This window comes from Pseudomonas sp. HS-18, from assembly GCF_020401845.1.
In the GTDB taxonomy this organism is placed as follows: Bacteria; Pseudomonadota; Gammaproteobacteria; order Pseudomonadales; family Pseudomonadaceae; genus Pseudomonas; species Pseudomonas nitroreducens.
The window spans coordinates 1813439-1866080 of record NZ_CP084413.1 but is presented as its reverse complement, the minus strand read 5'-3'; the positions used below and the strand labels follow the sequence as shown (position 1 = coordinate 1866080).

The window sequence follows — 52642 nt, the reverse complement described above, 5'->3', positions numbered from 1 at the left end:
AGTACTGGACCTGGGTGATCGCACCCTGGTCGGCTTCAAGCCCGATCTCTACGCCGCCGCCCTGGCCTGAGTCGCAGGACGATGAGCATCGCCTGGGCCCTGTTCCTCCCCGCCTGCTTCGCCCTGAACCTGGCGCCGGGACCGAACAACCTGCTATCGCTGAACAATGCCGCGCGCTTCGGCCTGCTGCGCGCCACCCTCGCCGGTGGCGGACGGCTGGTCGCCTTCGCCGGCATGCTGGCCCTGGCCGCCTCCGGCCTGGCGCTGGTACTGCAGGCCTCGGCCTGGCTGTTCCTGACGATCAAGTTGGTGGGCGCCGGTTACCTGCTGTGGCTGGCCGTGCAGCTGTGGCGCGCGCCGACAGCGAACCTGTCCGTCGATGGCGCCCCGGCTACCGCCACCAGCCTGTGGCGCCTGGCCCGCCAGGAGTTCTGGGTGGCCGCCGGCAACCCATAAAGCATCAAACCTAAACTTTCACGCCAGAAGCAAAGACTCGCTCCAGACCAGCTAGACCGGGCCTTCCAGCGATCACCCGCGATCCACTTCCCGACGCACCATCCCCTGATACTCCGGCGGCGACAGCGCAACGATCTGCTCGTGCGCCCACTCTTTCCACTTCGACTTCCGCCGATCCCGCTCGGCCAGGATCTTGGCGGCGTCAGCCTTCGCGCGGTCCAGGTTCTGCTGCCAGAACTCGAACAACCGGGACTTCTCATCCTCCATCGCCTGCCGCTCATCGGCGGGGCGTAGTGCCAGATTCCAAGCACTCATCGGGTGACCTCCTCAAATCGAAGGCGCGCATTCTACGCTCGATCTGCAGGAGCCCCTACCGCCGGTCACGCAAAACAAGTACTGTATTTATAAACAGTATATTTAAATGCATGACTGACTCACCACTTGCCCAATGGCGGCAGCTCATCGATGACAGGCGCCAATGGTTGCTCTCTCCGGACTACCACTGCCGGGAGCTGGAGGAGTTGGCGAGTCAAGCCCTGCGGCTGCGGATGATCGATAGAGGGGAATTCGTGGAGATGTGCGAAATAGCCGAGGCCGGGCGCCTGACTGCACTTGATGACCTGGCACATCAGGCCTTCCAGCGGGCGGGCTTCTACGACGTCGTGGACGAGGGATCGGGCAAGCTACTTGGTCAGATCCTGTCGGGGACTTTCATGACTGCGCCACCAGCGCCGCGCGCGATCCTAGGATGGATCACTTACGACAAAGATGGACAACTCGCCATGTTTCATGGATCGCCTGCCGCATGGCAGGGAGATGTGAGAGGGCTGACCTGGGTCCGCAACAACGGCGAGCAAGCGCACCTGGTCGAGCAGGGCAGGATCGTTGAGGGGAAGGTGGTGCGAACCATTACTGATGCCGATGCATTCAGGCTAGCACTGGACGTGCACCAGGTGGCGCAGGAGGAAAGCGACACGACGCAAGCGAAGGCTTGGGCGTTGCGCATCGAGCTGGGGAGGTTCCGGCGCTGTCCCACATGCAGGGACAGCTTCGCGAATAGAGAGGACTGCGAACGATGCGCAGGTCTAGGGATTGTTACTTCAGAGGAAGGGAGCAGACGATGACGAACATCGTAGATATTCAGGAAGCCCGCCTGCAACGGGTGCGAGCGATCATGACCGCGATGATGCACTCGGACGACTTCCCTCTAACCTTCTCCGCCGCGCATTGCGCAGCGGCCAGGGAGCGCCTGGGATGGTCAGTGGAAGCACTGGCATTCAGGTCGGGGGCGTCGATTAGCGCGATCCAGGCCCTGGAAAGCGGGACGCAGGAACTGCGCCGAGTGACAATGCAAGCCCTCGCATTCGCTTTCGAGAAGGAAGGTCTAATATTCTTCCCTGGTATCGAACCGATGCTAGGGGACAACTGCAGAGGAGGGACGGTCGATCCACGCACAAGACAAGACTATCATCTTCTAGAGTAGCCGGGCGGCAGGCTGAAGATGCTCCTTCAGGGCACCCTCCCCCACCGGATCTAGAACCAACTGAAGATGGGCTGCCGCTGATAACTCTCCCTATAGGCTTGCTCGAGATTCGCAATCAACTCCGATGCAGCCACATTAATATCACTGAGAACTCGATGATCCATGTCAAGCTTTGCCCGAGCAGCTACACGGTACTGCCCATTATCTGAAACAGCCTTCCTCAACTTACGCCCATCCACAACCTCATCTCCATTTTTAAGTTTGAGTAGCGAAAGAGCAGACTCCATTCTCAACAACTCAGGATCAATAGATAGCTCAAGCTTCTTAGAGTCATCACAAACCTCCTGAGTCAAACATTCAATTGCATTCTTCCGAATATTTTCTACCGAAGCAATTGTACGATCCAAGAACTGACGAACTTCCTTCCTAGTCTCTCTTCGATCATTTCCACGAGAAACAACAGACCAACCCAAAACAACAGTCAGCAAAGGTAGCAGCCATCGCGCGACCTCTACAAATTTCTCAAAATCCATTTGCAACCTCGCCTATTCCTTTCTGGCCGCCTTAACATAGTCCCAAGCTTCAGACACGTAGCTCTGAACTTGAAACTTAATAATCAGCTTGGCATGAAGCTCTTTTGCAGAGTAGTACCCTTTCCGCACGAGCCCTCCGAATGCTTCCTCCAGAAAGGAAGATCCCAAGGACAGGACTCCATCTAGATCAACCGTGACACGATCATTCGTGCGAAGCGCAGGCAGCAGTATGTCGTCGCGAAACTCCTCGCCGGACTTCTTGCCGTCAATACGACTTCTGACACATGGCATTCTTGAGAAATCTCTAGCAACGTAAATAGTCATAGTCTTCATAGTCTCTCAGAAACCTCTAATCCGAAGGCCTCTATTGGAATCATCCATTGCACAATAGTTCCATGTATACTATTGCGCTCATCAAGCGACGTTACCTTACCACTGGAATTATCCAGAGCATAAACTCCGCGATTACTATATATGGATATCCCTCCGACCCCCTGTTCTCTAACCACCTTCAATATATCCTTAAGCCCCTTACCTCTATTACCCTTATTGGTACTAGTCTTCCCAACAGTAAAGGCAAGCTCTATCATTTTGTGATCTTTGCGCCGAATCCCCTGACGGGACTGAAAGTATGAAGCCAACTCTTCCTTCCAGTTAGCCTGCAAGGTTCCTGGTATGCCAACTCCCAAGTCACAAATCACCACCGCGACATCATCGCCAACTTGCCGAGCGAACAACCACCACTTTTGCTGAACAAGCCCCGGCAATGGGGTCTTGTAAGACTTGGCGTAGGCATGCTCTGACGAGTTAGCTACCGCCTCAGCCATACCGCTCAGGAGCGCCGTTCTAAGCTCCATATTGCTACCTTCGGTCAATATCCTCGGAAGCTTCTCGACGATGGAATCCAAGTCTCCCTCATATCCGCTGGCATATAGCCAGGGGGCGACATTGCTAGCATTGATCTCTTTAATTCTCGGCTCAAGTCCAAGCCGTTCCAACATCTGAATGTGCTGAAACATCTGCTCTACAACACGATCACTTGGATATACGGCACCAAGCTTTTTAGACCAAGTTGGAACCTGCAATAGACGCTCCAACTCAGCAACCAATAGCAACGTGCCACAGGGATGCAACGCGGTCACTTTGGAAAAATCTATGATCACGTTAGACGTTTCATCACTGTGAACTCTGTCCTTCAGCTTGCGAATGAAAGTCAGCAAAGCCCCTCGTAGCTCCGTGCTTCCCAAACTGACTATCTGCGGGAGGCGAAGCTTGGAAGTTGAGAAATGCCGAGCAGTGGCATTCAATAGGCGGCGATGGCGCTCGATACCTCGGAGGCGCTTTTCACGACACACCACCACCCTCTTCTGTCGACTTGACCACTCGATGGCGCCCTTCACTTCTTTCTTCATACCGCCTCCTTTCGAGGCGCCGATATTAATGGCTTTCAGGCATCGCTGAAAGCGTAGCCGGTTCCACCACTAGGGTCCGGAGCGCTGGGCTTCTTGGGTCTGGATGCAGTCCAGTACCTGGTTAGCACAGCTGAGCAGCGCGGCCTCAGTCACGTCTAGCGACTCACGCCACTGATCATTGGCCAGCACCGCCGGCCGGGCTGGCAGGGGGCACGCCACCAGCGGGCAGTACTGTCGGGTTGCGGTAGGCTCCGGGGTCGGTTGTTGCGGGTCGCTCATACAGCCGGCCAAGGCCAGCAGGAACAGACCCACGCAGGTACTCAGCAACAGCTTGATCATTTCGGCGTAGCTCCTCGAAGGCCGCACTCTGCGCCCTGGCATTGGTGGATACGGCCTGCTCCAGCAGCCGCATGCGCTTACGGATTTCGTCGACGGCCCCGATCTGGCGCTGCTGTTCGGCGAGCACGCCGGCTTGCAACTCAATCAGCCGCTGCGCCTCACTGACCGCAGCTTTCGCGGCGTCTGCTCGCTGCGCCTGCAGATCGACGCGAGGGGAAAGCCCCCACCAGGCCAGTCCAAAACCGAGCGCAGCCAGCAGAGTCGCGCTGAGCGCCCAGCCACCCAATCGCCAGGGGATGCCGCTCATGCCAGCACCTCCTGCGCACGTCGCCAGAACTTCACACGCTCCTCCAAGCCATTCAGGCCACCATTGATGCGCCGGGTGATATCCTCGAATCGACCAGCGTCCGCGAGTTCATTGAGGCCATGTCCTGCCCACCACCACGCCGCTGACAGCGCGGCGAACTCTGGCCGGGCGAGCAGATCCGGTACATCCTCCAGCGGCTGCCCGATCCCGGAGCCGGTCGAGCGGTAGTTCGCTCTCCCAGTCACCTGCAGCAAGCCCCGACCGCGATAGGTCCAGCCGTCGCCGCTGGCCTCATTGCCATTCCCGTTCCGGTCGGCGTAGGTGTTGTTGGCGATTGCCTGGGGGTGACGGGCTAGATTCATCGCCAAGGCGTTCGGCTTTCCGTCATCGCGTGCATAGCGCTTTGGCCAGACGCGGGCCAGGCCGGTCGCATCGTAGTTCAGGTTCTCGACGAGACGGGTGAGCTGGGCACTCTCGTGGCCAACCTGGGCGAGGAAAGCCGCCATGCGCGCCACCGAATGGATCTGATAACGCCGCATGGCGCTGTTGAGCCCTGGAATAAAAACGCCCGCGACGGGGCGGGCGTTCGGGAGGATCTGCAGCAATTGCTGCTCAGTTATCGACATGCTTTTCTCCAGGCGAAAAAAAGCCCGTCATAGGACGGGCTGCTGTTGAAACAGTGGGCTATTCGTAATCGAGATCCGCCGCGTCGCAGACGACGACACTAGCCATCTCGCCATCTAGTCGCACACGAATCCGAGGCTCATTGCCCATGAACGACTCGATGCCAATTACAGTTCCGTACGGCTGCGTCCACCTGTAGGTGTCGTGCACCATCCGAAGGGGAACCTCCACACGAAGGCCCACACGAACATCCTTGAGATCCATACCCCCTCCGCGACGGGAAAAGGAGAATGCTAAGCGGCAATCCCATGCCGCGCCAACGGTCAGCGAGCCACGTCCACAATCTTCAACTCCTTCGTCGGCCGCTTCCGTTTGCCGCCGGCCGTGGCCTTTCCTTTCTTCCCGCCGTTGCACTCAACGGTCGTGCTCCAGCCAGCGGACGTGAACACCTGCTCAACCGAGTCGACCAGGTAGCTACCATCCAGACCGTCCTTAAAGCCGGCTGCGTTGATGGACGCCTCCGCAAACAAGCCGGTACGGCCCGGCATTTCGAGACGCACCCCCGCCGTCGAACGATTGAACGCAGCCAGCCTCGCTTTGGCGGCCTGTTCGGCAGCACTCTTGTTCGGATGAATGTGGCGATCCGTATGCACCGGCGGCAGACCTGACGGCGCGTCGTCGTTGCTCAGGTCGACCACTGCCAGCTTGCCGTCCTGTCCTTGGTACTTCGACCGAACCGCTGATTGCACACCGCGATCATCAAGGCGGAACTGGAAACGCGATACGTCGGCCCGGCTGATCGTCACCACGGGTAACGCGCGGCCACTTGCGCTCTGGCCATTCTGCCTCGGCATCACCAGCAACTTGCCGCCGGCCACCTTGGCGGTGCAGTCGAACTGTCGCGCCAGGCGCGTGATGAAGTGAAAGTCGGATTCCTTCATTTGATCGGCCCGAGGCACCTGCGTGGTTACCGGGCACTCCGCCTCCCATCCGTTCCGAGCGGCGACATCACCGACAATCCGGGCCAGGCTCACGCCCTCCCAACTGCCACTGCGCACCGTCTTCCCACTCCCTCGCATGTCGCTAGCCCGGCCACGAATAACGATGGTATCCGGCGGCCCGGCATACTCCACGGCATCGACGGTATAGACGCCCTGCTCCGCGAGATCCTGACCATAGCCCAGGTACACCTGAATCTTGGCTCCCCGACGGGGCAGCGCCACCGCGCTATCGCGGTCATCAATGCGCAGCTCGAACTCGTCGGACTCCATTCCAACCTTGTCCAGGGTGCGCAGCATCAACAGACGGTCATTAATCAGCGCCGTGATATCCGCCCCATCGGCCACGATACGAAATGCAGGATTCATGCACTTGCTCCAGAAATGAAAAAACCCGCACAGGGCGGGTTTGATACGCGTAGCGCCGAGCGAGCGCCAATTCCAATAAAGAAATCTCCGCGGACGCGGCGCGAGTATTGCTACCTACGGATGTCGAGCAGCTCCAAGCGATCAGGCTGCACCTGAATAACATTTAGGCAGACGGGGCAAGCTATAACATCGTCTTTCTCGGGATCGATACGCAGCCCTTTGGTGCAGACAGGACAATCGCCCTCGGTTACTACCTCGCGGAAACCAAATACCTTCCACAGGATCAACCCGACGATACCCACCGACATCAACCAGCCAATGAGCGGAATGAACGCCACCGCCACTGCCGCTAACCCTCCCCAAAACAACCAGTCCAAGCGATACATAGCCTCGCCCCACCAGCTCCGTTTAACCTTCCTCAATGCTGTTGCCATAGCACCTCCGTTCTGTGCGTTGCTGACAGGAACGATCGTATCGGCCACGCCTAGCAAGGGCAATGCACTATTAGGCCCACAGTTGCACCTCCTCGGTGGTTGCTGCGGGGAGATCGGGCATCACGATGTGCAGCCCTGCCGGTAGCGGCTGCATCTGATCGGCCAGCCCCGGGTTGGCGTTCAACACTGCCTCGACGGTACCGTTGAGGCGGCCGTAGATCTGGTAGCACAGCGTATCCAGCAGGTCACCGTCAGACGTTCGGCATATCTTCGCCATAGCGGACGAACTCCAATGTGAAGGATTGTTTGCGCGGGATACCGCCACGGAGCAGTGCGCCTTGCTCTTCCTCGACCCTGGTCAGGCACCAGGTGCCCAGCACGATGCCATAGCCTGTAATGAGGTTTAGCGGCTCGCGGCGAATCCCGATTTTGCGCAGCGCATCGAGTTGCTCCAGGCCGCCACGCCAATGCGGGAAGATCGCACCACGCAAGGTAATGCGCTCATCGCCCAGACCGGGGGACTGCTGCGCAGGCCGCCGAGTGAGGCGCTCCTGCGATGCCCAGCGGAACTCGGTCTGCCGCGTCAATTGGTCGAAGGGTGCCGTATCCAGGTTGAAGCAGAACTGCGGCCGGTTTGGAGCCAGAGGCTGCAGTACCAACAGATGGGGGAATGGCGTCACCGCTGCCGGGGCCGGGGTCATCGAGTCGCCGAGCAATGATGTCGGCAGGATATTCGCGAACGAAGGGCTGATCTTGCCTGCCACCTTATTCACCGCCGCCATCGCTCGGCTCGACTGCGCCGACAGCTCAGTCATTCGCTCATCGATACCGGAAGCCGCCCGGCTCGCCCGGTTGTATACCGATACCACCTGATTCACCTTGCTCTGGGCGGAATTGATACCCCGCATTGCCCGGCGCAATTTATCACCCACTCCAGCAGGCACACCGGGCAACCCCTCCAACTCGGAAGCCGCACCGGTGATCTCACTGATGGCCCCATTCACCGGGGCCATCACACCATCGAGGTTGCGCCGGCCTGCCTCGCCCGCCTGGGCCAGATACTTCAGCCCACCCTGTAGTTGCTCCATGTAGGCCACTTACGACCCTCCTACACATTGGGGATATCGAACAGGCCCGAGCGTTGCTGGCTAGCCTGGAAGTCATTGAACAATCGCTGCAGATGCGGGAACAGATCATCTGCGAGGCGGCGCGGATCCTTCACATCGCCTTGCACAACAATGGAAAGCTGCGGCGCGAACGTCATCTGCTGGCTTACAGGAGGCATAACGCTCTCCTGCGGCGGTACTTCCGGCTTCGCCGTAGGCGATGCTGGCGGCGCCTCCGGACTCTCTTCACCGGACAGCGCAGAGCCAAGACCGGCGCCGTCCAAGGCTGTCCCTTGGACCCCTCGCCCTTCGGCCTTTATCTGCACCGGAGAAGCCTGGCTAGCCCCGGGCAGAGCGGGCAGCTCCTTCTGTTCAGTCTCACCGAACAGCGCAGAGCCAAGTCCGCTAGCGCCCAGAGCACCCAGCGCACTGCCAATGAAAGCACCCGCAGCCGTCCCGAGAACAGGAACGACGGATCCGATAGCAGCTCCTGCAGCGGCGCCGGCCAGGGCTCCGGCTAAAGCGCCACCGGCACTCCCGACGTCGTCCGGCTTCTTCTCCCGTGGAGCCTCCTGCGTAGTTGCAGATGCCTCAGACTGCCCCTCTGGCTTGTCCTCACCAAACATCGCCAGGCCAAGGCTACCTCCGGCGCTTCCGCCTCCAAAGGCGCCAAGCGTGCCCCCAATGAAAGCCCCCGCAGCGGTGCCAATAATTGGCACGACAGACCCGATGGCCGCTCCAGCCGCCGCTCCAGCCAGGGTTCCGGCCAAGGTGCCGGCCGCAGAACCATACCCTTCCGCCTTCTCATCCCGCGTTTCGGCGTACTGGTAGGTGTCATAGGCCTGCAGCCCCGACGCCAGCAACGCCATCGGCAGGGTACCCTTGACGGCACCACCAACACCGGCGAAGCGGCCGCCCCGAGGCAGACCACGGCGACCACCAGAACGGCTTCCACCTTCACCGCCGCCGAGATCCATACCGCCTGCGCCGCTCCAGTTGGTCACGAAGACCTTCTGCACACCGCCAGAGGCGCCGCCCAGCACATCCTCCAGCAGACCGTCACCACCGCCGCGACGCCCCCTGCCACGACCAGGCAGACCGCTGCGCGCCACGTCCAATAGGCCTTGACCGATCTTGAACGCAGCCACCGCGGACTTGACGGCGACGACGCCGCCTGCGACCGCAAACAGACCGGCAGACACCCCTGGGAAGGCATCACTTACCCTCGCCACACCTTGCCCCAGGGTCTTTAGCCCCCCGGCAATGCGGTCGGTAAAGGGCGCAATGGCATCCCCCATGCTACGCAGGGCATCGTCCCAGGCCTGACCGACCTCGGACCAGCGCTGCCGCGAGGCTTCCTGCCGTTCCTTCAGATTCTTGTCGAGGATGCCGTTGGCCGTGCTCGAATCCGTTTTCAGCTTCTGGTAGAGATCGCGGTTCTGCATGTAGGCAGTCAGCGCCGCCTTGACCTGCATATCACTGAAGAGATCGCCAGTCTTCAGCGACTCCTCCAAGGCCCCGGTCATGGCCTTGACCTTCGCGGGGTCCGATTCCTTTCCGATTGCTTTCAGCCCCGCCGCCATCTCCTTGGCCTTGGCAGGGTCAGTCGCCTCGATGTACTTCCGCGCCAGTTCGAAGCTGGCTTCCATGGTCGACAGGCCATTTCCAATGGCCTTGTCCATCGAGCCCTGGTAGTCGATACCAGCCTTGGCATAGGCCTTGACGGTATCCCCCGACCCGATCTTGCCGAACCAGTTTTTGAGGTTGTTCGCAGCCTCATCCGACGACCCCGCCGTCTTCATCTGCACCTGCAGGATGGCGCCCAGCTGGGTAACGGCGTCGAGGCCGTAGATGCCCTGCTTGGCCATCTCCGCCAACAGCGAGGGGAACCACTTCGCCATGTCACTGGCTTCGAATGAACCGGCCTGCCCCTGGTAAGCGATGGCTTCCAGGGCACGCTGCATCTCCGCCGGATCGTTAATCCCGGCGTTCTGCTGCAGGGCATTGATCATCCGCCCGGTGTCGTCGGCACCGGCGCCCTGCCCCACCACGAACTTGCTAGCCACCGGCGCGTAGTTCACCGCTGCGCCGAGATCCATACCGGCACCGACCAGTTGGTTGACTACCTCCGCCACATCGTTGCGTGCCAGCCCCGAATCGCGCGAAGTGGTGATGATGCGCTTCGACATATCGCGCTCATCAGCTGCCCCGGCTACGCCAGCCTTGATGGCGATATCGCGGATGATCGCGTTGTAGTTCGCCGAGACAGCGGTAGGCACCGCCATTGCAGCCCCAACTTTCACAGCATCGCCTGCGGCTGACTTGCCCAGGCTGATGCCATCGTTCACGCGGCTCATGCCACGCGAGCGCAGCTCAAGGCTGCGCGAGGTCGCCCCCATACGGCGATAGGCCGCATCAAGGTTACGGACCTCGACGCCCTGCTTACGCAGGGCATCCAGGTTTCCGTTGAGCTTGCGAAGCACCCCGTCAGCAGCGGCATCACCGACGCGGTGTAACTGCTGGTATTCCTTCTGCAGACGCTGCGTCTCGCCGATCAAGCCTTGCAGCGCACGAGCCTGTTGGCCTTTCTTCTGCAGAGCATCGATCCGCGACGAGACGGTGCCGAAGGCCTTGCCGACTGAAGCGCTAACCGCTCCGCCGAGCACCAGCCCCACAGCCAGGTTCTTGCTCATGAGGTATTCCTAGTTCAGGTCGCCGTCGGCGGCGGAAAGAAACGACGCCGCATAAGCGGCGTCGATACAGCGTCAGTCCTTCCCGAGCCACCAAAGCAGATCGTCGACTGTCATGCGGTCGATCTCAGACGGCTGGAAGCCTGTCTGGATCGCCAGATGTCGCGCCAATTCACGCAGCCGCCCCGGCGAAGCCCCCGTCATCCTCGACCAGGCGAAAGTACGCGGTCTGCAGGCGCTGGTAATCCACCAGCTTGAGCTCCTCCAGATCCTTCTGGCCGACCTCCAGCAGTGACGCAAACAGTTGCAGCTCGCGGTCAGCCTCATCACCACCGGCGGTCTTGTGAGCGGTGCGCACATCGCGCACGGTGGGCGCGCGCATCCGCAAGCGGTCGAGCACCACGCCATTGCAGGTGGCCGGGCGACTAAGCTGGATCAGCGCACAGTCGGCATCGATGGTCAGCCAGGACGGCAGTTTCTGGTTATTCATCATCTATCTCCTCACAGGCCCAGGTCGGTACGCATCGAAGCGAGCTGGTCCACACCATTGATCACGCGAACACCGTTAACCGGGTCGATCTCATAGACCACTCGGCCGCCGACTTCGAGCTTGTAGTAGCTGACGCCAACGGAGTACTTGAACGAGGCCTTCTCACCTGGCTGCCAATCGCCCGGATCGACTTCCTTGAGCATGCCGCGCAGGGTGGCGATCACTGCCGTGGTGGCCCCCTTCTGCCCCTTGAACGAACCTCGGAAGGATCCATTGAAGGCCGTTTGATCAGCCAGGCCGAAATAGACCATGGCCTCGCGGCGGACACCGTTGGTGCTGAAGGAGGCCTCCAACTTCTCCAGGCCCATGTCCATATCGATTGCGGCATCCATGCCGCCAGCGCGGTAGTCGTCGGTCTTGATGGACAGCTTGGGCAGGGTCAGGCTGGGCACGTCGCCGGCAAAGCTGATGCCATCGACGAACAGGTTGGTGTTGAACAGGATCTGCGGAACCATGGGGACTGCTCCTTATGCGTCCAGAACTTCGGTCAACCACTGATCGGTCACCTCGACCTGGAAGATCGGGTTTTCAGCGGGGATGACGTCGGTGAAGCGAATGTTCCAGTACACCTTGCCTTGGGCCAGCTGACTGGTGGTGTTGAGGGTCGGGTCGGCGTAGACCTCGAAGTCGATCACCGCGCCCTGGTTCTTCAGGTCACGCATGAAGGCCTGCAGGCCCTCGGTAACATCCTTGACGTAGGTCTTGGTAATGCCACGGTCCACCGCCCATTTGTGGCCAACCAAGATGGCGTCCATCACCATGTCCAGCGTCCGGACGCGGGTCACGAAGGTCCACTTCGCATCGCTCGACAAGGTGCGGTTACCCCAGAGTCGGTAGCCACCGTCGCGGATGATGGTGGTGACGAACGCGTTGTTCAGCAGATTGGCGCGGCAGGTCGCGTCGCCATCCAGGAACTCCACCGGGCGCGAGGTGCCGGTGATACCGACAAACTCTTTGTTCGACGGCGAACTCCAGAAGCCGTACTGGCTGTCGGTCCAGGCGAACAGACCGGCAACCCAGGCCGACGCGGGAGCATCCACTGTGGCGCTCGTTTCGGTATCCCACTGCTGCACACCCGGATCGACTAGGTAGACACGCTTGCTGCCGAAGTTGTCGGCATACTCGATGGCCGCCTCATCGGTGGTGTTCGGCCCATCGACAATGGCAATAGCCCGGAGCTTGGCCGCGAGAGCATCCATCGCCGTCGCCACCGCCTCTGTCGCCGAATGCTTGGGAGCCACCAGCAGTCGCGGCTGGGCGTTGAATTTAGGCTTACCGTCGAGCAGCGCCTGCAGGCCGGTACGCTTACCATCCAAGGCCACGCCGCCGATGATGGCGGAGATCTGCTCCGCCGGGGTTGCAGCTTTGGCCACGCCGACGGCGACGATGACCGCGCTGGTACGTGTGTAGATTGCCTTGCACGCCTGGTAGATGGCCGAACTGACGCCGAACGCCGCGGCGGCCTCCCGCTCGTTGGTGATCAGCGTGGCAACGTCAGGCTGCGCCGTCAGGGCTTCGCCTGGGGTGAAAGTATCCACCAGACCGATGATGGAGGATGAGGGCAGCGAGATCGTCCGCGCTCCGGTGTCGACACTGGTGACAGTGACGCCGTGGAAGAAACTCATGGGCATTTTCTCCTGGAATGAAAAAGCCCGCACGAGGCGGGCCGGGAACAACACATCAAAGGGTTTTAGGGTGATCGGTAGTGGGAACGGCCGCCGAGGCGAACACCGGCCCACATGAGCCTGGCACGCCATCGGGCAACACCCTCAGCGCGCAAGGCGCGGTAGAACACGGCATCACAGTCGCGACGTGGGAGCCGTCCCTCGGTATAGAGCTGGTCGTGGATGGTGGCAGCAAGGTTGCCGTAGCCCGCCACGAGGGCGAACAGGATGAAGAGCACGACGTTGTGCAGCACCTGCAGGCTGGCGTAGTTGGTCACGAAGCCGGCTTTAGCCGTGAAGACGCCAAGGTCATCGTCGAGCACCAAGTCTGCGAGCAATTGGTGCTTCCACTTTCCCAACTGCTCAGTCTTAAGCGTGGTGAGGAACCGGCTCATACAGGCCAGCCTTGATCGAGCTGATCGGCGCTGTAGGTACCCGCCGCCAAGGCATCGAGCAGCGCGGCCTCTCGATCGAAACATGCCTGTACGTGGGCGCGCATGGCGCTGGCAAGGGCGATGATCTGCTGCGCGGCCAGGTCAACGAAACCGGCGGCAGTTTTCCACTGGCACGTGTAGTTCGGATCGATCACGGCGGCGAGGGCGGCACCAGTCACCAGGGCCTGGCTGTCGCGGTCGGTGGGTAGGTCCAGGCCGTTGACGGTGATGCCGGCAGTTTCGGCCTGGTAGCGCCGCGCGGCGATCAGCACTCGCGGGTCTACGACCTGCGCAGGGGCTTGAACCAGAACAGGGCGACCCGATGCGTCCGCCTTAATCTGCTGGCCTGCGCACTGTCCTTCCATGAGGTCGCGATATTCCTCGGCGGTGAGCTCTACGGCATCGCCAGGGATTCCGGCGTTACCGTGAATTTCTAGGCTGTAGAAACCGCCTGTAGAGGCTGCAAAGTACATAATCACTCCTTTATTTTCCGCGCGAGCGCCAGTGAATCGTCGGCACCTCGCCGAGATTCTTGGTCGTGACGGCAACCGTCATGCCTGTTAGCGCATTGCCCGTCCCCCCCAGGTTCAGAGAAACCGCCTTGCCAGCCATGCCGGTCTGATTCGCAAACGTTGCGCAGGCCATCGTTGCCTCTGCTTCGAACGGGGCGGTCTTATAAGCAAGCGGATACGTAATGTTGTAATAGTTGGTGTAGAACGTCGTTCCGCCGATAGTTTCCTGGTTGAAGGAGCCCACCCCCGTAAGGGTCACAGTCCCCCAGTTCTCAATCTCACCGCTCGGCAACAGGCGCCATCCTGGGTTGGCTAGCAACGCACCAAAGCTCCCGAGGTCGAACTGGTTCGCCACACTGCCGCCCTCGGGGAACCACCCGCCGACACCGACGAGCGAAGACAGGATCAAACTTCCGCCCGGCGGGACAATTACCGATGGCGTCGTAAGACCGTTAGCCCGGGCGATAACTTGACCTGCAAACGCCCGCACTACGGCGTTAACAGAGCCGGTGTTGTAGAAGTAGAGGGAGCCCGGCTTAGCAAGCGTTGCGATGTCGGGCAGCACGGCGGTCGGAGTTCCTGCACCGCCGTTGAATACGAAAGTTCCGCCAAGATCGGCCAGCGTCATGTTGCGCGTGCCGGTGATGTTCGTACCCATCGTAGAGCGATTGCCAAGCGCCCGCTGGAGGGCCTCCATCGTCGCCAAACGCTGCGAGCTGTCGAACAGCGGTGGGGTCGGCGCCGAAGGGCTACCGCTGAACGTCGGGGACGCCAAACGAGCCAATCCGTTGGTAATGTCCTGGAACACCAGAGCAGTGGTACCCACGACGATTGGCGCGTCGGTGATCAGCTGCCAGACGGTGTCGGCCTGAGCGGTGCCACTCTCGACCGAAACCGTGAGCGACGGCGTTACCTCGGCGTTCTCATCGGCATCCGCGCTGCGCGCCCAGGCTCCGGCCGCTGCGACATAGATGCCGTTCTGACTGCCGGTGCCTTGGTTCTTCACCAGGACGCGGTCACCGGCCACCAGCACCACGCCGTCAACGGCGGGCAGGCCATTCAGCGCGAGGTTCGCGGTAGTGGCCGCACGCACGGATGCCTTGGCGTCCTGACGATTGATCGCGGTGGTGATGGCGTTGTCGCAATATTCACGCGTGGCCAGCACGACGCTGGGGTCGATCTTCAACTCGACGTTGCCGGTGTTGTTGACGATCAGCACCATGCGCACGGTCTGGGTGCGGCCGCTGCCTTCGGCGAGCTGCGGCTTGTAGGACGGTGCACAGTTGGCGATGGCGATCAGCGCGCCAGTGTTGTCCAGCAGGCCCATTTCCCGAATCCACCAGCCGCCCACCGATTCCGGGATGACCTGCTCGGCGATGATCTGGGCCGCGTTGCTCGGGTCTATTTTCAGTTGATTCAGCGGCGCGCGGCGCACCTCGTTGACCAGGGTGGTACGGTTGGCGTCGGGCACCGGCACGTTGCCGCCACCATCGCCCACGGCCATCTGGGTGATCTGCAGGGTGGTACCGAGGGCGGCGGCATTGGCCAGCTTCGCCGCGCCAACGGCGGTAAGGATCGCGTAGTAGGTCACTGCCATGGGTAGACGCTCACAGTGTCAATAGTGTGTTCGCGGCCCGGCATGCTCACGCTGCCGATGACCTCGATTGTGTCGGGGAGATAGGGGTAAACGGTGATGATGTCGCCGTCGTACTGCGCCGCACTCACTGGGATGCGGCCTTGCACTTCGAGGCTGATATCGAGGCCGATCAGGTGCCGGCTGAGAGGCTTCGCGTCATCGATCAGGCGCTCGACCTCCGCGTACATGACATCGGTGATGCCGCTGTCGAGGACGCCAATGCGCAAACGGAATGTTCCCGGTACACCAAGCGGCGCGGTCTCCCACCACTCGATTACTTCCAGCAGGTAGCCCAATGGCTCGACCACCCGGCGCAAGGCGGCGATGGTTCCCTTCCTCTGGTGGATCCGGAACGATGCCGCAATCGCCTTGCGTTTCACGTCCTCGGACCAACTCATGTCCCATCGGTCCACCGACCACGCCCAGGCCAGATACGGCAGCAGCCCCACCGGGCAACGCTCGGGATCCATCAATTCACGCAGCGGCACCGGAGGATCCCGAAACATCACATCGGCCAGCGCCCGCTCCATCTGCGTTGAATTCAGTGGAAGCAGACGGCTACTCATCGGAGCCTCCAACAACGATGCTGTACCCCGTGCAGTAGGCGGCCTGCGTCTCGGTCAGCACGACATCTACCGCCGGATGGGCCAACTCGACCCGCTGCACCCCCTCGACGTGAAGTGCCGCGAAGACCGCAGAGAGTCGGATGTCCCGCCCGAGGCGCCGCTGTTCAGCGATGTATTTCCGCAGGGCGTCCTCTGCCGCTGCACGCACCAGCTCCGCTTCCGGCCCGGGATACAGGTAGAGAGTTGCGTCCACCGCGTAGGGAACGATCTGCGCAGATTGAACGGTGACCCGATCACCAACGGGCCGCACGTTTTCGTCGTTCAGCTGCTCTACCACTGCCTGCAGTACTTCCGAAGAAGCAGTGCCATCCCCCTCAACGGACAGGACGCTGATCACAACGTTACAGGGCGCCGGGCTGATAGCGCTCACATCGGCGACACGGCCATCCGCCCCCAGCGCGTGCGCGATATAGGAATTGCGAGGGCCTGCCACCGATAGCTTCTCGAAGGCCAACTGCACCCGATTACGCAGCGAGGTGTCCTCTTCCTTGATTTGTTCGAGTGGCGGCACCGCCGATGGGTCGGCCTGTTGCACCACCAGGCGCTGCTCGTCGTAGGCTGCGGCTATCTGCTCCAGGTCGCTGCCCGTGGCAAATGCCAACATGACCGCCCGTGCCGCGTCGTTGATTCGAGCCCGCAGCAACAGCTCACGGTAGGCCGCAACCTCCAGCAGCTTGGTGACTGGATCCGACTCCAACGCAGCCGTCCAGCCTTCCCCCATCGCTTCCTGAAAGTCCACCAGCAGTTGCTGATAGAGGTCTTCGAAATCCAGCTCCTCGATCACCGCCGGCGCGGGCAGTAGCGACAGGTCAATGATGCTCATGCAGATACCTCAAGGGTGAAGTCGTCGCCCCGGTAGATTCCCTGTAGGCGGAAGGTGATGCGGCCTCCAACAACGGCCGTGACCCTCACAGAGCGCAATACGATGCGCGGCTCCCAGCGTCCTAGCGAACGAGCGACTTCGGCCTGCACGGAACTTTTCCAGCCTTCGTTGACGGGAAGGTCAACCATGCGCCGCAAGCGGCTGCCGTATTCCGGCCGCATCCGTCTGCTGCCCAGCGGAGTAGTCAGGATGTCCTCGATGGACTGTTTCAGATGGGCCAGCCCGGACAGGGGTTGGCCAGTCCGGCGGTCCACTCCGATCATGGGGCTACTCCAGCGGCTCGAAGTCCGGATGCTTGTTCAGGTACTCCAGCAGCGCGGGAGAGGTCACCTTCACCTGGCCTTGTTCGACCTGGGCGATGCCCCCACCAGGCAGGACCAGCGTGCGCGAACGGAATACTTTGTCGCGGAAGACAGACGGCCCGCTGTCGGCCTGCTCGACCGGCGGGGAGGATTTCGGCTTGCTCATGGCGCCTCCAGAAATGAACAGGCCCGCACGCGGCGGGCCTGTTGGTCAAATGTTGAATCAGTGCGTGTGATGGTTGCTGTTGCCGGCAGTGTCCATGATTGAGCCGGTGCTGGTGACGTTACCGTGCACCGCCACATTGCCCTCGATGGTCACCGCACCCTGCAGGGTGATCTGGCCAGCCAAGACCGTGATGCTCGCATCACTAACCCGGACCTGCGCTCCACCCACCTTCACCGTGACGGCGCCGGTGGGTAACGTGATTTCGTAGCTGTGCGCTGCCCAGTCGTAGATCAGGCTGGCCCCATCATCGAACCTCCAGACCTCGACGTGATCGCGATTGTCCGGCGGCGCTCCCGCAGTGCCGAAGAGCCCGGGAACGAACGTTCCCATCTCGGCAACACCGGAGGGGCTGATCAGTACCCCATGCTCACCGAGGCTCGGCGCACGCCAGTGGCGGGCCTTACCAGCAGCCTGGGCATGCCAGCGCACCCAGGCGCTGGTCCACTCACCGTCGGTGACACGTACCCGCGCTGCCGCGAGATCCACCGCCACCACGACGCAGGGCATGATCAACGCTGCGAGCATGCGGTCATGCTCGGCAAGTGGATAGCTCATTCCAGTTCCTCCGGCGCCACATACTGGCCTTCGTTGCCCGGACCAGTTTCTGGGTCTACCCCAAACACCAGAGTCCCAGGCGGCTCATCAGGCCACGGCCACTCGGCAGTGCCGAGATAGATATCCTGCGTCCACTCGACCAACCAGACCACATAGCCATCCAGCTCAGGCTTGGTCCAATCACGAACGCACTGCGTGAACTCCGCCGGCTCCACCGGCAGCCCCCAGGTCTGGGCACGCAGGTGTACAGCTAACTGCGTAGCCAACTGCATTCCCTGCGCGTGGCAGTCGGCACGCTCCGGCTGGACGATGACACGCGCTTCCATGCGCAGTTGCAGGCAGGTTTCGCCGGTCCCCGGATCAGTCCCAGGTTCAAACTCCGCGACCTCCAGAAACAATGCCGGAAGCGCGATCCGATCCCGGATATCAGGGAAAAACGCCACCGTTTCTACGCTGGGCAATTGCCCCCGCAAGCTGGCCTCGACGGCGCGATAGAACTGGTCGAGGCTGAATTCTGGCTCATCCATGTACTACCCCCGTGCGGCCTTGATCAGCTCGAAATTCAACTCCTGCAACAGCACCTCTACCAGGCGCTGGTCAGCGCGACGCACCCACTCATCGAAGAGCGGACGAACCTCCTCCAGCAAGACCTTGGCCTTGGCCAGCGGGAAACGACCGTACATCTCGGCATCCATGCTGCCGTGCCGCTGGCCCTTGGCGGAGGTCAGTTCCGACGCGGGATAGTCCTCTTCCTTGAAGTGCTTACTGCCGGTACGGATCCAGATGTCAGCCTGCCCCCCGTAGACGCGTCGGTAGAACGCCCCTTCGTACCGCCTTCCCGCCACACTCACGCCCGAACTGGTCTGTCGGGGCCGGCCGATCCGGCTGGCCTCGATGGGGTTAATGCCGAACCAGAGCTTGCCCTGGGTGGCACCACCTTTAGCCGGGTAGCTGCGCAGGCGCTGCCGCACGGCGCTGACTGCAATGCGCTCCTGCTTGCTGACAGCCCGCGCAATGTGGGTGCGCAACCAACCCAGCACCTTGTTGATGGCTCGGCGCTGAGCCCTGGCAGCGGCATTCGGAACCAGGTCTGCGAAACGCTCGAAACGTTTCACGTCGTCCTGACTGGCCTGGATGGTGATCATCCCGCCGCTGGCCGAGGACTTGTAGAAGCTGCCGATGCTCATGCCCGCGGCCTCAACAGCAGCGCAACCAGGCCAGTTCCATCCGGCTCCTTGCGGACCATGTCGTAGTCACCGCCGTCGGGCGCTGGCAGTTGCACAGTGATCACCTGCCCTTCCTGTACCAGGTCCGCGTCCGCCGGACGCACCACGAAGCGCGGCTCGCGCAACTGGGTGTTGAGCCGGCCGATCTGCGGATCGCGCCAGGGCGCGGAGAACATCCCGCGCACCGGCTCTTCCCGATCCGGGAACAAGCCCGAGTCACCGAGCACGCCGAAGATGGCATCGTCCATCCCCGCCACCAGCGCCCGGAAGTCCATCACATCACCAGCTTGATGATGGCGCGCGGGCGGCTGCAGATGTGCAGCGGGTTCGACTGCGCCTCACCGGCGATCCCCTTGTCGAAGGGCATGCGCTCCTGCTTGGCGTAGTACGGCAGACCCAGGGTGTTGACGGTTTCCATGTAGTTCGCCGGGGCGAACACACTCAGGAACAGCTCGGGCACCCCTTCCGGCACCAGGCGGGCCTCGCCGCTCGGGATGAAGGGCAGCGAGCCGACCTTGCCCCGGTAGCGCTCCCAGGTGATTCCGCCGAAGTCGAAAGACTCCCGCGCGTCACCACGCAGCTGCGCGGCCTGCTGGCTATTCAGGAAGGTGTCCTTGACCGACTTGTGAACAATCAGCTTGTTCCAGAAGTCCTTGCCGCAGAAGGCGCGGGCGCCGATGCTCGGCACGTTGCCCAAGGCATCCTCCTGCATGTCCAAGGCCTCACCGGCCTTCAGACGAACCTCGGTGTCAGCGAGGTCGAGCTCCATGTCCAGCTCCTGCTCGTCGATGTCGAAGCGCTGGTAGAGATCGAGCAGAACGGTGACGCCGTCGGCGTCCAGGATGGTGCCGAGAATGGCCCCCATGCGCTGGAACTCGTGAGTCGCATCCAGTTGACGGCGCGCCTTGGCCAGGCGCTTTTCAACAACCCCCTGCACGGCCTCGAGCTCGGTCAGCTCACCGAAGGCGCGGATACCCTGGATTTCATCAGCCATGATGCTGAAGGTCTGCGGCAGATGCACCGCGTTGAACGGGATCAGCAGACGCTTGCTACCCGTCACCACCAGACCGGGCGCGCCGCGATCCTTTGCCGGTACCAGCGCCAGGGTGTCGCCGTCCTTCTCGATCTGCTGGGTGACGGTGGTACTGCCCTCTTCCTCGAACAGGCCGAGGGCGGCGAGGCGACCAGGCACCATCGGGGATTCGTTGATGGCGGCGGTCAGCCCGGCGACGCCGAAGGCGTCGTCTTCGAAGATGTTGATTTCAGCCATGTGGCATTCTCCAGAAATGCGAAGCCCCGCATCAGCGGGGCTTTCAGGGTTCAGTCAGCGGCGCCGATCAGTACGGCGTGCCGGCACGGATGATGATGTTGCGAGCCTTGAAGTCAGCACGGGCCGCATCGTTCAGCCCCGCCAGGGCCACGTCGATAACCTCGGCCAAGCGCGCCACTACAGTGGCGGCCTGCGGCGCGGCGGAGGCCGGCTTGGGCGCGTAGAGGATCGCGACCGCAACCTCGGTACCGTCGTTGGCAGCATCGTTGTACGGTGCGTACAGACCACTGGCAGTGACGATGCCCAGCACCTGGCCGGCCGGCAGCGCCACAGCGGTGGCCGCCAGAGTCACCTGATCACGCGAGATGGAGCCGGCGCCCTCCGAAAGGAGGAACTCGCCGGCATGGATGCCTTCTTTCTTGATGGTCATTGCGCTTCTCCTTTCGAAGCCTTGGATTTACCAGTGCTGGCCGCGCGGCGGGCCGCGTAGGTCTTGGCCGGGCTCGCTGCTCTGGGCTTTGCCGGCGGAGGCGCCTCGGGCTCCAACGGCGGGGTGTTGTTGATTTCGCCGAAGCCATTGCCCACCAGCTTGTCGAACAGGCGGGCGCGAACAGCTTCGACACCGAGCCCCGCCTTCACATAGTCCACGGCGAGTTCGGGCAGACGAGCGCTGACACACAGGTCGCGCACAGCCTTGGCGCGGATGATCGCGGCATCGACGCTCGCGTCATCTTTCAGGTCCGCCGACATGGATATGGCCTCCACCAGGTTGCTGATTCCTGCATCTGCACAGCCGCGAACAATGCGGTTTACCAGCGCGCCGGCAGAGGGTTGATTGGTCGGTGCGGGCGGAGCATCCGCCGGTTCCGGCGGCGTGCTCGGCGGCGACTGCTCTTCGAGCTGAGCCAGCAGCGCCAGGGGCGCGCGGTGATAGCGCCGCAGCGCTCCGCCATCGCCCAGCTGAGCCTTGACCGTCACGCCTTCGAGAATTTCGTCGCAGAGGCCGAGTGCCTTGGCCTCGCTGGCCGTCAGCCAGGTTTCGTCCTTGATCAGTTGCCGCAGCTCGGCGTCGTCGATGTCCGGTGCCTTGCGCTTGTACGAGGCGACGATGGCCTCCAGCGTCTGGTCCAGCACGTCGGCCACCTTGCGGAAGTCGTCGGCATCGCCGCCGGCCCAGGTCCAGGGGTTGTGGATCATCAGCATGGCGTTGGAAGCCATGACGAGGCGGTGGGCACCACAGGCCGCCACACTGCCGGCGCTGGCGGCCAAGGCATCCACGCGCGCCGTACAACGCTCACCCAGGCGGTTGAGGGCGTTGTGGATGGCCAGCCCTTCGAACAGATCGCCACCGATGGTGTTGAAGGCCACCAACACCTCGGAGGTGCCGTCATCGACGGCCTTCAGGTCCTGGATGAACTGGTTGGCGGTGATCCCCCAGCCACCGATTTCGCCGTAGACGTAGACTTCGATGGTCGGCGTGGCGGAATCCTCCGCAGCAGCCTTGATGTTGTACCAGTGCTTGTCTTTCACCTCGGGCGCCGTCGGCACCTTGTTGAAGATCTGCAGGCCGAGCGAGAGCGCCCAGGCGCGCAGCTTGGTGATTCCAATCATGGGTTATTGCCCTCTTCCTTATCGGTCGATGCACCTGCATCGCCGATGCTGTAGTGCAGCCCCATCTCCTTTGCTCGGGTCTGGTCGGCTGCGTTCTGTTCGTCGATGGTCTCGGCGTCGTAGCCCTTGCGCAGCACCACTTCGCTGCGCGAGGTAAGCCCCGCGTTGATCTCCATGACCTTGCCCTGGACGTCCTGCACCGGATGGATGTATTCCCAGCCCTGCGGAACCCAACGGGTGCGCAGGTATTCCCGGCGGCGCCGGGCGTAGTCCGGCAGCTCGATAGCCCCCGACAGGAAGGCCATATCCAGCCAAGCCGCCCGTACGGGGCGACAAAGCTGGTGGATGTATACGCTGAACTGCAGCTGCTCCAAGCGACGGCGGAACTCGTTGAGCACGACGCGGATCACCCGGTCATTGACGTCGCGTAGATCACCGGCAAACAGCTCGTATGGAACGCCAGCCCCCATCGCAGCGGCCTGTAACTGCTGCCGCATGAAATCGGGGTAGGTGTTGCCGGCGTCAGGAGGGTCGGTGAACTCCACCGATTCACCTGGCAGCAGTTCCTGCATGGTGCCGGGCTCCAACCCGACCATGGGCGTGAAGCCATCCCCGTCCATTCGCACAGGGGCGCCGGTAACCGGATCCATTACCGGTGGTCCGGACTGTTGCTGTTCCTGCCGTGTGATGAACCCCGCGAACAGGTTGGAGACTTCCTGGCGGAACAGCACCGCGTCGTCATAGTTGTCCAGCGACTTGAGCCGCAGAAGGACACGCGACAGCCGTGGAACACCGCGCAACTGCCCGGCCTCCAGCGGTTCGAAGATGTGCAGCACCTCGCTCGCAGGTACGCGCACCAACTGGTTATAGCCGCTGCCGGTCAGCGTGCTGTCGCCGGGGTGGCGGCGATACATCCAGTACGCCACCCGTTTCCCCAAGCCGTTGAACTCGATGCCCGCGCGGATCAAGTTGCCGTTGCGCGCCAACTCGTTCTTCTCCACAGGAACGAACTCAGGCGCGAGCAGCTGCAGTTGCAGCGGCACCGCCAGACCATCCTCCAGGCGCCGGGGCCGGAGCCGGATGAAGCACTCGCCCGACTCCTCGACCATACGAGCCGCCAGGGCTTGCTGGCCGTAGAGGTCGGTACGCTCATCGGCGTCCGACTCGCTCGCCCAGTCTTCCCACAGGAGCAGCAGCGCACGACGCAGCGTTCTGTCCTGGGTGTCCGGCATCGGAACTATGCCGGTACCGATCAAGTTGCTGACCCGGGTATCGATGGCGCCGCCCGCGTACGGGTCGTTGCGCACCGCAGCGCGGGAGCGCTTGCGCAGCATTGGCAAAGCCGGCAAAGCCAGGGTATTGATCGATCCCGGCGGCGCGTCCCAGTTGGCTGCCCGCCGCCCCGTACCGGCGCCCTCGTAGCTGTTCTTGATCCGATCCGGCAGAAGGAACCCTGCGCGGCTCAGATGTGGAAAGCGACTGGCCATCAGACCCCCTTGCCGGCGTGGTAGAGACGCACCACGCGCGAGCGGCGGCTAGTCTGCGCGGCTTCCTGGGCGGCCTGCGCCGCGTATTGGTCTTCCAGTATCCGCAGGCTGGCCAACTGGGCACGGTCCACCTGGCGGCCCTCGAAGCGGATCGACTGCCCCGTTTCGAGGACAGCCTTGATCGCCGCCCGGACATCGTCCAGACGCTGCTGTGCAGTGCTCATGTTGACCTCACTTATCGACGGTTCAGGTACCCGCTGCGCGAGGTACGGCGCCCACTGGGCTGGGGTTGAGGTGTTGCTGGCCGCGCAGGTGCGGGCGACGGCTGGGTTCTGGCCGATGCGGCAGGCCGAGCCTGCTGCATCACCTGGTCAACCGTTTCCGGTGTATCTGCTACAGGGCGGGCCGGTTCGGAGAACAGGCTGCCCTGCGCCACGGCAGCGCGTAGGGCACTCCATTGCGGTTCGTGGTAGCGGTGCAGACCGAGGAACTGCGCGGCGGCGAGGTTGTAAACCATCAGGTCGAGCGCCTCGTTGCGCTCCGACTTGGCCTTCACCCACTCGACCCGGCGAAAACCCTTCACGTAGCGAACGACCCGATGCTCCGCCACGCACTGGTCGAAGAAGTCATCCGGCAAATCCTGCGAGAAGTGCAAGGCGCCGGGGCCGTCCTCCAGCTGGTAGCGGTTGTAGATCCAGTCCTTGGCCGTGTCGGTGCCGATCATCCACAGCTCGGCGCCGTCCTTCTCGGTGCTGCCCTTCCAGGTGACATCCACCTTGGAGGGACGCTGTGCCAGGACTGGCCGGCCGCGCCGGCTGGAGCCCTTCACCGCCAGCACATTGCGCCAGCGGCGCAGGCGGGTGAACTGGTAGACCTCGTCGGTATGGTGGCCGCCGGAGTCGATACAGGTCGCGCAGATCGACATATCGACGCCGCTCACGTGGCGATACCGCGTCTTGAGCCGCTCATCGAGCAGCGCCCAGGTGCGCTCTTCAGCGGGGTCACCAGCGATGATCTGAAAATCGACAGTCCAGCGCTCCATGCCGGGGCCCCAGCCCATCACCAGCAACTCCAGGCGATTGTGCTGGGTGTCCACCGCAGCCGTCAGGATCAACGCACCAGCCGGAACCAATCCAAGCGGCAACCCCTCGGCGAGCGCACGCTTCTGCAGCTCCTTCGCCTTGGTCATCTCCTCGGAGCTGTCCCACAGCTTGGCCAAGCGGGTGTTGTAGAACACCTGCATGGAACCGACATCGCCCTTTTCCTGCAGCTTCCTGGCCTCGTCGTACTCCTTGGCCATGTCTGTCCAGCTCAGCCAACCTGCCGGAGCGTAGAGCGCACTGAGCGTGAAGCTGGCGGTTTCGCCATCGCCCTCCGCATGCGTCCGCCACTCGCCATTGGCCAGCATCCATCCCTTGTGGTGCTCTTCGATCAGCGCACCGCAGTCAGGGTTGCAGCACAGGTACTGCACCAACTTGTAGTCGGGGCCGTACTTCAAGCCCTCCCACTCCAGCACCTGCATCGTCCTGCAGTGCGGGCATGGCACGTAGTAGTGACGCTGATCCCCCTGCTCAAACAGGTCCGAGATCCGCGACACTCCCTTCAGCGTGGGCGAGCTGGAGTAGTAGAACTTCGCACGCCTGCCGAAGGTGGACCCGCGCGCTTCGGCCTGCTTGATCGGATCGCCGTCATCGTCGACGTCCATCTCCCAGCGGTCGACCTCATCGCCATAGATCCAGCGAGCGGTCAGCTCCGCCAGGTTCGAAGCCGAACCAGCCGTGGCGCAGTACAGGGCGCCACCCTCGAACTCTTTCGTGTCCAGGGTATTGCGAGCATCGCGTGAGCGGGACTTCGCGACCCGTTCGGCGAGCACCGGGACGGCCTTGATCGTCTTGTCGATCCGGCCCGAGACCCGCTTGCTCAACTTCTCGGTGGGTAACAGCACGAGGATGTTGGCCGGCGCCATGTGGATGCAGCCACCGATCCAGTTCAACGCCACCTGAGTCTTCATCAGCTGCGAAGCGATCATGGTGACCACGCGCTTGGCCGGATGCATCGGCGACAGGCAGCGTTGAGGCTCACGGGCGTATGGCGTCCGGTCGGTGTGGTACTTCCCCGGCTCAGCCGCCCCGGTGTCCTTCGGAATCACCTGGTACTTGTCGGCCCACTCGTCGATCCACAGCTCAGGGTCCGGCTTCAGTCCCCTGCGGTATGCCGCCAGGTACACAGCGGCACCATCGGCATACGGTTGCTCCATGGTCAGATTGGCTCCTTATCGCCCTCATCGATCTCCGCGTCGAGCTGCAGCAGGCGGTCAGCATCTTCCAGAGCCCGGCGCAGCGCCTGGGTCAGACGGCGCTCGATTTCCCACGCGTCGGTCAGCGTGACGAGCTCGCCCGACAGCTTCGGCGGGATGCCGAACAGCAGGTCACGCAGCGCTCGCGCAGCGGTGAACGCGCCAGAATCGACCCCGGCGCGTTCGCACGTCTCACCGCGAACCTTCCGGTGCTCGTCTTCAGCCAGCAGGGCCAGCGCGAACTCGCGGCGCGCGCGCGCCTTCTGGTAATCCGGCGTTGCACCAGGTGCCAACGACGACGAAGGCAATGCCGGGCTGGGCTCGGCTGCGTGCGACAGATGGGCGTACACGCCCTTCTCCAGCCGGTCCTGGTGGTGTCGCTCGGCGACTCCGGCCTTGCTGGGGTCAGCGGTGGCCGACAGCAGCTGGTCGCTGGCCTCCGCATCGACCTTGCCGTCAGGGGTGACGACGATCCGGCCCAGCTTCACCAGCTTGGATACGTAGGGGCGCGACCAGCCGCGGCTGTCCGCGTACTCAGCCTTGGTCATCAACGCCATGGGAAACACCTGTTAACCGCAGTGAACCACTGGGGTTAACCCGGTTAACCCCTGTTAACTAACTTCCGGGACCAGCCGCTAGCGCGAAATCGCGAGTCCGCGTACCCGTACCCCAGCCATCCCCCTAGGGGCCCCCGGTATCTGAGGGGAGGGGGCGGGGTACCTGGTCCGCATCACTGCCCGGCGGTTTCGCCGGAGTCGGGTTCGACCCGCCCCGCTCCGCCCGGTGGCACCTCGCAGACGCCCAGCCGCTTCGCCGCCCAGCGCTCGTACAACCCGACCGCCACTTCCGCACCGGCAGCGGCAGTCAGGCTGCCCAACGCACCGGCCACCAGGATCGGTGCTCCGGCCGCCTGGGCCAGCAGCATCACTGCCACACCGCAGATCACCGAAGCACCCGAGCGCAGGGCCAAGCGCCGCAGCAGGACCCAGCCAGTCAATCCAGCCTTGTCCGCGCGCCACATCTCACCGCTGACGCCACCCGCAGCTGCGAGCAGGATCAGGAACCACACCGGCATCTCAGCCAGGGCCTGCTGTTCGTTCGGCATCTCGCCACCTCGAAGAAGACGCCCCACTGCGGGGCAGAGCCGGCGGCGATCAGCCTGCCGGGAATAGGCGCCGGTAATCACCGGCATGGCACCGCTGACCTGGGCGGGGAACCCACGGCACCAGAAACGCAAAACCCGGCACAGGGCCGGGTTTCGGGGGCTGTTGAAAGTTGCTTATCGCTCACGCACTTCAAACAGCATGCGGACTTTTTACACATGAATTCTCATGGCAGCAAGTGAAACTTAACGCCACACGGCAATATGTGGTTAACGTGCAGGAAATATATCGGCGAAAAACGGGAATATCTCAACTCGGCATTCAATGCTCTTTGTCTTGGCCCACCTGTCCCACCTTTTTCCATATATATGCGCGTGAAAATAAAAAATAAAAAGAAGAGGCGTGCGCGCGAGCGCGAACACATGTACGCATACATAGGTGGAAATCATTGATTTAAGTGGGACAGTGGGACGAGAAAGGAGCAGAGGAGACCAGGCGCCCGGTGCGGCGCCTGGCATGCGGAGGCGCGGCCCGTCAGGCCGCTCTCCGGGAGATCAACAGTTCGGCGATGGCCGCATGCGCCAAGTTCAGGCGCCGGTAATACTGGGGCCTGCTACAGCGGCAGGACTCCCACTTCATCGAATCCGGACTGTCATAGTCGGTGTAGTGCACTCTCACCAAGTGTTCCAAGTCAGGTGGAAGATGCTTGTTCACGATCAACTCAATATCAGCAGTGCGATCCCAGGGACAACTTCCCCTGCGGGAAGAGCGTATTAACTCCCCTTTGGTCGCCATCAGGGCTGCGATCATACTCTGGCCGCCGCCAACTTCAACTGTCGAATTATTCGGCGGATGTAACTCCGCTGCCCAAAGCTTCAGAATCTCATCGACGGCCTTGATCAAAATGCGCTCTCCCTTTCCCCGACGACAGCCTGCGGCGAACGGCGCCATGAATTCGGTCTCTCGTAACCCCAGGGCCGGATGTTCGACTTACCTGACGAATTGAGGCGCTTACGCCGCCAGCCCAGTCGATGCATGATGTGGCCCACGCGCATCTGTTCGGGCTTCCCCCAGTGCCCGTAATCCAGATTCAGCGCCTGCCCCAGGATCTGGTCACTAGTCACCGTCTCGCCCACGTAGTCCTCCAAGAACGGCAGGATCTTGTATTCCCAGGCGTCGACGGTGTAACGCGCGTCCTGCTCCACTTCGAACAGCTCCCGCTCCTCGCGCGTCACCCACCAGATATCCCCGGCGTGATAGCAGAACACCGCTTCCGCCCAGAGCTGGTCGCGGATCTCGCGCAGCGCCTCCAGCTCGACCTTGGTACACATCACCGGCCAGTAACGGCGGTTGCCGGTGGTGTCCTTCAGGTACTCTTCCTGGTTGGTGGTACCGGCGAACACGCACTGACGTGGCACGTCGGCCGAGCGCCGCCCATAGCTCTCGCGGAAAGTGTCCGTCGAGGCCGAGAAGAACTGTTTCGCCTTGGTACTGTCCGCCTTGTTGAAAGCATCCAGCTCGCCCAGCTCGACGATCCACTTGCCGCGGATCATCTGGTAGGCCTCTTTGTCACCCAGGGTGAAGGGCGTGTCCATGAACCACTCACCGCCCAGGACCGAGAGCGCCGTGGACTTGCCCTCCCCCTGCAAGCCCTCGAAGATGATGACGTTGTCGACCTTCGCCCCGGGTTTCATCACCCGCGCGACCGCCCCAAGCATCCAGCGCTTGGCAACCTTCATGCTGTAGGGCGTCAGCGGCACGCCCATGATCAGGTGCAACCACGAATCCAGGCGCGGGGTGTGATCCCAGGCCAGGCCGTCCAGGTACCGGCGAACGGGGTGGAAGCTGTTCTTGCTCGCCGTGACGCTCACCCCTTCAAGCACCGTGCCCGTCTTCGCCAGCAGGTTGTACTGCTGCGCGAGCCATTCGGTGGTCAGCATGTCATCGAGGTCGGTCCACTCGCCGGGCTCGCCGCCATAGGGAGGCGTCCGCAGCTTCACGGTCTTGCTGCTGAATTGGTCGAACCCCAGCACCCCGTCCCAGCGCTCATCGTTGCCGAGAATCAGACTCACGTTGATCATGTGCCCGGACAGGCCGCCGTTCTGCGTGCGGCGCAGCAACAACCGCCAGCCTTCATCGGCCGCCGGCTTCACCACCGCCATCACCTGGCGGCGAACCGCGTCCAGCCCCTCGGACACATGGAGGTCGTTCCAGTCGGTCCACTTATCCTCTCGGCCCCCATCGAACACCGGCACCACGAACTGCCCGCCGAGGATCACCGAGGCATTCTCAGCCTTCTCCACACCGGGGTTCCACGGCGTCACCTTGTCGGGCTTGGTCGTCTTCCAGTCATCGTCGGCGCAGAAGATCAGCGGCCGCCCCGGATACTCGTCGCGCATAGCCTTGCCGACGGGCAGCAGGTTGCCGGCGTCGAAGGCCACGCATACGGTCAGCGAAGTCGCCATGTGCAGGCTGACGCCCGTCGCATACCCTTCAGCAATCAGGATCGGCTCACCCGGCTCGGGATGCGGGCCGACCATGCAGTAGGCTCCATCCTTCTGCATGCCGAAGGGCCAGTACTGTTTGTCCCGGCCGGTGTCGGCCTGGCGTTCGGGGTGAATGACCTGCAGGCCGACGACGCCAGCCTTCGCGGTCTTCATCGGCACCAACACCTCGCCCTTGCGGCCATACCGGACGTTGATACCGACGATCTGCTTGCGGTCTAGGTACGGGCTGCGACCCTTGTCGGGCAGGCGCTCCCACATGGCGGAGGCACGGCGCGCGGCTTTTCGCGCGGCCTTCTCGGCGTTTTCAGCCGCGCGACGCTTGGCGTCTTCCTGCCGGGCACGCATCAGCTCGCGCTCTTCGCTGGTCAGCCGAGTTCCCTTGATCTTGAGCTTCTGCGACTCGCCCGAACGCCAGTCGCCGAACGCGCCGAAGTACAGGGTAACGCCCTTCTCCGTGGTGTACGGGTGCAGCACGTACCAGCCCGTCTGCTCCCCCACTCCATCGACAGCAGTCTTGCAGCGGGTCAGCTTGCCGTACACCCAGGTGGGATTGCGCTTGCTGAAGGGCTCCAGCCCATAGTCGTGCAGTTGTGCGAGAACTTCGTCCAGTCCCTGGTCAACCATTGGCACGCCCCCGCTGCTCGGACAGCGACTGACACCAGGTGCACAGCGTGCAGCCGGGAGCCGCCAATTGGCGGGCGGGAGGAATCTCCTCGCCACAATCCAGGCACTCGGCCAGCGAATGCCTAGCCTTGGCAGGCTGACGCGCGGCCAGCAAAGCCTCCAGGTTATCGAGCATCAGGTCATTGGCACGATCCGCAATGTCAGCCATGCGCCACCTCCGCTTCCTGTTCCAGCAGGCGCTCCAGGGCCAGCAGCGCCCCCTGGACGCGGCGCAGCAGTAGCTTCTGCTCGGCCAGCTCGCGCTGATCGATGCGGCCATCATTGGCCAGGTGCTCGGCAATGGTCTGCGTCAGCCGCGACTGACGCTGCAGGGTCTCGCTGATCGCCTTCAGGATGGCGGCGGCGGAGTCGAACTCTTGCCCGCATTCGCGGCGGATCTCTTCAGCCACACCGCGTAGGTCAACCCAGGCCGCATCGCCAAAGGCCTCGATCAGCGAATCAATGATCCGCGGGTCGCGGGTCGCAGTAGCGATCTCCTCAATCTCCTCCGGACCGACCAGATGGTTAGGGTGGGTGGGGCTCAGCTTGTGCTGCAGGGTGGTCGGGTTTCGACCGTAGATGGCCGCAATGGCCTTGGCGCCGCCGGGATAATCCCGGGCGGCATGGTAGAGGGACAGGTTGAGTGGAAGAATCTCGCGCTGGGCGCGCTCGACACACGATGCCGGTGCTCGGCTCATGGCATTAACCCCAAAAGTCTGCCAGTGACCGAGCCAATAACCCTTGGTAGAGTTGCGGCGTGGTCACCAACAGGTGGTCATGAAGCGGGCGGCGGCTCTGTGGTGGAAAGGCCGCCCGCACCCCCAAGGCAGGGCACGCAATCCGTTGCAAACCCTGCCGATATAGCCAGCAACTCTGTGGTGGAGAGCTGGCAACCCAAGGCGTCCGCGCCTTGGTTCGGGGAAGCGAGGCAGGCCGAGGTGGTGTACGTGGTGTGCTCCCTTCGGTCTGCCTTGCAACCCCCTCCTTGCTCAGGTGGTGTCTGAGCAAGGACCAGGCCCGAAGGCCTGCACGCTTTCACCTACCCAATGGAGCTGGAGCCAACATGAGCAGTGAAAACGAACCGCGTAATCTGGATTGGCGGGATCAATTCGACCACCGCATCGAAAGTCTCAATAGCACTAGAGGCACGCCCGAGTCGGAAGTGGCCGCTGCGGTCAATACGTACGAGCGCCTCAAGACCGCCAAGTCCATCGTCGACGCTCTTCACCCTGCTGGTGGTACCGAGCTGTTGCAGAGCGTGTTCGAAGAGCTCTGCGCCGAATCCAAACTGCTGCGCGAAGGCAATACCCCCTTCTGACGGCAGAATCCCTCGCACCCATATTCCATGCGGGTGTCCAACTCAGAGCATTGCTTGACGACCGTCTCGCGAGCGTAGGGCTGTCGAAGAGCAACCTCGACATCGCAGTTGGGCTTGGTGCACATAGGCAGGTCCTTCAAGCGGCGGCTTGAGTGTGGGTATCAGGTCGAGGGAACAACTGCGGAAGGTCAGGCCGAAGCTCCCAGGCCTGCACTTGGCCATCAACAGCTGCGACGACATCAGGAACGCGCTCAACGGGAACCCGACCTGCACGCAGCCATTTCCAGACGTGAGGCTGTTTCACCCCGCAACGGCGAGCCAGTTCGGATTGATTGCTCTTGCAGAGAGACAGGACCTTCTCCAGCGCCTGCCGGCATTGGTCCGCATTAGATATGTTGGAAGTCATAGTGGTTGCTCTGTGGTGGAGAACATCGAGCACAGGCTACAACCTTCGTAATAGATCGGTCAACACCCAAAAGTTAAAACCAACCTATAACCTAGGTCTTAGAATGGACTCATGAAATACTTACCCCCAGACCTACTCCCCACCCTCGCCGACCGCCTTCGCTATGCGATGGAACAGCTCGGTATGAGCCAGCCAGCGGTGGCGAAAGCCGCAGGCTGCTCACAAACAACCATCTTTAAGATCCTTGAAGGACAAACGCGCGAGAGTCGCAAAACTGGAGCCATCGCCAGGGGAATGGGGATCTCCGTCGCATGGCTGGAGAACGGCGAGATGCCTGCATCTGTCACTGTGCTGCATAGACCGATCAGCTCGCCTGCCAACTCCACCACTGTGGCACTGGAACCAATCTCTCCCTGGGACAGCAACACCCCCCTTGATGACGATGAAGTCGAGGTGCCGCTGTATAAGCAGATGGAGATTGCTGCAGGCCACGGCCGCACAGCCGTTCAAGCCGAGCCGGGCAGAGTGCTCAGATTCTCGTACGCCACCCTACGGGCTTGCGGGGTCTCACCATCAAATGCGATGTGCGCAACAGTCACGGGTAAAAGCCAAGAGCCCTTGATTCTTCACGGCACCACAATCGGCATTGACCGTGGGATGACTCGAATCCTTGCCGGGCATCTCTATGCTGTTGAACAAGATGGGGAGCTGCGAGTGAAGTTTCTTGAGCGCCTGGGAGACGGCGGAATCAGACTGATCAGCTACAACGACGAAGAGTATCCAAGCGAGGACTACACGTTCGACCAGTACCTTGAGAGACAAATGCGGGTCCTTGGCAGGGTCTTTTGGTGGTCGACAGTACGCCCGCTCAATGCCCCGCCAATCCCCAGGTGCTCTAACACAATTGCTACACCCTAGGTTATTGATAAAACCTAAAACCTAAGTTAGAGTTGCCTCGACTCTCCACCACAGAGCGAGGCAACCATGTCTATTTCCGCAACTCTGCACGCCCTCCCATCGTGCTCCCCTGACCGGGTCTTTGAACTGCGCCGGGCCGCCCAGGCAATGGGCGTCCGCTACATCCCCAACAAGCCACGCCTGAGCGGCGCCAAGTCCGCCCCCTCCAATCCATTCGGAGGTGATGCGGCATGAGCAACCTGTTCACTCTCTCTGACAGCTCCCTCCGCAGCCTTGCAGCCCAGCTGCAGCTCAACGGCAAGTTCAACCACACCTGCCGCTCCGCTTACGGCCGCCGCTTCCTTCAACTGACCATGCAGGTCGAACAGGGCGCCGGCGAAGCGGCCGTGCTGATCGAGATCGGCGGCGAACGTCACCGCATCACCATCAGCCACCGCGAGCCGCGTGGCGATGCAGCCCTGGCCGACTTCATTGAAGCGATCGCCAACGGCCGCATCGACTCGGCCGAACCGGCGCCGGCTCGCACCCTCCCCGCCCTACCCGAACTGGAGCCTCTGCTGGATACCGCCCAGCAGCAGGCGCTGCGCGACCTGGTGCGCAAGGGCGGTTTCCTCGACGTACACGTCGGCCTGGAGCACCCGGTGAAGGTTGCCGTCCATCGAACCTACAACACCCAGGGCATCACCGTCCTGCTCGCCCTGGGCGAGTCGCAACCGCGCACTACCGCCTGGACGCTCCGCCAACAGCCGGAGAAATGCTTCCGCGCGCTGATGGAGTCCGTCGAACACCTGGCAGCAGCCGGACGCCCCAAGGCTGTCCGGGCGGCAGCGTAGGAGGCAGCTCATGCGCGACAAAAACCTTCAGGAAGCCGCGAAGGAGCTGGGCGTGACCCGCCCCGTCCTGATCAAGCGTATGCGCGAAGCCGGCTTGCTCGATGACAAGAACCTGCCTGCCAATCCGCTCCGCGACCGACTGCATATCTACAAGCATGAGAGCAATTGGCAGCACCCGGACTTCGGCACGCAGTACAGCTACTCCACCCGCATCCGCCCAGCCGGCATCGCATGGTTGCGGGAGAAGCTAGGCATCCCACGCGAAATGCCGCCGGCCGTGCCGGATCGCCGCGATGTCGGCTGACCTGGGACCACGCCCCCGCCACTACGCCCGCCAGATCGTCGCCTTGCGCTCGAAGGAAGAGCGCAAGGCAGCACTGGAGAACGTACCGGCCGAGTGGCGTGACCTGGTCCGAACCCACGTAGAGATCGCCTGGAACCACCCGAAAGGAGGCAAGGCATGAAACGCAAACCGACCACCAAACAGACCGTCCGGGCCGAACTGGTCCGGATGGTTAGCAGCCTGCTCGTCACCGCGCGGACCACCAATTACGAACACACCAGCGATTCGGAGGCAGACCGGGCAAGGGGCGCCATCGCGCTGGCCATGTTTGCCGACATCATCGACGACACCGCCTACAGAGCACTCTGCGAACTGGCCAGCAGCGCACGCTACGAACGCCAGATGGAGCTGATCTATGGAGCGCCTCCGTACACCGGCAGCGAGCGTGCCAAGGCCTGGCGCGATGCCAATAGGGCGGCAGCATGACCCAACGCCCCGACCAGCAGCCAGAGCTACGCCTGCTGCCAGCGCCCCGGCGGGAAACCGTGGATCTCGTCTACCGCACCTTCGGTGACATCCTGATCCCGCTGGAGGCGCTGCGCGAACGCTACTTCCGCAACCTCAACAAGGACAACTTCGCTAAGGCGCTCAAGGCGGGAAGCATCGCTCTCCCGGTTACCACCCTGAGCGATAGCGCGAAGGCACCGCAATACGTCGAGGCCCACCATCTAGCGGCCTACATCGAGCAGCGCGCCTACCTCGCGGACGAGGACCTGGCACGTCGCACATCCGAAGAAGACTGAAAAACCACCAAGCCGTCACCACCGGCAATTTCACCACTAGGAGCACACCATGCTGACCAACCAACAGATCACCGCCCTGGTACTGGGCATCCTGCTGCCGATGATCCTGCTGTGCATCACCGCACACACCTGCGGCCTCCGCAAAGGCCTCAAGCAGGCCAAGCTGGTCGAGTTCGACAGGGGCTACCAGGCAGGGCTCGCAAAGCAGTCGCAGCACCTCCTCGCTCTTCAGGGCGATATCGGGACGCTCAACACCCGACTCACCAACATGTCCGCCGCGCTGACCTACTCAAAGGAAGGACATGAGCTGACCCGCCAGCAACTGGCCGATGCACTCGACTACTGCGGTGCTATCCAGGGCGCGGCCGAGAAAATGCAGCCGCGCGTACTAACCGACGCCGACCTGCCCTACCTCCATCAGGCCATCGGCCTGATCGCAGCTGAAGCCACGCGATTCCGGAAGACCGGTAGTAGCAAGGTGAACCGAGCACACGTCCTCGAACAGCAGCTGGCGGCAATCCACGCTCGCGCCTCTGCCGCTGACTGGCGCCACCCGGATACCGAGCTGATCGATTGGCTGGACGTTGCAGCCGCTGTCCATGCAGACGAAGAGCACGGCGAGCTGCGCTTCCCGCTAGCCCCGAACTATGTCGGCTATCCCCATATCCGCGACATGCTCCACGACGCCAAGCAGCAGGACCAGGAAACCGCGCGCAACCATCAGGTAAGCCTGGAGGCCGCAGCATGACCTGGATCCTCACCCGCACGGGCCGCCGCTTCGACTTGCTGGAACCCACCGCCCTCATGGTGGAGCCCGCCGATATTGCCCACAGCCTGGGCCGGCAGTGCCGTTTCAACGGCCACACCAACCCACACTACAGTGTCGCGCAGCACTGCTACATCGTCGCGGACCTGGTGCCCGCCGAGCACCAGCTCGCCGCGCTCTTGCACGACGCAGCAGAGGCCTATGCGGGCGATCTGGTCAGCCCGCTGAAGGCCCTGTTGCCGGAATACCGCCAGATTGAGCTGCGGATCTGGCACGCGATCTGCGCCCGCTTCGACCTCGACACTGAGCTGCCGCCCTGCGTGCACGACGCCGACCTGATTGCCCTGGCCACCGAGCGTCGTGATGTCATGCCACACCACCAGGACGAATGGGCCTGCCTCGCCGGCACCCAGCCGATGCAGGCACGGATCCGTCCGTGGAGTGCCGAAGAAGCCGCGCAGCACTACTTCACCCGCCTACAGGATCTGCTCTCAACCACCCACCGCGCGAGGGCTGCAGCATGAAAAAGCTCTTCGACCTGCTCCTGCCGCGCCTCCTCACCGAAGAGGTCGCCCTGCAGGACAACGGCGACCACCTGGTGATCGTCTGCCCCATGACGGAGGTGAAGCCCGGCGAGCACTTCCACGCCGTGGCCACCATGCGCGTCTTCAACCTGTTCGGATATGCCCTTTTCCCGCGCATGATCAGCGGGCCATTGCCCTGGCCGAGCCCTGTGCAGATCGAGCCGTGGGAGCTGCCCCCGTGCCCGTTCTGCGAGGGGCCACCAGCAATCACTGTGCAACGCACCTTCGAGCCCCTCGGTCCCGTCTATCGGCAAGCCACCTACGGATGCGGCGGCGTCGACATCGACGCCTATGTCTTCTGCCATGAGTGCGGCGCCCAAGGCCCGCAATACGAGGAAGTCATTTTCGACGAGGCCGATTATCAGACCGCCGAGGTCGAGGCCGCCAAGCTCTGGACTGATCGCACCGCCAAACACCGCGACCTGTTCGACAGCAGCGCAGCGGATGGATTGACCACCTACCCGCGCAGGGAGAACCGCGAATGACCCGCCGCTACCCGGTTCGCCGCGTAGCGGCACAAGACCAGGGCGGCGCCCTGGCACCCGCCACCCCGAGCACCCAAGCTGCGGCCGCGCGAAAGCGCGGCGGTGGCCTGGCACGTCGCGCCCTGCTGACTCTGAGTCTCGCAGGCCACCCTTCGATGCCCGAGGGTGGCGCCATAAAGAGCCTCTGCTGCGCAGCAGCAGGCATATTCCTACCCAAGCCCAAAGCCCGCGCAGGGGTCGCATACCCCACGACAAGCGTGCGCCAAGGCGCAGAAGATGCTGCAACGCTTCGCTCCCACAGCGCACCGCACGCGCAGCTTGTCGAGGGGTATAAGCCCCTACTGAACGATTCGCCGAGTAGAGGGAATGCCAGCGCGCTTCGCCGACTCCACATGCTCCAATTCGATAGCCAGTCGACAGGCAGCAATGATCTCAGCTCTACACCGCATGACATCCTTCCAATCGTTGTCGAACTCGACTGCAACCCAGCGCTCTACGTCGTTGAGAGCTTCGGCGACCTCTCCGAGCACCACGAAAGCCGGATTAACCGCTCGAGCTGGAAGTGGACGCTGCAACAGTCCCTGCAGTGTTTCGCTCGACATTCGCAGCCGCGCAGTGCTTACCGCGCTGGCGGGAGTAACCTTAGCCAACGTGAGCATCAGCCCACGGACAGCCGAGCACGCCTCGTGGACGGCACACTCAGCCAGTCGAGCCGCATTGGCCTCATCAATCTCAACCCTCAGCCGAACGGCAGCCTGCTCTCTGGTAGCAACGAAGTAAGTGGCAACTATCGCCAGTACCGAGCCAACCGCCTGAGCCCAGCCAGAGGCCTTCTCGCTCCCCCAAGGCCAGGTCCATACCCACCAGCCAAGCGGAATCACCAGGGGCGACAGGAGCACCCACTTCAGAAGGCTGCGCGGGCGCAGGTTAATCGTGAGTTTTTCGGGCAGCATGGCCATCCCCTTGCCATCAGTCGTCGTAGGAGCATGAAGGCGTTGGGCCAGCCGGTCCAGGGGGTGGCAGCATGACCACCTTCCGCCGGCACGAACTCGCCGAAGCCGTCTACCTCGCCCAGCTCCCGCTCGACCTCCGCGAATACCTGAACGTCGACCTGTTCGCCGGCGGCGGCGGTGCCTCGGAGGCGATGGAGGAAGCCACCGGCGAGTGCGTCGACATTGCCGTGAACCACGACGACGACGCTGTGAGCATGCACATCGTCAACCACCCACAGACCACCCACTACCGCGAAGACATCCGCCGGGTGGAGCCTCGCGTTGCCACTCGTGGCCGTCCGGTGGGCAGGCTGCATGCTAGCCCAGAGTGCACCCACCACAGCCAGGCTCGGGGCGGCCAACCTCGCAGCAAGGAAAGCCGCGCTCTGTCGTGGATGGTGATCAAGTGGGTCGGCCAGACGCTGCCGCTGATGCTTACCATGGAAAACGTGATGCAGATCCTCCAGTGGGGTCCGCTGATCGCCAAGCGCTGCGCGGAAACCGGGCGGGTGGTCACCCTGGACATGGTGCCGCACCCCGTCACTGGCAAGCCGGTGCACCGCGTAGCCGAGCCAGGCGAGCGCGTCCCCGTGCAACGGCAGTACCTGGTGCCCGACCCCAAGCGAAAGGGCAAGACCTGGGCGCGCTTCCTGCACCTGCTGCGTGACCTAGGCTACAAGCACCACTATGACAAGCTGGTGGCGGCGGACTACGGCGCCGCGACTACCAGGGAGCGCCTGTTCTTCATCGCCCGCCGCGATGGCGTACCGCTGAACTGGCCGGAGGCAACCCACGCCAAGAACCCCCGCCACGAGCAGCAACCGTGGGTGCCCCAGGCCGCTCTCATCGACTGGAGCCTGCCGTGTCCGTCGATATTCCTCGACGAGGAAGGCGGCAAGGCTGCCGGCGTACGCCGCCCCCTGGCCGCCAAGACCATGGAAAGGCTCCGCAAGGGGGTGAAGAAATTCGTCCTCGATCATCCGGAACCGTTCATCGTCAGCGTGAACCACGGCGGCGCGGAGTTCCGAGGGCATTCGGTGCGCGAACCCGCCGCCACCATTACAGGCAGCCATGGCTTCGCAGTGGCTCAACCCACACTCGCCCCGTTCATCACCGAACACGCGAACGCCAGCAACCAGCGCAACATGCCAGCCAACGAACCCGGGCGAACGATCTGCAGCGAGGTGAAAGGCGGACACTTCGCCGTCGTCGCGCCAGTACTGGTGGGCGCGGGCGGCCCGTCCTATGCCGGTAAGCCGACCAGCTGCGAGCAGCCTGCCGGCACGATCCTCACCGAGAACCACCGCGCGCTCGGCGTGGCGTACCTGGCACAGCACAACGGAGGGCACAATAAGACGCTCGGCCGACACCCGGAGGAGCCGGCGACCGCGCTGACTACCACCGGCAGCCAGCAGAACGTCGTGACCGCAAGCCTGGTAACACTGCGGAACGGCTGCATCGGTCGCGACCTGCGCGATGGCGCTCCAGCGATCACTGCCGGCGCCGACGACCTGGCGCTGATGGAGTGCACTCTGTCGCCGGAGAACGAAGCCGGGGCGCTGCGCGTAGCGGCCTTCCTGATGGGGTACTACGGATCCGACAACACCTATGACCCGCGAGATCCGGCCGCCACCATCACCACCCGCGACCGCCTCGCCCTGGTGACCGTGACGATCAAGGGCAGCCCCTATGTGATCGTCGATATCGGCATGCGGATGCTCACTCCGCGCGAGCTGTATCTGATCCAGGGTTTCCCGCCTGACTACAAGATCGACTTCGGTCACGATGGGCGTAGGTTCAGCAACAAGGCCAAGGTGCGGATGTGCGGAAACTCGGTGTCGCCGAAGCCCTATTACGCCCTACTCAAGGCCAACCCCCTATTCCCTGAAGAAGCCATGCGGGAGGCTGCATGAATATCCAACTCAACCAACTGCAGCGCCTGCTGGCTGAGATCGACAGCCTCATGGCCAGCGCGGAGGCGACAGGGCTGATCCGTGAAGCCCGCCATTGCGCGGAGAAAGCCCGGAGCGCAGCAGCGAAGGCGATCAAGATCGCTGCCGAACTGGACGCCCAGGCTGACCAGTTGCCACAAGCCTGGCGCGACGTACAGGCCGAGTGCCTTCGCCAAGTCGATGCCGAGGGCTGGACGCACGAGCGCGATGACAACGAACTCACCGCCGAACTAGCCCAAGCCGGCACCGCCTACATGCTGCATGCCTTCCCCCGCGCCGACTTTGATCGGACTTATGCGGCCCGGTATTGGCCATGGATCAGCGGGTTCCGCCCGGAAGGGGACCGCATGGACCTGGTGCGAGGTGTTGCCCTCGGCCTCGTCGCACTTGAGCACCATGATCGTGCAGCTGTCCTGGCACAGGGGGACCAAGAATGAAAGAAGCCTTCCCGAACCCGCAGCTGGAAAGGGCGGTCATCAGCGCCAACGTGAGCACCGGCTTCCGCCTTTCCACGAAGGACGGCAAGCCACTGCGGATGGCACTGGTAGACGAGACAGGCAGCATTGTTGAGGTAGGCGAAGACGTTGCACTCTCCGCCTGGCGCGTCTGCATCGAGGTACAGGAAAACTTCTGGGAGGGGAAAGGGCACCTGATTGTATACACCAGCCCGCCCTGTCAGACGTTCAAGACCAAGAAAGCAGCCTGATCAAACCGGGCGGTCATTACCGACCGCCCATTCTCCTGACTTCCTATCGAGTCGCATCCAGCGACGCTGGCCGGATCTCGACACCAGTAGCACGTCCATGAAGGGCGCCTTGCGCCCAGCCGGCATAATTCCCCGCAGGTAGATCACGATCTGCGAGAACGTGTCCATCATCATCTGCCGCACCTGCTCCCGCGCCTCAGCCTCCTGCGCCATCACACCCTCTGCCAGAGAAGCCCAACGCGCCGCATCGGCAGGGCTCTGGTAACGAGCCAGCCCTGCTAGTTCCCGCTCCAGCTGCTGCACGTCGGCCTGGCGCGCCTGCAGCTCCTGTTCCAGTTCGCGAGCCTTGCGCACGAACGCCAACGGGGCTGCGCCCTCGCTTTCCCCTGCCAGCAAGGCGTCGGTCACCCGCTCCAGCTGCACCTCCACCCTCTGGACCTCGCCGCGCGCCACCACCAGGCGCTGCCTCAAGGCTGTCGCCTGGTCGACCGGCTCCATGAATCGCTGCAGGTTCATCTGATCGGAGCAATAGTCCATCAGGGCGAGCTCAAGCGGAGCAACACTGCAGCTGCCATGCGCCCTGCACTCCGAATGCTCAGCCGTCACCGAGCAGGCAAGGCGCCGATGGCCGGGCAGCAGCGTTCCGTCCGGCCGCACTTTGCTCATCTGATTTTGCGCCTCCATCGCGGAACCACAGTAACCGCACCAGGTGAGACCGATACCGGTCACGACCCCAGGAATAGCCCCTTTACCGCGCCGCCGATGGCGTTGGCCGGTCAAGGCGTTCAGCTCAGCAAACTCGGTATCACTCAGAAGGCGGGGATAGTAGTCCTCTAGGATGAACTCGTCATCATCAACCGAGATCCGCTTGCCACCACGCAACGGCTGCAGGTGAACCAGGCGATAAAGCTGCTGGCCACCCAGTTTTAACTCAGCCGGATCCATCCCCTTTTCCCGCATCAGCTCCAATGTCCGCTTCGCCCCCAGCCCCTGGCGATAGCAGTCAAGAGCGAACCGCACCGCCTCTACCCTCGCAGGTACGAATTGCCAGGCAGCCCCATCCCACTCCAGCCAGTGAGGATCCGCACCATTGCGGATCAGCCCGCGATAAGTGCCGGCTACCCACCCCTCACACTGCCGGCGGATCGCTGCTTTCACCCGCTTGCTCTTGGTGTCACTTTCTTCGTGCGCCCGGATCATGACCAACAGGCTGTAAACCAGATCCATTGGCTGAGCCTTCAGGCTTTGCCGGTTGTACTCTCGCCCGTCGCTGGCGGTGACCACGGAAATACCGGCGTTGATGATCTGCGCGAGCTGCGCCTGCGCCAGAATCGGCTCGGCGCGGCTCAAACGGTCCAGCCCCTCAACCACCAGCACCGACCCTTCAGGGATCCGCCCAGCGTCCACCGCCTGCAGGAACACACCAAGGGCGCCTTGCTTGATGTGTTTCTGGTGGTAGGCGGACAAACCCTCGTCTCGGAGGGTCAGCGACTCATCCAGCACCAGGCCACGCTCGGCGGCCCAGGCCTTTGCGTACTGGGCCTGACGGTCGGCACTATGTCCAGCTGCCTGCTTGGGGTCCGAAAACCTCAAATAGCTGTATACTTTCGCCCCAATTTTTGGCATGTCAGGATCCCCAGGAACAAACACGATGCGTTGCGAGACCATGAGTATATATTCGCAATCATTGGGGAACCCCAAGGCGATCCTCATCTTCACCGCTTTCCTGCCGCAGTTCGTCGATCCGCGTCAGGCCGTGGGCGCCCAGTTCGCCCAACTCGGCGCAGCCTTCCTGCTGCTGGAATGGCTGGCCATCGCCCTTTACGGGCTCGCCGGGGTCCGCCTCGGCAAGCTGCTCGCCGGTGCACGCGCCCGGCGCCTGTTCAACCGTGGTTGTGCCGCGCTGCTGGGCAGCGCCGGGCTGGGCCTGCTGCTCAGTCGCCGTCCGGCCTGACCGAATTCATTCTTCGAGAATCTCTTTCAAGGAATCCCCCTCATGTCGAAATCCCTGTTCAGCATCGCTTTCGGTGTCGGCACCCAGAACCGCCAGGGCAACTGGCTGGAAGTCTTCTACGCGCAGCCGCTGCTCAACCCCAGCGCCGAACTGGTCGCAGCCATCAGCCCGCTGCTGAATTATGAAGGCGGCAACCAGGCGATTGCCTTCACCGCCCACCAGGCCTACCAGCTGGCCGACGCCGTCGAGAGCGTCGACGCTGCCCAGGCCGCGCTGCTCAACCGCCTGGCCGAAAGCCAGAAGCCGCTGGTCGCCACCCTGCTGGCCGAAGACGCCGCCCCCAGTTCCACCCCCGAGGCGTACCTCAAGCTGCACCTGCTGTCCCATCGCCTGGTCAAGCCGCACGGCCTGAACCTGACCGGCATCTTCCCGCTGCTGCCGAACGTGGCCTGGACCAACCAGGGCGCCGTCGACCTGGCCGAACTGGCCGAGCTGCAACTGGAAGCGCGCCTGAAGGGCAAGCTGCTGGAAGTCTTCTCCGTCGACAAGTTCCCGAAGATGACCGACTACGTGGTCCCGACCGGCGTGCGCATCGCCGACACCGCCCGCGTACGCCTGGGCGCCTACATCGGTGAAGGCACCACCGTGATGCACGAAGGCTTCGTCAACTTCAATGCCGGCACCCAAGGTCCGGGCATGATCGAAGGCCGCGTCTCCGCGGGCGTGTTCGTCGGCAAGGGCTCGGACCTGGGCGGCGGCTGCTCCACCATGGGCACCCTGTCCGGCGGCGGCAACATCGTCATCAGCGTCGGCGAAGGCTGCCTGATCGGCGCCAACGCCGGCATCGGCATCCCGCTGGGCGACCGCAACATCGTCGAAGCCGGCCTGTACGTCACCGCCGGCACCAAGATCGCCGTGCTGGACGACCAGAACGCCTTGGTGAAAGTGGTCAAGGGTCGCGACCTGGCCGGCCAGGCCGACCTGCTGTTCCGCCGCAACTCCCAGACCGGCGCAGTCGAGTGCAAGACCAACAAGACCGCGATCGAGCTCAATGAAGCGCTGCACGCACACAACTAAGCTGGGCGCCCCGCAGATGCGGGGTACGCACTAAGCTTGGAGAAGCGGGGGCTGCGGCCCCCGTTTTACTTTTTCCGCAACCGGCCGCACGCCCATGTCCATTCCCTCACCCTGGCGCTCCGACTTCCCGGCCCTCGCCGCCTTCGAGGCCGAAGGCCAGACCTACCTCGACAGCGCCGCCACCGCGCAGAAGCCGCGCGCCATGATCGACGCCCTCGCCGGCTACTACGCCAGTGGCGCCGCCAACGTACACCGTGCCCAGCACCTGCCCGGCGAGCGCGCCACCCGCGCCTTCGAAGCGACCCGCAGCCTGGCCGCCAGCTGGCTCAATGGCGGCAGCCCGGCGCAGATCATCTTCACCCGTGGCGCCACCGAAGCCCTGAACCTGCTGGCCTACGGACTGGAGGCGGACTTCCACAGCGGCGACGAGATCGTCGTCAGCGCCCTGGAGCACCACGCCAACCTGCTGCCCTGGCAGCAACTGGCCAAGCGTCGCGGCTTGAAACTGGTGATCCTGCCGCTGGACAGTGACGGCCACACCGACCTGAACCGCGCTGCCAGCCTGATCGGCCCGCGCACGCGCCTGCTTGCCGTCAGCCAACTGTCCAACGTGCTTGGCACCTGGCAACCGCTGCCGGAGCTGTTGCAGATGGCTCGGCAGCACGGCGCGTTGACCGTGGTGGATGGCGCCCAGGGCGTTGTCCACGGCCGGCACAACCTGTCGGCACTCGGCTGTGATTTCTATGTCTGCTCCAGCCACAAACTTTACGGCCCGGAAGGCCTCGGCCTGCTCTGGGGCCGCCCGGAGTCGCTCGAGCGACTGGCGCACTGGCAATTCGGCGGCGAGATGGTGCGCGTTGCGGACTACTTCGACGCACAGTTCCATAGCGCCCCGATGGGCTTCGAGGCCGGCACCCCGCCCATCGGCCCGGTGATCGCCCTGGGCGCCACGCTGCAGTGGCTGGCCGCCCAGGACAGGGCCGAAGTCAGCGCCCACGAGGATTTCCTCCACGCCCGCCTGCTCGCCGGCCTGCGCGCCCGTGATGGCGTGCGCATGCTGGGCGAACCGGAAGTGGCGCTGGCCAGTTTCGTGGTCGAGGGCGTACATGTGGCCGACCTCGGCCATCTGCTCACCGAACAGGGCATTGCCGTGCGCGCCGGGCACCACTGCGCCATGCCGCTGATGAAGACCCTCGACGTGGCCGGTGCCCTGCGGGTCTCCCTTGGCCTCTACAACGACAGTGCCGACCTGGAACGTTTCTTCATCGCTCTGGACAGCGCCCTGGAGTTGCTGCGATGAGCCTGCCCGCCGCAGCCGCCGAGGCGCTGCAGGCCTTCACTGCCTTGCAGGGCTGGGAGCAACGGGCACGCCTGCTGATGCAATGGGGCGAACGCCTGGAGCCGTTGAGCGAAACCGAGCGCAGCGACGGGCACCGCGTGCAGGGCTGCGAGAGCAACGTCTGGCTGCTGGCTGACTCGCGGGATGGCCGCTGGTATTTCCGCGCCTACAGCGATGCGCGCCTGCTGCGCGGGTTGCTGGCGTTGCTGCTGGTACGGGTGGAAGGCTTGCCGGTGGACGAGCTGTCTGCCATCGACCTGCCCGACTGGTTCAATCGGCTGGGCCTGGGCCGGCAACTCTCGCCGTCGCGCAGCAACGGCCTGAATGCAGTCCTGAAGCGCATGCAGGAACTGGTCAGCGACTGAGCACCTGCTTTTTCGTAGGAGCGAGCTTGCTCGCGAACCCGCCCGACACCAAGGCATCCAGCCGAAGCGTTCGCGAGCAAGGGCTAGGCGCCCCTCAGTCCTACAAAAGCGCCTAGCCCGCGGAACGCTCCGAAGGCCGCCGCGCCCCGGCGACGATCTTGTCCACCGCCCGCGCCGCCGCGACCATGCCGAAGGTCGCCGTGACCATCATCACCGCGCCGAAACCGCCGGCGCAGTCCAGCTTCACGCCCTCGCCGACGAAACTCTTCGACTGGCACACCGTGCCGTCCGGCTTGGGATAGCGCAGTTGCTCGGTGGAAAACACGCATTGCACGCTGTAATGCCGGCCCGGCGTGCGCGAGAAGTTGTAGTCGCGGCGCAGCATGGAACGGACCTTGGCGGCCAGCGGGTCGTTGAACGTCTTGTTCAGGTCGGCGACCTGGATCTGCGTCGGATCGACCTGCCCGCCCGCGCCCCCGGTGGTGATGATCTGCAGCTTGCGGCGCTTGCACCAGGCGATCAGCGCAGCCTTGGCGGCGACGCTGTCGATGCAGTCGATCACGCAATCCAGCTCCGGGGTGATGTAGTCCGCCATGGTTTCACGAGTAACGAAATCGGCTACAGCGTGTACGACGATGCCGGGATTGATTGCCTTCAGGCGCTCGGCCATGACCTCGACCTTGGGCTTGCCCACGGCGCCGGCCAGCGCATGCACTTGGCGATTGGTGTTGGTGACGCAGACGTCATCGAGATCGAACAGGGAAATCTCGCCCACGCCGCTACGCGCCAGGGCCTCGGCTGCCCAGGAGCCCACGCCGCCGATCCCGACCACCGCCACATGGCTGGCCGCCAGACGCTCCAGGCCCTCACGGCCGTAGAGCCGCGCGATTCCGCCGAAACGCTGTTCATCCAGTTGCATCGCCCACACCTCGCATCGAAACGGCCGGCATTCTATAACGACCGGTCGCCCATAACGACCAGCCTTGGCGAGCGTGCAACAAAGCCGGATTGCCGCAGTCTCAGCCACGCGCCTGCCACACATTCTAAACTGTCGGAAAATACCCACGCTCGCCGTCTCGGCGGACGGTGCCGGCAACCTGTACAGCCCCCGGAGTGCGGGGTAGGATGCGCCCCGACCGAAGAGTCTCCCGCGGAGACTGTCCCGGCCCCTCCCCGTTCCACCCTTTGGAACCCGATCGCACCATGTCTTCACGCAAGTTCGGCCTCAACCTGGTGGTTTTCGTCGCCCTCGCGGCACTCTTCACCGGCTTCTGGGCTCTCTACAACCGCCCGGTCAGCGTTCCCGACTGGCCGGAAAGCATTTCCGGATTCTCCTTCTCGCCCTTCCGCCTGAACCAGAATCCGCAGAAGGACCAGTTCCCCAGCGACGACGAGATCCGCTCGGACCTGGAACTGGTCTCCAGGAACACCGACAACATCCGCACCTACTCGGTGAAGGGCTCACTGGCCGACATCCCGCGCCTGGCGGAAGAGCTCGGCATGCGTGTCAGCCTCGGTATCTGGATCGGCCCGGACGAAGCCGAGAACGAGGCCGAAATCGAGCGCGGCATCGAGATCGCCAACAACTCGCGCAGTGTCGTGCGGGTCATCGTCGGCAACGAGGCGCTGTTCCGCCGCGAGGTCACCGTCGAGCAACTCACCGCCTACCTGGACCGCGTGCGCAAGGCGGTGAAGGTGCCGGTGACGACCGCCGAGCAATGGCACATCTACGAGAAATACCCGGAGATGGCCAAGCACGTCGACCTGATCGCCGCCCACGTGCTGCCGTACTGGGAATACACGCCGATGGACAACGCCGTGCCGTTCGTCCTCGAGCGCGCCAAGGAGCTGCGCGCCAAGTTCCCGCGCAAGCCGCTGCTGCTGGCCGAAGTCGGCTGGCCGAGCAACGGCCGCATGCGCGGCGGCGCCGACGCCACCCAGGCGGACCAGGCCATCTACCTGCGCACGCTGACCAATGCGCTGAACAAGCGGGGCTACAACTACTTCGTCGTCGAGGCCTTCGACCAACCCTGGAAAGTCGGCGACGAAGGCTCGGTGGGTGCCTACTGGGGCGTGTATAACGCCCAGCGCCAACCCAAGTTCAACTTCACCGGGCCGGTGGTGAACATCCCGCAATGGCGCGCCCTGGCGGTCGCCTCGGTGGTGATGGCGCTGCTTGCCCTGACCCTGCTGATGATCGACGGCAGCGCCCTGCGCCAGCGCGGGCGGACCTTCCTCACCGTGGTCGCCTTTGCTGGCGGCTCGGTGCTGGTGTGGATCGCCTACGACTACAGCCAGCAATACAGTACCTGGTTCAGCCTGACCGTCGGCGGCCTGCTGGGCATCGGCGCGCTGGGCGTATTCATCGTCCTGCTCACCGAGGCCCATGAACTGGCCGAGACCGTGTGGGTGCGCAAGCGCCGCCGGCCGTTCGACCCAGTGCTGACCGATACCGGCTATCGGCCCAAGGTCTCGGTGCACGTGCCCTGCTACAACGAACCGCCGGAGATGATGAAGAAGACCCTGGATGCGCTCTCCAGGCTCGACTATCCGGATTTCGAAGTCCTGATCATCGACAACAACACCAAGGACCCGGCGGTCTGGGAACCGGTGCGCGACTACTGCGAAGTCCTCGGCCCGCGCTTCCGCTTCTTCCACGTCGCGCCCCTGGCCGGCTTCAAGGGCGGCGCGCTGAACTACATCCTGCCGCACACCGCGCCGGACGTCGAAGTCGTCGCGGTGATCGACGCCGACTACTGCGTCGAGCCGAACTGGCTCAAGCAGATGGTGCCGCATTTCAGCGATCCGAAGATCGCCGTGGTGCAGTCCCCACAGGACTACCACGACGGCGAGGAAAACGTCTTCAAGAAGCTCTGCTACGCCGAGTACAAGGGCTTCTTCCACATTGGCATGGTCACCCGCAACGACCGCGACGCGATCATCCAGCACGGCACCATGACCATGATCCGCCGGACCGTGATGGACGAACTCAAGTGGGCCGACTGGACCATCTGCGAGGACGCCGAGCTGGGCCTGCGGGTGTTCGAGAAGGGCTATTCGGCCGCCTACTCGCACCAGAGCTTCGGCAAGGGCGTGATGCCCGACACCTTCATCGACTACAAGAAGCAGCGCTTCCGCTGGGCCTATGGCGCGATCCAGATCATGAAGGGCCACGCCCGCGCGCTGTTCCAGGGCAAGGACAGCAAGCTCACCCTCGGCCAGCGCTACCACTTCATCGCCGGCTGGCTGCCGTGGATAGCCGACGGCATGAACATCTTCTTCACCGTCGGCGCGCTGCTCTGGTCCTCGGCGATGATCATCGTGCCCAAGCGGGTCGATCCGCCGCTGCTGATCTTCGCCATTCCGCCGCTGGCGCTGTTCTTCTTCAAGTTCGGCAAGATCATGTTCCTCTACCGCCGCGCCGTGGGCGTCAACCTCCTGCGTTCGTTCCAGGCGGCGGTGGCAGGCCTTGCGCTGTCGCACACCATCGCCAAGGCGGTGCTCTACGGGGCGTTCACCAAGACCATCCCGTTCTTCCGCACGCCGAAGATGGCCTCCAACCACGGCCTGCTGGTGGCACTGGCAGAGGCGCGCGAGGAGGTCTTCATCATGCTGCTGCTGTGGGGCGCCGCACTGGGCATCGTGCTGGTGCAGGGCGTACCGAGCCGCGACATGATGTTCTGGGTGGCCATGCTGCTGGTGCAGTCGCTGCCCTACCTCGCCGCACTGGTGATGGCGCTGCTGTCGGCCGCGCCCAAGGCTCAGGAGGCGCCGGCAGCGGATGTCGCGCCGGCCAACTGATGCAAAGCCTGCGGGAGCGAGCCAGCTCGCTCCCGCTGGGTGAACCGTACCGCTGATCCGCTCCCGAGAACGCCGGCCAAACGCCGGCGTTTTTGCTTTAAGATGGGCGCCTTTTTCCGTTCCACCCCCAGGATGCCCTCAATGTCCCTCTCGCCGACCCTGGCCCTCGCCTGCGAGCTGATTCGCCGTCCCTCCGTCACACCGGTCGATGCCGACTGCCAGCAGCTGATGATGCAGCGCCTGGACGCCTGCGGCTTCGCCCTGGAGCCCATGCGCATCGAGGATGTGGATAACTTCTGGGCCCTGCGCCAGGGCCGCGACGGCGCCAATGGCCCGGTGCTGTGCTTCGCCGGCCACACCGACGTCGTCCCCACCGGCCCCGAGCAGGCCTGGCAGCACCAGCCGTTCGACGCTCTGATCGATGCCGACGGCATGCTTTGCGGCCGTGGCGCGGCGGACATGAAAGGCAGCCTGGCGTCGATGATCATCGCCACCGAGCGCTTCGTCGCCGACCACCCCGACCACCGCGGCAGCATCGCCTACCTGATCACCAGCGACGAGGAAGGCCCCGCCCATCACGGCACCAAGGCCGTAGTCGAGCGCCTCAAGGCCCGCAATGAGCGCCTGGACTGGTGCATCGTCGGCGAGCCATCGAGCACCACCCTCGTGGGCGACATCGTCAAGAACGGTCGCCGCGGCTCCCTCGGCGCCACCCTGACCGTGCGCGGCAAGCAGGGCCACGTGGCCTACCCGCACCTGGCGAAGAACCCGATCCACCTCGCCGCCCCGGCCCTGGCCGAACTCGCCGCCGAGCACTGGGACAACGGCAACGACTACTTCCCGCCGACCAGCTTCCAGATCTCCAACATCAATGGCGGCACCGGAGCGACCAACGTGATTCCGGGCGACCTGAAGGTGATCTTCAACTTCCGCTTCTCCACCGAATCCACCGTGGAGGGCCTGCAGCAACGCGTCGCGGCGATCCTCGACAAGCACGGCCTGGAGTGGCACATCGACTGGGCGCTGTCCGGCCTGCCCTTCCTCACCCAGCCCGGCGAGCTGCTCGATGGCGTGGCGGCGGCGATCCGCGCGGTCACCGGCCGCGAGACCACGCCGTCGACCTCCGGCGGCACCTCCGATGGCCGCTTCATCGCCACCATGGGCACCCAGGTGGTCGAACTCGGCCCTGTGAACGCCACCATTCACCAGGTGGACGAACGTGTACTGGCCAGCGACCTCGATGTGCTGACCGAAATCTATTACCAGACCCTGGTGCTACTGCTGGCATGACTGGACCGAACAAAGGCTTCTGCCTGGGCGCCATCCAGCCCGACACCCCGCCGCCCGCGCCAGCCGCCGAGCGCCGCTATTCCTTGCGCGTGTACCAGATTGCCCAGCGCCGCCGCTCGCTGCCCACCGTGCTGCGCAACGACCTGCCGCAGCCGCTGGGACCGGGGAAGAAGTGATGCTGATCTGTCCGCTGTGCCGCGAGGCACTCACCGAAGCCGACAACGGCGTGGCCTGCCCCGCCGGGCACCGCTTCGACCGCGCACGCCAGGGCTACCTGAACCTGCTGCCGGTGCAGCACAAGAAGAGTCTCGATCCAGGCGATAACGCCGCCATGGTCGAGGCGCGCCGCTATTTCCTCGGCGCCGGGCACTATGCACCGCTGGCCAGGCACCTGGCCGAACTCGCTGCCGAGCGGGCTCCCGGTCGCTGGCTGGATATCGGCTGCGGCGAGGGTTACTACACCGCGCAGCTGGGCGAAGCCCTGCCCCAGGCCGACGGCTATGCCCTGGACATCTCCCGCGAAGCCGTGAAACGCGCCTGCAAGCGCGCCCCGCAACTGACCTGGATGGTCGCCAGCATGGCCCGCGTGCCGCTGGCCGATGCTTCCTGCCAGTTGCTGGCCAGCGTGTTCAGCCCGATCGACTGGAAGGAAGCCACACGCCTGCTGACTCCCGGAGGCGGCGTGCTGCGCCTGGGCCCGGCACGCGACCACCTGCTGGAACTGCGCGAACGCCTGTACGACGAAGTGCGCGAATACGTCGAAGACAAGCACCTCGTCGATCTGCCTGAAGAACTGAAGCTGGCGCACACCGAACAACTGAGCTTCAGGCTGCCGCTGGAAACCCGCGAAGCCCGCGAGCACCTGCTGGCGATGACGCCCCACGGCTGGCGGGTCAACGCCGAGCGACGCGAACGCATCCTCGCCGAGCCCTTCGAGGTGACGGTCGCGGTACGCTACGATTGGCTGCAACGCCAAGAACCCTGACGAGGACGCCATGCGCCAACCGGATATCGAGATCTACATCAAGGATGCCGACCAGGCCGCCGTCAGCGCCTGGCTGGAAAAGGCACTTGGCCCTTGCAGCGAATGGCGCAAACAGGGCGAAACCCTCAAGTGCACCGCCGGTGGCATCCCTGCGACCTGGCTGCCGAAAGCCGTGGGCAAGTGGAACAGCCTGTTCCTGGAAAGTGACCGTACGCCATGGGACGACGACGCCGCCTGTGCCCGCGATGCCTGCGCCGCGCTGGACGTGGAAGTGCGCTGTGCACCAGGCAGTTGGAGCGAGGATCAGGGCGAGGAAGACGCGGACCGCTGGCTGAAAGTGACCGCCGCGGGCGTCGAGGAAATCACCTGGCGCACAGGCTGACCCCTCGCTTGCACAAGGCTTAAAAAACAAAGGCCCGTCCAATGGACGGGCCTTTGTTTTTTCGGGGGCTCAGACCTTGGCGACGTCTTCCGCCTGGAGGCCTTTCTGACCCTGGATCACCGAGAACTCCACTTTCTGGCCTTCGACCAGGGAGCGGTGACCATCGCCACGAATGGCACGGTAGTGAACGAAAACGTCCGGACCGCTATCGCGTTGAATGAATCCATAACCTTTGGCGTCATTGAACCACTTGACGGTTCCGACCTCACGATCAGCCATTACCACACTCTCCAACTTGCCTATTATTTTTGGATGGCCCCCGGGAATGAGGACTTCGGCAGTCGCCGGCTGAACGCTTTCCTTATCATCCAACCCGCACCGAATGGCACGTAGGAAGGTAATTCGAATAACGCCGACGGGCGACAGCGCTCCCGAGTATATAAATCAAAAGTTACAGCTGAAAAGCACTTTTTCATCCCCTCCGCGCCCCTATGACCAAAGAGGACAAAGTGCCATTTTTCGGGGCCTGCAGAGCCATTTTGGTGCTCGTTACCACGCGTAACGAAAGTGTTTCGAACGTGGACCTTTTCGCACTTTCACGCATTTGCGGCGGGTAGTTTCGTTCCCGCTCGTCCGCTTGAGCGAGCTTCCGAAAAATCTTTCAGACAACGGATCAGGCGACGCTCCAGTTGCCTCTGCGACGATATGCCCGACTATTCCGCCGCTGAATTGGCGATCCGTTCTTCATCCAAGTCGATGGAGATATCCCGCAGAACTCTCCTTCGCACATCAAACTGCGGACAGGCCGTGCACCATCGCGGTTCTTTATGTCACGGCTACCCACCGCCGCAATTCAGGGACTGACCTGATAACCCCGGCCCTGCATACAACCGCCATAGGCGCTGGCACTTGCCGAACTCTGGGTACGCCGATCCTGCCGACGCTCCTGGCGCTGCCGCATGCCACCGACCGCCGCACCGGCAGCCGCCACTTCGCCGGCACGGTTCTGCCGGTACTGCTGTTTGGCATCGTCGCTGGCGCGGTCGTAGAGTTCGTCGTGCTGCTGCCCGCGCACTTCTGCGCCGACGGCTCCGGCCGCCG

Annotated in this window: 67 protein-coding genes and 3 pseudogenes (2 of these 70 cut by a window edge); 26 read left to right on the top strand and 44 right to left on the bottom strand. The window is 63.2% G+C overall.

Going from position 1 to position 52642, the window contains the following annotated elements:
• Together LDJ84_RS08735 and LDJ84_RS08730 are read left to right on the top strand one after the other, a co-directional pair.
• Nucleotides 1-70 carry the 3' end of an arsenate reductase gene (locus LDJ84_RS08735; protein ID WP_051445694.1) on the top strand. 239 nt of this gene lie to the left of the window's left edge, so the window shows 70 of its 309 coding nt (coding positions 240-309); its start codon lies off the left edge, out of view; it ends in the stop codon at nucleotides 68-70.
• A gap of 11 nt (nucleotides 71-81) precedes the next feature.
• Nucleotides 82-453, top strand: a pseudogene (locus tag LDJ84_RS08730) (LysE family translocator); the annotation flags it as partial.
• A 75-nt stretch (nucleotides 454-528) separates the two neighbouring features.
• Here the strand turns inward: LDJ84_RS08730 and LDJ84_RS08725 are convergent.
• On the bottom strand, nucleotides 529-771 hold the full coding sequence (locus tag LDJ84_RS08725) for a hypothetical protein (RefSeq protein ID WP_226046230.1): 243 nt from the start codon (nucleotides 769-771) through the stop codon (nucleotides 529-531).
• Nucleotides 772-881: 110 nt separating this feature from the next.
• On the opposite strand from LDJ84_RS08725, the gene LDJ84_RS08720 reads away from it, so the two are divergent.
• Nucleotides 882-1580, top strand: coding sequence for a hypothetical protein (locus LDJ84_RS08720; RefSeq protein ID WP_226046229.1), 699 nt, complete (start codon nucleotides 882-884; stop codon nucleotides 1578-1580).
• Nucleotides 1577-1939, top strand: coding sequence for a helix-turn-helix domain-containing protein (locus LDJ84_RS08715; protein ID WP_371035859.1), 363 nt, complete (start codon nucleotides 1577-1579; stop codon nucleotides 1937-1939). The genes LDJ84_RS08720 and LDJ84_RS08715 overlap by 4 nt, the downstream gene beginning before the upstream one ends.
• A 50-nt stretch (nucleotides 1940-1989) precedes the next feature.
• Here LDJ84_RS08715 and LDJ84_RS08710 read toward each other — a convergent pair whose 3' ends face one another.
• The 37 genes and pseudogenes from LDJ84_RS08710 to LDJ84_RS08530 form a co-directional block, all read right to left on the bottom strand.
• Nucleotides 1990-2472, bottom strand: coding sequence for a hypothetical protein (locus tag LDJ84_RS08710; RefSeq protein ID WP_226046228.1), 483 nt, complete (start codon nucleotides 2470-2472; stop codon nucleotides 1990-1992).
• A gap of 12 nt (nucleotides 2473-2484) precedes the next feature.
• Nucleotides 2485-2805: an STAS-like domain-containing protein gene (locus LDJ84_RS08705; protein ID WP_226046227.1), complete on the bottom strand. Its 321-nt coding sequence runs from the start codon at nucleotides 2803-2805 to the stop codon at nucleotides 2485-2487.
• Nucleotides 2802-3884, bottom strand: a complete 1083-nt coding sequence (locus tag LDJ84_RS08700) for a hypothetical protein (protein WP_226046226.1) — start codon at nucleotides 3882-3884, stop codon at nucleotides 2802-2804. The genes LDJ84_RS08705 and LDJ84_RS08700 overlap by 4 nt, the downstream gene beginning before the upstream one ends.
• Before the next feature lie 69 nt (nucleotides 3885-3953).
• Nucleotides 3954-4130: pseudogene (locus LDJ84_RS30880) on the bottom strand (hypothetical protein); the annotation flags it as partial.
• Nucleotides 4060-4530, bottom strand: coding sequence for a hypothetical protein (locus LDJ84_RS08690; protein WP_226046225.1), 471 nt, complete (start codon nucleotides 4528-4530; stop codon nucleotides 4060-4062). The pseudogene LDJ84_RS30880 and the gene LDJ84_RS08690, both read right to left, overlap by 71 nt.
• Nucleotides 4527-5156 carry a glycoside hydrolase family 19 protein gene (locus tag LDJ84_RS08685; RefSeq protein WP_226046224.1) on the bottom strand — a complete coding sequence of 210 codons (630 nt, stop codon included), beginning with the start codon at nucleotides 5154-5156 and terminating at the stop codon, nucleotides 4527-4529. Before LDJ84_RS08685 ends, LDJ84_RS08690 begins: the two co-directional genes overlap by 4 nt.
• Nucleotides 5157-5477: 321 nt before the next feature.
• Complete coding sequence (locus LDJ84_RS08680; protein WP_226046223.1) at nucleotides 5478-6521, bottom strand: phage late control D family protein; 1044 nt, start codon at nucleotides 6519-6521, stop codon at nucleotides 5478-5480.
• Nucleotides 6522-6631: 110 nt separating this feature from the next.
• Entirely contained in the window at nucleotides 6632-6955 is a 324-nt protein-coding gene (locus LDJ84_RS08675; protein WP_226046222.1) for a hypothetical protein, read from the bottom strand.
• Between the two features lie 70 nt (nucleotides 6956-7025).
• Nucleotides 7026-7232 carry a tail protein X gene (locus LDJ84_RS08670; RefSeq protein WP_226046221.1) on the bottom strand — a complete coding sequence of 69 codons (207 nt, stop codon included), beginning with the start codon at nucleotides 7230-7232 and terminating at the stop codon, nucleotides 7026-7028.
• Entirely contained in the window at nucleotides 7207-8052 is an 846-nt protein-coding gene (locus LDJ84_RS08665; protein ID WP_226046220.1) for a phage tail protein, read from the bottom strand. The genes LDJ84_RS08670 and LDJ84_RS08665 overlap by 26 nt, the downstream gene beginning before the upstream one ends.
• 11 nt (nucleotides 8053-8063) lie before the next feature.
• Nucleotides 8064-10754 (bottom strand): phage tail tape measure protein, encoded by a 2691-nt coding sequence (locus LDJ84_RS08660; protein WP_226046219.1) that lies wholly within the window; start codon nucleotides 10752-10754, stop codon nucleotides 8064-8066.
• Nucleotides 10755-10923: 169 nt separating this feature from the next.
• Nucleotides 10924-11244: a phage tail assembly protein gene (locus LDJ84_RS08655; RefSeq protein ID WP_371035858.1), complete on the bottom strand. Its 321-nt coding sequence runs from the start codon at nucleotides 11242-11244 to the stop codon at nucleotides 10924-10926.
• An 8-nt stretch (nucleotides 11245-11252) separates the two neighbouring features.
• Nucleotides 11253-11756: a phage major tail tube protein gene (locus LDJ84_RS08650; protein WP_226046217.1), complete on the bottom strand. Its 504-nt coding sequence runs from the start codon at nucleotides 11754-11756 to the stop codon at nucleotides 11253-11255.
• A gap of 12 nt (nucleotides 11757-11768) precedes the next feature.
• Entirely contained in the window at nucleotides 11769-12926 is a 1158-nt protein-coding gene (locus LDJ84_RS08645; protein ID WP_226046216.1) for a phage tail sheath family protein, read from the bottom strand.
• Nucleotides 12927-12991: 65 nt separating this feature from the next.
• Entirely contained in the window at nucleotides 12992-13360 is a 369-nt protein-coding gene (locus LDJ84_RS08640; protein WP_226046215.1) for a DUF1353 domain-containing protein, read from the bottom strand.
• Entirely contained in the window at nucleotides 13357-13872 is a 516-nt protein-coding gene (locus LDJ84_RS08635) for a DUF4376 domain-containing protein (protein ID WP_134633128.1), read from the bottom strand. Before LDJ84_RS08635 ends, LDJ84_RS08640 begins: the two co-directional genes overlap by 4 nt.
• Nucleotides 13873-13882: 10 nt before the next feature.
• Nucleotides 13883-15508 carry a phage tail protein gene (locus tag LDJ84_RS08630; RefSeq protein ID WP_226046214.1) on the bottom strand — a complete coding sequence of 542 codons (1626 nt, stop codon included), beginning with the start codon at nucleotides 15506-15508 and terminating at the stop codon, nucleotides 13883-13885.
• Nucleotides 15499-16113 carry a phage tail protein I gene (locus tag LDJ84_RS08625; protein WP_134633126.1) on the bottom strand — a complete coding sequence of 205 codons (615 nt, stop codon included), beginning with the start codon at nucleotides 16111-16113 and terminating at the stop codon, nucleotides 15499-15501. The genes LDJ84_RS08630 and LDJ84_RS08625 overlap by 10 nt, the downstream gene beginning before the upstream one ends.
• Entirely contained in the window at nucleotides 16106-16996 is an 891-nt protein-coding gene (locus tag LDJ84_RS08620; RefSeq protein WP_226046213.1) for a baseplate J/gp47 family protein, read from the bottom strand. The genes LDJ84_RS08625 and LDJ84_RS08620 overlap by 8 nt, the downstream gene beginning before the upstream one ends.
• Nucleotides 16993-17319 carry a GPW/gp25 family protein gene (locus LDJ84_RS08615; RefSeq protein WP_057380363.1) on the bottom strand — a complete coding sequence of 109 codons (327 nt, stop codon included), beginning with the start codon at nucleotides 17317-17319 and terminating at the stop codon, nucleotides 16993-16995. Before LDJ84_RS08615 ends, LDJ84_RS08620 begins: the two co-directional genes overlap by 4 nt.
• A gap of 4 nt (nucleotides 17320-17323) precedes the next feature.
• A complete protein-coding gene (locus LDJ84_RS08610) occupies nucleotides 17324-17524 on the bottom strand; it encodes a hypothetical protein (RefSeq protein ID WP_134633124.1) in 201 nt (66 codons plus the stop codon).
• A gap of 57 nt (nucleotides 17525-17581) precedes the next feature.
• Nucleotides 17582-18139, bottom strand: coding sequence for a phage baseplate assembly protein V (locus LDJ84_RS08605; protein ID WP_134633123.1), 558 nt, complete (start codon nucleotides 18137-18139; stop codon nucleotides 17582-17584).
• Nucleotides 18136-18666, bottom strand: coding sequence for a hypothetical protein (locus LDJ84_RS08600; protein ID WP_134633122.1), 531 nt, complete (start codon nucleotides 18664-18666; stop codon nucleotides 18136-18138). Before LDJ84_RS08600 ends, LDJ84_RS08605 begins: the two co-directional genes overlap by 4 nt.
• A 3-nt stretch (nucleotides 18667-18669) precedes the next feature.
• Nucleotides 18670-19326, bottom strand: a complete 657-nt coding sequence (locus LDJ84_RS08595; RefSeq protein ID WP_134633121.1) for a hypothetical protein — start codon at nucleotides 19324-19326, stop codon at nucleotides 18670-18672.
• Nucleotides 19323-19640 (bottom strand): hypothetical protein, encoded by a 318-nt coding sequence (locus LDJ84_RS08590; RefSeq protein WP_134633120.1) that lies wholly within the window; start codon nucleotides 19638-19640, stop codon nucleotides 19323-19325. Before LDJ84_RS08590 ends, LDJ84_RS08595 begins: the two co-directional genes overlap by 4 nt.
• Nucleotides 19640-20635, bottom strand: a complete 996-nt coding sequence (locus tag LDJ84_RS08585) for a major capsid protein (protein ID WP_226046212.1) — start codon at nucleotides 20633-20635, stop codon at nucleotides 19640-19642. The genes LDJ84_RS08590 and LDJ84_RS08585 overlap by 1 nt, the downstream gene beginning before the upstream one ends.
• 67 nt (nucleotides 20636-20702) lie before the next feature.
• A complete protein-coding gene (locus LDJ84_RS08580; RefSeq protein ID WP_226046211.1) occupies nucleotides 20703-21065 on the bottom strand; it encodes a head decoration protein in 363 nt (120 codons plus the stop codon).
• Nucleotides 21062-22246, bottom strand: a complete 1185-nt coding sequence (locus tag LDJ84_RS08575) for a head maturation protease, ClpP-related (protein ID WP_226046210.1) — start codon at nucleotides 22244-22246, stop codon at nucleotides 21062-21064. Before LDJ84_RS08575 ends, LDJ84_RS08580 begins: the two co-directional genes overlap by 4 nt.
• A complete protein-coding gene (locus LDJ84_RS08570; RefSeq protein WP_226046209.1) occupies nucleotides 22243-23733 on the bottom strand; it encodes a phage portal protein in 1491 nt (496 codons plus the stop codon). Before LDJ84_RS08570 ends, LDJ84_RS08575 begins: the two co-directional genes overlap by 4 nt.
• A complete protein-coding gene (locus LDJ84_RS08565; RefSeq protein WP_226046208.1) occupies nucleotides 23733-23957 on the bottom strand; it encodes a hypothetical protein in 225 nt (74 codons plus the stop codon). Before LDJ84_RS08565 ends, LDJ84_RS08570 begins: the two co-directional genes overlap by 1 nt.
• A gap of 11 nt (nucleotides 23958-23968) precedes the next feature.
• Nucleotides 23969-25990, bottom strand: a complete 2022-nt coding sequence (locus LDJ84_RS08560) for a phage terminase large subunit family protein (protein WP_226046207.1) — start codon at nucleotides 25988-25990, stop codon at nucleotides 23969-23971.
• A 2-nt stretch (nucleotides 25991-25992) separates the two neighbouring features.
• On the bottom strand, nucleotides 25993-26586 hold the full coding sequence (locus LDJ84_RS08555; RefSeq protein WP_226046206.1) for a terminase small subunit: 594 nt from the start codon (nucleotides 26584-26586) through the stop codon (nucleotides 25993-25995).
• A 173-nt stretch (nucleotides 26587-26759) separates the two neighbouring features.
• Nucleotides 26760-27134 carry a phage holin family protein gene (locus tag LDJ84_RS08550; protein ID WP_318784718.1) on the bottom strand — a complete coding sequence of 125 codons (375 nt, stop codon included), beginning with the start codon at nucleotides 27132-27134 and terminating at the stop codon, nucleotides 26760-26762.
• Between the two features lie 532 nt (nucleotides 27135-27666).
• Nucleotides 27667-28035: a hypothetical protein gene (locus tag LDJ84_RS08545; protein ID WP_226046205.1), complete on the bottom strand. Its 369-nt coding sequence runs from the start codon at nucleotides 28033-28035 to the stop codon at nucleotides 27667-27669.
• Nucleotides 28032-30263 (bottom strand): VapE domain-containing protein, encoded by a 2232-nt coding sequence (locus LDJ84_RS08540; RefSeq protein ID WP_226046204.1) that lies wholly within the window; start codon nucleotides 30261-30263, stop codon nucleotides 28032-28034. The genes LDJ84_RS08545 and LDJ84_RS08540 overlap by 4 nt, the downstream gene beginning before the upstream one ends.
• A complete protein-coding gene (locus tag LDJ84_RS08535) occupies nucleotides 30256-30471 on the bottom strand; it encodes a TraR/DksA family transcriptional regulator (protein ID WP_226046203.1) in 216 nt (71 codons plus the stop codon). The genes LDJ84_RS08540 and LDJ84_RS08535 overlap by 8 nt, the downstream gene beginning before the upstream one ends.
• A complete protein-coding gene (locus tag LDJ84_RS08530; protein WP_226046202.1) occupies nucleotides 30464-31000 on the bottom strand; it encodes a phage regulatory CII family protein in 537 nt (178 codons plus the stop codon). The genes LDJ84_RS08535 and LDJ84_RS08530 overlap by 8 nt, the downstream gene beginning before the upstream one ends.
• Before the next feature lie 365 nt (nucleotides 31001-31365).
• On the opposite strand from LDJ84_RS08530, the gene LDJ84_RS08525 reads away from it, so the two are divergent.
• Nucleotides 31366-31620: a hypothetical protein gene (locus LDJ84_RS08525; protein WP_226046201.1), complete on the top strand. Its 255-nt coding sequence runs from the start codon at nucleotides 31366-31368 to the stop codon at nucleotides 31618-31620.
• Between the two features lie 136 nt (nucleotides 31621-31756).
• On the opposite strand, the gene LDJ84_RS08520 is transcribed toward LDJ84_RS08525, so the two are convergent.
• Nucleotides 31757-32026 carry a transcriptional regulator gene (locus LDJ84_RS08520; RefSeq protein ID WP_226046200.1) on the bottom strand — a complete coding sequence of 90 codons (270 nt, stop codon included), beginning with the start codon at nucleotides 32024-32026 and terminating at the stop codon, nucleotides 31757-31759.
• Between the two features lie 111 nt (nucleotides 32027-32137).
• Here LDJ84_RS08520 and LDJ84_RS08515 point away from each other — a divergent pair, with 111 nt between their 5' ends.
• The 9 genes from LDJ84_RS08515 to LDJ84_RS08475 all read left to right on the top strand — a co-directional run bounded on the left by LDJ84_RS08515 (nucleotide 32138) and on the right by LDJ84_RS08475 (nucleotide 36698).
• A complete protein-coding gene (locus LDJ84_RS08515; RefSeq protein ID WP_226046199.1) occupies nucleotides 32138-32944 on the top strand; it encodes an XRE family transcriptional regulator in 807 nt (268 codons plus the stop codon).
• A 230-nt stretch (nucleotides 32945-33174) separates the two neighbouring features.
• Complete coding sequence (locus LDJ84_RS08510; protein WP_226046198.1) at nucleotides 33175-33777, top strand: hypothetical protein; 603 nt, start codon at nucleotides 33175-33177, stop codon at nucleotides 33775-33777.
• A gap of 10 nt (nucleotides 33778-33787) precedes the next feature.
• Nucleotides 33788-34081, top strand: a complete 294-nt coding sequence (locus LDJ84_RS08505; protein ID WP_226046197.1) for a phage antirepressor KilAC domain-containing protein — start codon at nucleotides 33788-33790, stop codon at nucleotides 34079-34081.
• A complete protein-coding gene (locus LDJ84_RS08500) occupies nucleotides 34071-34241 on the top strand; it encodes a hypothetical protein (protein ID WP_226046196.1) in 171 nt (56 codons plus the stop codon). The genes LDJ84_RS08505 and LDJ84_RS08500 overlap by 11 nt, the downstream gene beginning before the upstream one ends.
• Entirely contained in the window at nucleotides 34238-34546 is a 309-nt protein-coding gene (locus LDJ84_RS08495) for a hypothetical protein (RefSeq protein WP_226046195.1), read from the top strand. Before LDJ84_RS08500 ends, LDJ84_RS08495 begins: the two co-directional genes overlap by 4 nt.
• On the top strand, nucleotides 34543-34863 hold the full coding sequence (locus tag LDJ84_RS08490; protein WP_226046194.1) for a pyocin activator PrtN family protein: 321 nt from the start codon (nucleotides 34543-34545) through the stop codon (nucleotides 34861-34863). The genes LDJ84_RS08495 and LDJ84_RS08490 overlap by 4 nt, the downstream gene beginning before the upstream one ends.
• Before the next feature lie 49 nt (nucleotides 34864-34912).
• Entirely contained in the window at nucleotides 34913-35611 is a 699-nt protein-coding gene (locus LDJ84_RS08485) for a hypothetical protein (RefSeq protein WP_226046193.1), read from the top strand.
• Nucleotides 35608-36153, top strand: a complete 546-nt coding sequence (locus tag LDJ84_RS08480) for a phosphohydrolase (RefSeq protein ID WP_226046192.1) — start codon at nucleotides 35608-35610, stop codon at nucleotides 36151-36153. The genes LDJ84_RS08485 and LDJ84_RS08480 overlap by 4 nt, the downstream gene beginning before the upstream one ends.
• Nucleotides 36150-36698: a Lar family restriction alleviation protein gene (locus LDJ84_RS08475; RefSeq protein ID WP_226046191.1), complete on the top strand. Its 549-nt coding sequence runs from the start codon at nucleotides 36150-36152 to the stop codon at nucleotides 36696-36698. Before LDJ84_RS08480 ends, LDJ84_RS08475 begins: the two co-directional genes overlap by 4 nt.
• Nucleotides 36699-37036: 338 nt before the next feature.
• On the opposite strand, the gene LDJ84_RS08470 is transcribed toward LDJ84_RS08475, so the two are convergent.
• Nucleotides 37037-37651, bottom strand: coding sequence for a hypothetical protein (locus tag LDJ84_RS08470; RefSeq protein ID WP_226046190.1), 615 nt, complete (start codon nucleotides 37649-37651; stop codon nucleotides 37037-37039).
• A 71-nt stretch (nucleotides 37652-37722) separates the two neighbouring features.
• Here LDJ84_RS08470 and LDJ84_RS08465 point away from each other — a divergent pair, with 71 nt between their 5' ends.
• Genes LDJ84_RS08465 through LDJ84_RS08455 form a run of 3 tightly spaced genes read left to right on the top strand, consistent with a single transcriptional unit; the run spans nucleotide 37723 to nucleotide 40348 of the window.
• A complete protein-coding gene (locus tag LDJ84_RS08465; protein WP_226046189.1) occupies nucleotides 37723-39603 on the top strand; it encodes a DNA cytosine methyltransferase in 1881 nt (626 codons plus the stop codon).
• On the top strand, nucleotides 39600-40079 hold the full coding sequence (locus LDJ84_RS08460) for a hypothetical protein (RefSeq protein WP_226046188.1): 480 nt from the start codon (nucleotides 39600-39602) through the stop codon (nucleotides 40077-40079). The genes LDJ84_RS08465 and LDJ84_RS08460 overlap by 4 nt, the downstream gene beginning before the upstream one ends.
• Nucleotides 40076-40348, top strand: a complete 273-nt coding sequence (locus tag LDJ84_RS08455) for a hypothetical protein (RefSeq protein WP_226046187.1) — start codon at nucleotides 40076-40078, stop codon at nucleotides 40346-40348. Before LDJ84_RS08460 ends, LDJ84_RS08455 begins: the two co-directional genes overlap by 4 nt.
• On the opposite strand, the gene LDJ84_RS08450 is transcribed toward LDJ84_RS08455, so the two are convergent.
• Nucleotides 40349-42016, bottom strand: a complete 1668-nt coding sequence (locus tag LDJ84_RS08450) for a recombinase family protein (protein ID WP_318784717.1) — start codon at nucleotides 42014-42016, stop codon at nucleotides 40349-40351.
• 22 nt (nucleotides 42017-42038) lie between these two features.
• Between LDJ84_RS08450 and LDJ84_RS08445 the strand changes: the two are divergent.
• From LDJ84_RS08445 to LDJ84_RS08430, 4 genes and pseudogenes are all read left to right on the top strand, one after another.
• Nucleotides 42039-42302: pseudogene (locus LDJ84_RS08445) on the top strand (LysE family translocator); the annotation flags it as partial.
• Nucleotides 42303-42344: 42 nt separating this feature from the next.
• Complete coding sequence (dapD, locus tag LDJ84_RS08440) at nucleotides 42345-43379, top strand: 2,3,4,5-tetrahydropyridine-2,6-dicarboxylate N-succinyltransferase (protein ID WP_024766090.1); 1035 nt, start codon at nucleotides 42345-42347, stop codon at nucleotides 43377-43379.
• Between the two features lie 94 nt (nucleotides 43380-43473).
• Complete coding sequence (locus LDJ84_RS08435) at nucleotides 43474-44679, top strand: aminotransferase class V-fold PLP-dependent enzyme (protein ID WP_038803396.1); 1206 nt, start codon at nucleotides 43474-43476, stop codon at nucleotides 44677-44679.
• Entirely contained in the window at nucleotides 44676-45083 is a 408-nt protein-coding gene (locus LDJ84_RS08430; RefSeq protein ID WP_024766091.1) for a SufE family protein, read from the top strand. The genes LDJ84_RS08435 and LDJ84_RS08430 overlap by 4 nt, the downstream gene beginning before the upstream one ends.
• 112 nt (nucleotides 45084-45195) lie before the next feature.
• On the opposite strand, the gene tcdA is transcribed toward LDJ84_RS08430, so the two are convergent.
• Nucleotides 45196-46002 (bottom strand): tRNA cyclic N6-threonylcarbamoyladenosine(37) synthase TcdA, encoded by an 807-nt coding sequence (gene tcdA / locus LDJ84_RS08425; RefSeq protein WP_024766092.1) that lies wholly within the window; start codon nucleotides 46000-46002, stop codon nucleotides 45196-45198.
• Nucleotides 46003-46286: 284 nt separating this feature from the next.
• Here tcdA and LDJ84_RS08420 point away from each other — a divergent pair, with 284 nt between their 5' ends.
• From LDJ84_RS08420 to LDJ84_RS08400, 5 genes are all read left to right on the top strand, one after another.
• A complete protein-coding gene (locus tag LDJ84_RS08420) occupies nucleotides 46287-48884 on the top strand; it encodes a glycosyltransferase (RefSeq protein ID WP_024766712.1) in 2598 nt (865 codons plus the stop codon).
• A 132-nt stretch (nucleotides 48885-49016) separates the two neighbouring features.
• A complete protein-coding gene (dapE, locus tag LDJ84_RS08415) occupies nucleotides 49017-50174 on the top strand; it encodes a succinyl-diaminopimelate desuccinylase (RefSeq protein WP_024766713.1) in 1158 nt (385 codons plus the stop codon).
• Nucleotides 50171-50350, top strand: a complete 180-nt coding sequence (locus LDJ84_RS08410; protein ID WP_024766714.1) for a hypothetical protein — start codon at nucleotides 50171-50173, stop codon at nucleotides 50348-50350. The genes dapE and LDJ84_RS08410 overlap by 4 nt, the downstream gene beginning before the upstream one ends.
• On the top strand, nucleotides 50350-51159 hold the full coding sequence (locus tag LDJ84_RS08405; RefSeq protein WP_024766715.1) for a putative RNA methyltransferase: 810 nt from the start codon (nucleotides 50350-50352) through the stop codon (nucleotides 51157-51159). Before LDJ84_RS08410 ends, LDJ84_RS08405 begins: the two co-directional genes overlap by 1 nt.
• A gap of 10 nt (nucleotides 51160-51169) precedes the next feature.
• Nucleotides 51170-51541 carry a hypothetical protein gene (locus LDJ84_RS08400; RefSeq protein WP_024766716.1) on the top strand — a complete coding sequence of 124 codons (372 nt, stop codon included), beginning with the start codon at nucleotides 51170-51172 and terminating at the stop codon, nucleotides 51539-51541.
• Between the two features lie 69 nt (nucleotides 51542-51610).
• On the opposite strand, the gene LDJ84_RS08395 is transcribed toward LDJ84_RS08400, so the two are convergent.
• Together LDJ84_RS08395 and LDJ84_RS08390 are read right to left on the bottom strand one after the other, a co-directional pair.
• Nucleotides 51611-51820: a cold-shock protein gene (locus LDJ84_RS08395; RefSeq protein ID WP_015476243.1), complete on the bottom strand. Its 210-nt coding sequence runs from the start codon at nucleotides 51818-51820 to the stop codon at nucleotides 51611-51613.
• A 574-nt stretch (nucleotides 51821-52394) separates the two neighbouring features.
• On the bottom strand, nucleotides 52395-52642 hold the 3' portion of the coding sequence (locus LDJ84_RS08390) for a YMGG-like glycine zipper-containing protein (protein WP_024766717.1). It continues 196 nt past the right edge of the window; 248 of the gene's 444 nt are visible here — the last part of the coding sequence; its start codon lies beyond the right edge, outside the window; its stop codon occupies nucleotides 52395-52397.

Coding starts and splice junctions, on each gene's coding strand:
- LDJ84_RS08565 (WP_226046208.1), bottom strand. CDS start 23,957: ATGAGCACTGCACAGCAGCGTCTGGACGATGTCCGGGCGGCGATCAAG.
- LDJ84_RS08485 (WP_226046193.1), top strand. CDS start 34,913: ATGCTGACCAACCAACAGATCACCGCCCTGGTACTGGGCATCCTGCTG.
- LDJ84_RS08575 (WP_226046210.1), bottom strand. CDS start 22,246: ATGATTGGAATCACCAAGCTGCGCGCCTGGGCGCTCTCGCTCGGCCTG.
- LDJ84_RS08640 (WP_226046215.1), bottom strand. CDS start 13,360: ATGAGCCGGTTCCTCACCACGCTTAAGACTGAGCAGTTGGGAAAGTGG.
- LDJ84_RS08475 (WP_226046191.1), top strand. CDS start 36,150: ATGAAAAAGCTCTTCGACCTGCTCCTGCCGCGCCTCCTCACCGAAGAG.
- LDJ84_RS08585 (WP_226046212.1), bottom strand. CDS start 20,635: ATGGCTGAAATCAACATCTTCGAAGACGACGCCTTCGGCGTCGCCGGG.
- LDJ84_RS08515 (WP_226046199.1), top strand. CDS start 32,138: ATGAAATACTTACCCCCAGACCTACTCCCCACCCTCGCCGACCGCCTT.
- LDJ84_RS08605 (WP_134633123.1), bottom strand. CDS start 18,139: ATGAGCTATCCACTTGCCGAGCATGACCGCATGCTCGCAGCGTTGATC.
- LDJ84_RS08680 (WP_226046223.1), bottom strand. CDS start 6,521: ATGAATCCTGCATTTCGTATCGTGGCCGATGGGGCGGATATCACGGCG.
- LDJ84_RS08705 (WP_226046227.1), bottom strand. CDS start 2,805: ATGAAGACTATGACTATTTACGTTGCTAGAGATTTCTCAAGAATGCCA.
- LDJ84_RS08700 (WP_226046226.1), bottom strand. CDS start 3,884: ATGAAGAAAGAAGTGAAGGGCGCCATCGAGTGGTCAAGTCGACAGAAG.
- LDJ84_RS08580 (WP_226046211.1), bottom strand. CDS start 21,065: ATGACCATCAAGAAAGAAGGCATCCATGCCGGCGAGTTCCTCCTTTCG.
- LDJ84_RS08495 (WP_226046195.1), top strand. CDS start 34,238: ATGAAACGCAAACCGACCACCAAACAGACCGTCCGGGCCGAACTGGTC.
- LDJ84_RS08715 (WP_371035859.1), top strand. CDS start 1,577: ATGACGAACATCGTAGATATTCAGGAAGCCCGCCTGCAACGGGTGCGA.
- LDJ84_RS08430 (WP_024766091.1), top strand. CDS start 44,676: ATGAGCCTGCCCGCCGCAGCCGCCGAGGCGCTGCAGGCCTTCACTGCC.
- LDJ84_RS08590 (WP_134633120.1), bottom strand. CDS start 19,640: ATGGACTTCCGGGCGCTGGTGGCGGGGATGGACGATGCCATCTTCGGC.
- LDJ84_RS08530 (WP_226046202.1), bottom strand. CDS start 31,000: ATGAGCCGAGCACCGGCATCGTGTGTCGAGCGCGCCCAGCGCGAGATT.
- LDJ84_RS08685 (WP_226046224.1), bottom strand. CDS start 5,156: ATGTCGATAACTGAGCAGCAATTGCTGCAGATCCTCCCGAACGCCCGC.
- LDJ84_RS08455 (WP_226046187.1), top strand. CDS start 40,076: ATGAAAGAAGCCTTCCCGAACCCGCAGCTGGAAAGGGCGGTCATCAGC.
- LDJ84_RS08510 (WP_226046198.1), top strand. CDS start 33,175: ATGAGCAACCTGTTCACTCTCTCTGACAGCTCCCTCCGCAGCCTTGCA.
- LDJ84_RS08465 (WP_226046189.1), top strand. CDS start 37,723: ATGACCACCTTCCGCCGGCACGAACTCGCCGAAGCCGTCTACCTCGCC.
- LDJ84_RS08550 (WP_318784718.1), bottom strand. CDS start 27,134: ATGCCGAACGAACAGCAGGCCCTGGCTGAGATGCCGGTGTGGTTCCTG.
- LDJ84_RS08600 (WP_134633122.1), bottom strand. CDS start 18,666: ATGGATGAGCCAGAATTCAGCCTCGACCAGTTCTATCGCGCCGTCGAG.
- LDJ84_RS08450 (WP_318784717.1), bottom strand. CDS start 42,016: ATGGTCTCGCAACGCATCGTGTTTGTTCCTGGGGATCCTGACATGCCA.
- dapE (WP_024766713.1), top strand. CDS start 49,017: ATGCCCTCAATGTCCCTCTCGCCGACCCTGGCCCTCGCCTGCGAGCTG.
- LDJ84_RS08555 (WP_226046206.1), bottom strand. CDS start 26,586: ATGGCGTTGATGACCAAGGCTGAGTACGCGGACAGCCGCGGCTGGTCG.
- LDJ84_RS08480 (WP_226046192.1), top strand. CDS start 35,608: ATGACCTGGATCCTCACCCGCACGGGCCGCCGCTTCGACTTGCTGGAA.
- LDJ84_RS08690 (WP_226046225.1), bottom strand. CDS start 4,530: ATGAGCGGCATCCCCTGGCGATTGGGTGGCTGGGCGCTCAGCGCGACT.
- LDJ84_RS08655 (WP_371035858.1), bottom strand. CDS start 11,244: ATGATGAATAACCAGAAACTGCCGTCCTGGCTGACCATCGATGCCGAC.
- LDJ84_RS08540 (WP_226046204.1), bottom strand. CDS start 30,263: ATGGTTGACCAGGGACTGGACGAAGTTCTCGCACAACTGCACGACTAT.
- LDJ84_RS08560 (WP_226046207.1), bottom strand. CDS start 25,990: ATGGAGCAACCGTATGCCGATGGTGCCGCTGTGTACCTGGCGGCATAC.
- LDJ84_RS08675 (WP_226046222.1), bottom strand. CDS start 6,955: ATGGCAACAGCATTGAGGAAGGTTAAACGGAGCTGGTGGGGCGAGGCT.
- tcdA (WP_024766092.1), bottom strand. CDS start 46,002: ATGCAACTGGATGAACAGCGTTTCGGCGGAATCGCGCGGCTCTACGGC.
- LDJ84_RS08470 (WP_226046190.1), bottom strand. CDS start 37,651: ATGCTGCCCGAAAAACTCACGATTAACCTGCGCCCGCGCAGCCTTCTG.
- LDJ84_RS08435 (WP_038803396.1), top strand. CDS start 43,474: ATGTCCATTCCCTCACCCTGGCGCTCCGACTTCCCGGCCCTCGCCGCC.
- LDJ84_RS08490 (WP_226046194.1), top strand. CDS start 34,543: ATGACCCAACGCCCCGACCAGCAGCCAGAGCTACGCCTGCTGCCAGCG.
- LDJ84_RS08460 (WP_226046188.1), top strand. CDS start 39,600: ATGAATATCCAACTCAACCAACTGCAGCGCCTGCTGGCTGAGATCGAC.
- LDJ84_RS08500 (WP_226046196.1), top strand. CDS start 34,071: ATGTCGGCTGACCTGGGACCACGCCCCCGCCACTACGCCCGCCAGATC.
- LDJ84_RS08410 (WP_024766714.1), top strand. CDS start 50,171: ATGACTGGACCGAACAAAGGCTTCTGCCTGGGCGCCATCCAGCCCGAC.
- LDJ84_RS08395 (WP_015476243.1), bottom strand. CDS start 51,820: ATGGCTGATCGTGAGGTCGGAACCGTCAAGTGGTTCAATGACGCCAAA.
- LDJ84_RS08405 (WP_024766715.1), top strand. CDS start 50,350: ATGCTGATCTGTCCGCTGTGCCGCGAGGCACTCACCGAAGCCGACAAC.
- LDJ84_RS08635 (WP_134633128.1), bottom strand. CDS start 13,872: ATGTACTTTGCAGCCTCTACAGGCGGTTTCTACAGCCTAGAAATTCAC.
- LDJ84_RS08535 (WP_226046203.1), bottom strand. CDS start 30,471: ATGGCTGACATTGCGGATCGTGCCAATGACCTGATGCTCGATAACCTG.
- LDJ84_RS08660 (WP_226046219.1), bottom strand. CDS start 10,754: ATGAGCAAGAACCTGGCTGTGGGGCTGGTGCTCGGCGGAGCGGTTAGC.
- LDJ84_RS08620 (WP_226046213.1), bottom strand. CDS start 16,996: ATGAGCATCATTGACCTGTCGCTACTGCCCGCGCCGGCGGTGATCGAG.
- LDJ84_RS08570 (WP_226046209.1), bottom strand. CDS start 23,733: ATGGCCAGTCGCTTTCCACATCTGAGCCGCGCAGGGTTCCTTCTGCCG.
- LDJ84_RS08595 (WP_134633121.1), bottom strand. CDS start 19,326: ATGAGCATCGGCAGCTTCTACAAGTCCTCGGCCAGCGGCGGGATGATC.
- LDJ84_RS08710 (WP_226046228.1), bottom strand. CDS start 2,472: ATGGATTTTGAGAAATTTGTAGAGGTCGCGCGATGGCTGCTACCTTTG.
- LDJ84_RS08400 (WP_024766716.1), top strand. CDS start 51,170: ATGCGCCAACCGGATATCGAGATCTACATCAAGGATGCCGACCAGGCC.
- LDJ84_RS08520 (WP_226046200.1), bottom strand. CDS start 32,026: ATGACTTCCAACATATCTAATGCGGACCAATGCCGGCAGGCGCTGGAG.
- LDJ84_RS08725 (WP_226046230.1), bottom strand. CDS start 771: ATGAGTGCTTGGAATCTGGCACTACGCCCCGCCGATGAGCGGCAGGCG.
- LDJ84_RS08630 (WP_226046214.1), bottom strand. CDS start 15,508: ATGGCAGTGACCTACTACGCGATCCTTACCGCCGTTGGCGCGGCGAAG.
- LDJ84_RS08645 (WP_226046216.1), bottom strand. CDS start 12,926: ATGAGTTTCTTCCACGGCGTCACTGTCACCAGTGTCGACACCGGAGCG.
- LDJ84_RS08610 (WP_134633124.1), bottom strand. CDS start 17,524: ATGAGCAAGCCGAAATCCTCCCCGCCGGTCGAGCAGGCCGACAGCGGG.
- LDJ84_RS08615 (WP_057380363.1), bottom strand. CDS start 17,319: ATGATCGGAGTGGACCGCCGGACTGGCCAACCCCTGTCCGGGCTGGCC.
- dapD (WP_024766090.1), top strand. CDS start 42,345: ATGTCGAAATCCCTGTTCAGCATCGCTTTCGGTGTCGGCACCCAGAAC.
- LDJ84_RS08670 (WP_226046221.1), bottom strand. CDS start 7,232: ATGGCGAAGATATGCCGAACGTCTGACGGTGACCTGCTGGATACGCTG.
- LDJ84_RS08525 (WP_226046201.1), top strand. CDS start 31,366: ATGAGCAGTGAAAACGAACCGCGTAATCTGGATTGGCGGGATCAATTC.
- LDJ84_RS08720 (WP_226046229.1), top strand. CDS start 882: ATGACTGACTCACCACTTGCCCAATGGCGGCAGCTCATCGATGACAGG.
- LDJ84_RS08650 (WP_226046217.1), bottom strand. CDS start 11,756: ATGGTTCCGCAGATCCTGTTCAACACCAACCTGTTCGTCGATGGCATC.
- LDJ84_RS08625 (WP_134633126.1), bottom strand. CDS start 16,113: ATGAGTAGCCGTCTGCTTCCACTGAATTCAACGCAGATGGAGCGGGCG.
- LDJ84_RS08505 (WP_226046197.1), top strand. CDS start 33,788: ATGCGCGACAAAAACCTTCAGGAAGCCGCGAAGGAGCTGGGCGTGACC.
- LDJ84_RS08420 (WP_024766712.1), top strand. CDS start 46,287: ATGTCTTCACGCAAGTTCGGCCTCAACCTGGTGGTTTTCGTCGCCCTC.